The sequence below is a fragment of the candidate division WOR-3 bacterium genome, from assembly GCA_039804165.1.
GTDB lineage: Bacteria > Hydrothermota > UBA3072 > UBA3072 > UBA3072 > JAFGHJ01.
The window spans coordinates 1-57,671 of record JBDRZZ010000001.1; the positions used below are offsets into that span (position 1 = coordinate 1).

The following is a 57,671-nucleotide window of genomic DNA, read 5'->3' on the forward strand; positions in this document are numbered from 1 at the left end:
AAAGAGAATTCTTTGATATAGAAGTCTTTGAAGGGAAAGAGCATTTCTTTCATAAAGTCAATAATTATCTATTTTTCTTTAATACGATGAGAAAGAACTCAAACAAGAATGATAAACACTTTAGAGATACTTATTGAGAGAAATAAATCTCCTGAACTTCTCCACTTGTTTGTGCCGGATCTTGATAAACTCCTGGAGAAGAAAATGGATGTGACTCTTGATCTGGAATTAGACCTTGTGAATGTTAAAATATCTCAAAGTGTCCACCACCTGCCTTGGAAGGTCTCATTAGAAAAAGAGTGCGATAACCTCCTAATTTATTTTTCTTTAGTCTAAGGTTAATTACTAAAATAAGTTCAAACTCCTGTTTCAAATAACTTTAAGAATCACCTTGTTACACTTATCTCAAATGGCTGAACAATCGCCTCTCTATCTACGTTGTAATATTCATATACTCTTGAATATTGAACCTTTGCCCGAACTGGATATTTTGCCTTTAAATTGTATGAAAATTTAACTGGCTTATCAGAGGAAATTGATTCAATGTATACAATTATCTGACGGGAAGTAAGGTTATACTTCTGAATGGTTTTATTATTCACATATTCATCAAGAGTTGGCGTTTGAACTTCAAATCCTGGAGGGATCCCCAGGTCAATCATAACCATCTGAGCTATTCCACTCTTTAATAGTTTAACAGAAACATCAACCCGCACCAAATCATTTATTGAAAGCTGGGTTCTGTCATAATTAACATCAATAGCAAAGAGCGGTTCCTTCGGTCTTGGTAAGTCCTTCCACGGAAGGTAATAAGAACTTATTATCTCATATAAGAAATTGCCTTCTCCATTAAGTTGGATTTCAACTGTATTCTCATTTCTTAAATTTTCACTCAAATCAATCTGCCGCATCACATCTATATTGCTCTTATCAACTTTTATCTCGTCCACCTTCCTATCATTATGAAATACAAAAATCGTAGCATTTACATCTTCACTTCCTCCACGAAGAGCTGCAACAAGTGCGCGTAGTGCAATAATTGTTCCCTGAGTTGTATACCACATTCCTGAGGAATCCTTTGACCGAATCAAAAAAGTCAAAGCCTTAGTTGCCACAGGAGAGAACTTACCTGATTTAACAAGAGCATAAGTGGCAAGACCACTTGTCTCAATATCTGTCCCCTTCCCACGAGTAAGGGTTATTGAAGGAAAATTTGACTCCCAGTATATTGCCCCATTATCTTCTTTCGCCATATCAATTAGCTTTTGTAGAATTTTAATTGTGGTTTCTGACTTTGGATCCATTGCTACAAACGCATTAGCAATAAGTGCAAGGACATATGCATCATCCACCTCTTCCCATCTCGTTTCTAAATAATTAAGACCCTTTTGTGCAGAGCCATCTTTTTGTCCAACTTCAGCAAGAGCCCACACAATATACGCTGTGGGCATTATCTCATTATTCTGTATCCTACCCCATGCTTCTGGATGTAAATACTGTTTATCTGGGGACCAGGAACCATCTTTATTTTGTTGATTTTTTAGCCACTTAGAGGTCCTCTCAATCAATCTCTCATCAATATTATAAACTTTGCTCATATCATTGAATTCCATAAGGCCATATGCAGTGAGAATCTTACTCGCAGGTTCATCTCCAAACCAAGAGAATCCCCCACCTTCCACTTCAAAGGACAATAGCCTCTGATAACCAATACTAATGTACTCTTCTGCCTTCATCTCAACCTCTGGTTTAATCTGATTTGTCTCTCGTAAGTAGTTTAAAATCAAAATATTGGGATAGGTAATTGAAGAAGTCTGCTCAAAGCAACCGAAAGGCATTCTAAGAAGTTTATCAAGGCCCTCAACAATTTGAGAGTATATACCAGGATAGAGTTTAAGAATTAGTGAATTTGCATTAGGTATGGCATTAAGAGGAAAGCCCACTTTCTTAACCACATTTCCCTCGAGACGGTCTGAGATTATACTCTCAAAACGCTTGCCATCGGGTAAAACCGTAACCTGCCTTTTTACTGCATCAGATCTTGCCTCACCATAAGCTTTCACTGTTATCGAATGATAACCAAGTTCCTTTACTCTTATTGGGAAATACACAACCGATATCTCATCTTTATCCATTATCTTTGTTATCTCTTTTTCCCCAAGATTCTCAAACCAATCTCCACTTTCTAAGATAACCCTAATCTTTTGCTGTTTGGGTAGATAATTATATAAGGCAATTGGTATTGAGATCTCATCACCTTGAGTTAAGGTAAGAGGCAAATCTATATCAACAAAGAAATCCTGAAAAACTTTTATTTGGGATACTCTGGAGCCGAGCTCTCCCTTTTGTGTAGAGGCAAACATCGTCGCTCTCCAGTTTGTTATAGCATCTGGCATCGTAACCGTGATTTTTGCCTTTCCACTTACATCGGTTATAAGTCCGGGTTCAAAAATGAAAGTTTCAGGAAAATATTCACGAACTCTTGGCTCTTCGGGGGCTTCTGCTTTTTTACGTTCCAATCTATCAAATTTAACCGCAGGAGGTCTTCCTGCTTCAGACATTAAAGTTATTGCTTCAATTGATTGAAACCTTCTCAACCTCCTTTCACTTATATCATCATCAGTTTCAAAAACCCCATCAGGTCCAGCACTTGTGATTGTAAAATAAGTAAAATATTCATCTTCACAGGCAATGCGGTATTCCCGATTCCATGGATCAAGGAGATCCTTTTCTTTTAAAAAACCTTCTTTTATCAGAGTCTTGAGTGCATCCTTGGTCTTTGGATACTCAGAGAAACGATCATAATATTTATTGATTGCCGCATAAATTTTCCACTTTACCTCCTCAAGTTTTTTGTAAAATACGAGAGAAATCTTTTCATTCACATCAAGAGGAGTACCGTAATTCACAGGAAATGGCTCTTTTGGCATAAGGGTTGAAAACATAACAACCTCTGCTCGTTCATCAATCTTTGGCTCCTTCACAATATTTTCTGGCTCAAATCCATGAATCTCATAACGAGGCGTTAATATCTCTTTTTCTAAGGTAAAATAGACCTTTTCAAGTCCTGGTTGCAACTCACTTACTGCAAAGACTGCTTCATCAACCACTGCAAGACAAAGTGTAGCGATTTTAGGCTTTCCATTTTTATCAGTAATTGTAAATTGAATCTCACCTTCTTCACCTGGAAGATATTGTTCTTTATTGAGTTTCGTATTTATAACAAGATCATTTGCACTATGGACATAGCAGAATCTTGTATCCCTAATAATATCTGATCCCTGAGTCACAATATAAGCATGTAACCAGATTGAGCCGGTAATATCAGGAGTAAACTGTAATTGATAACTCCCTTTACCATCTTTTATTTCAATAGACTTTGTGAGCACTGTCTGATTGTCCTTAATAATATCAAGGTAAATCCTACCCACTTTTTTTGTTGTAAGAAATTCCAAATTCACAAAATCACCCACCTTATATATTCCCTTTTTCATTCGCATTATCAGTTGCTCTTGCTGTAGGTTCATAACGAAATCCTTCTTCACTTCAGCGCTCTCCCCTTTATTATCAGTAACTTTTACAGAAACCTCTATTTTTTCTTTTCTTGGATTATAGATAAATTCTGCCACCCCATAATCATCCGTCTTACTTATTTGCTTTCTCCCCTCTATACTCATCTCAACCTGTGCAAGACAAGGAGAACCATCAGGATAGTTCGCAACAACATAGATTCTATTTTCAAGATTTGGCCTAAGCATACCACCTTCAGGAACAACTGCAATATTTATGAGGTTTTGCACAATCTTCTTTGTTACAGTAATCTTTTCGCTGTGATTTGCTTTGTCAATCACCTCAATATCTAACCTCACAAAAGCATCGCCTTTTTCAAGTGGTTCACCAACAAAATAGAGAGGCAATCTATAGGTAAAATGAAATTGACCATTTCTATCAGTTTTCCCTTCAATCACTGCTTCTTCATTAAAACCAATATCAAACTTATATACCGTAATTTTAACCTTTCCTTCTGAAACAGGTTTACCAAAGAAATATTGAACATCTACACGACCTTCAAGCTCTTCCCCAGGTAAATAAAATTCTTTATCTGTGTTTAAGTTAATTTTAAACTTTGGCAAGAGATATTTCTCAACCCTTACAGTCTTTTCTGTCTTTTCATTCTCAAGTATTGCACGAATTGTCCACTTACCAAAATTTACTTCATCGGCAAGTAAAAATGGTGTATATGCAACCCCAAATTCATCCGTCTTTAACACTTTCTTAAATACCTTATTACCTTTAGCATCTTCAATCTCAAAGGTTATTTCTTTATCTTTTATGGAATTGAGTCTAGGCTTCTGCAAAGATAATGTTCTTATATGGATCATCTGGCCTGGTTGATAAATGGGTTTATCTGTAACAAGATAGGTCAGGTTTCCAGTTGTTATTTTAAAACTTGTTTTGAACTCATCCTTTCCTAATTTAGAACTTACAATAAATTTAAATTCACCATTTTTTATATCCTTTGGTAAGATGAAATTTGTCTCGCACGTTCCCGAATTATCTGTTTCTCCTTCATATACGATTTTCTCGGAATTTTGCCTTTCTAAAACAACTCTTACCTTTGCCCCTTGAATTGGTTCATCAGTTCGAAGATTCTTTGTAATAATACGATATTTTATAGGAGTTCCAGAAATAAAATTATCTTGCCCTAAAATCCTTATAATCATTTTATCCTGAAGTTGAAATAAAGAATATATTTTTTCTGTGTTTTTGAATTTCACTCTTACTCGTAAAAGATCAAGATCTTCGACCTCTTTTTCTAATTTTATTTTTATAGGGAATGAATAATAACCTTTCTCAATGTAAATCCGGCGAGTAATTTCACCTACAACATTATCCTCAGGATCAATAACCGAAATCCTACATTTGCCTGATTCTCCTTTTAAACTTTCAATTGGAATATTTAAATATAGATTATTAATGGATTTAGAAGAACTAACTTTTGCCATTAAGTTTGAATAAATTACTAAAATTCCAATACTTATTTGCAAAAAAAATCTCATTTTCTATTCTCCTTTCTCCCTATTTAGGGCTTAGGTTTATAAAGTAGTTTTTATTATTATCTTCAGAGGTTTGGTTACTACTCTTCATCCCTTATTTTTAATTATAACAGAAAAAGATAATAAGGCAAGATAGGACATCTCTTATGTTATTTCCACTTTAATTTACACCCATTAATTACATTCCGAATTCAAAATATCTTAAAAAATCTGAAATAATAACCAAAGAAGAGAAAATCAGCTTATGAATGGAATTGGAAGAGGAACTATAAATATGCCTTTAGAAAGAGAAAAGCATAATAATATTATTTTTATTTCTTGACAGAAGAGACTTTTAGAAACTTAGGTGAACAATTCTCGGAGTAGATCTATATTAAGAAATACTGACTTATTGAAAAATATTTTAATAGATGGAGAAGAATTAAAATTTTTAAAACAGTCTCTAAGTTGATGAATTCTAAGAAAAATTTCAAATTTTCAACAGAAAGCCAATAAATTACTTGACAAAATTAATTAATATATTATAATATTTTAATTTTTTAATAAAAAGGAGAAAAAGATGAAGAAATTTTTGAAAATTTTTAATGCTCTTTCGGACGAGACGAGATTGAGGATTTTTCTTTTACTTACCCGGAGCGAGCTTTGTGTTTGTGAATTGATGAATATTCTCAATATGAAACAACCGAGAATTTCTAATTGTTTGAGAATCTTAAAGGAGGCGGGGTTGATTCTTAATAAAAGAGAAGGACAATGGATTATTTATTCTGCAAATCCGGAGATATGCAAAAGTAAATTGATTCGGGATTTAAAAAAAGAGGTAAATCTTTCGGAAGAAGATTTGAAAAACCTTAAAAAATACCTAAGAAAAGAGATAAGAAAGGGGTAAAACAATGTTTTTAGAAATAATAAAAGCTGGGTTTTTGGCGTTAAAGGACTATGCTGCCACACATATTCTGACCTGTCTTGTTCCAGCATTTCTTCTTGCAGGGGCAATTGTAACATTCATTAATCGTAACGCTATTTTAGAGCATCTTGGCGAAGAAACAAGAAAGAGCAGGTCTTTTCCTCTTGCGAGTATTTCGAGTTTCTTTCTTGCGGCTTGCTCCTGCACTGTTATCCCTGTTGCAAGTGGTCTTTACTACGGAGGTGCAGGAATTGGAGTTGCCTTTATTGTTCTCTGGGTTGCACCTAGTGCTAATATCCTTGCTCTTACCTACACTGGAAATATCCTCGGCGGAGGAATGGTTATTTCAAGAATTGTAGCTGCTCTTTTTATGGCTTTTATTGTCGGCTGGGTGATGAGTTTTGTCTTTCGAGAAGAAAGAAAAGAATCTACAACCACTACGGAAGAAACACAAAAAAAGACAATCATCGAGCGAAAAGAGCTGGTTTTGCTTTTTCTTATACTTCTCTCCCTCCTTTTACCCAACTATCTCGTAAGAGGAGGAGCATATATTTATAAAGTTCTGGTCTGGTTAATTTCTTCTCTGGTTATGTTAATCTATGCCATTAAGGTTTTCTCGAAAGAAAAACTCGGCGACTGGCTCCGGGAAACATGGTGGTTTGTTAAGATTATCTTTCCTTTGCTTTTAGTCGGTGTCTTTATTGTGGGTGTAATAGGTAAGATATTGCCCGAAAGCTGGATTAAAACCTATCTTGGAGGAGAGCGCCTCCGTGCATCTTTTTTTGCGACAGTTATTGGGGCTATAAGTTACTTTGCAACAATGACCGAAGCGCCTTTTGTCCATACTTTGATGAAATTGGGTATGGGAAAAGGTCCTGCCCTTACTCTTCTTTTGACCGGACCTGGTTTAAGTTTACCAAACTGGCTTGCAATAGGAAGAGTATTCGGGGTTAAAAAAGCCCTTGTCTATGTCCCTCTTATTGTTGTTCTTGGAACTTTGGTAGGATGGTTCTTTGGAAACTTTATATTTTAAGGAGAAAAAAATGAAGGTGAAAAAAGTGATTTCTGTTCTTCTTCTCGCTTTTGTTCTCTTCAGCATTGCTTATCTAATCAAGGGAGAAGTCATGAATAAAAAAGAGGAAAAAATGCAAAAGGAAGAAATCCGAGAGGAGGTAGATACTGTTAATGAAAAAGAAACGGAAACAAATAAGGAAAAAGTCCCTGAAATTCCTAATGTTAATGTAGCAAAAAATGAAACAAAAACACAAAATTCGGCTCCCAAAAAAGAAGAAAAGAAGAAAAAAGTGCTTGCCTACTATTTTCATGGAACTTACCGATGTCCCACCTGCCTTACAATTGAAAGATATTCAAAAGAAGCAATCGAACAGTATTTTGCCAAAGAAATACAGAACGGAATATTAGAGTTCAGCTCTATAAATGCAGAAGAACCAGAAAATAGACATTTCATCCAGGATTACCAGCTTTACACGAAATCTCTCATAATTTCACTCAAGGAAGACAATAAAGAGATAAAATGGAAAAATCTCACCGAGGTCTGGTCTTATATTCACAGTAAAGAGAATTTCTATCAATATGTTAAAAATGAGGTGGAGAAATTTTTAGAGGAGGCAAGATAATGGGATTGTTACCTCTTCTTACAGCATTATGGCTTGGGATATTGACTTCGATAAGTCCCTGTCCCCTTGCGACCAATATTGCTGCGATATCATTTGTCTCCTACAGAATTGCCCACAAAGTCGTTGTTCTCTTATCGGGTATTCTCTATACAATTGGGAGAGCAGTTACCTATATTGTTATTGGGTTTCTCGTTGTTAGGGCAGCCATTAATATTCCCCTCGTTTCAAATTTCCTCCAGCTCTACATTAACAAAATCCTGGGAATCCTTTTGATTCTGGTGGGAATGTTTTTACTTGATTTGTTGTTTAACATAAAAATACCGAGCATTTCCGTTTCCGAGTCCTGGCAGAGAAAACTTGATGAGATTGGCATTTTCGGCTCTCTATTTTTGGGAATGCTTTTCGCTCTTGCGTTCTGTCCTGTTTCTGCCGCTCTATTTTTTGGCAGTCTTATCCCTCTCGCACTTAAGGCAAATTCAGGAGTGATTTTGCCGCTATTTTATGGAATGGGAACGGGGCTACCTGTTTTACTTTTTGCTATTTTTATTGCTCTTGGTTCTTCCCACATAGGCAGAATGTATGAAAGAGCAGTCAAATTTGAAGCGATTACAAAGAAAGTCACAGGAGTTATTTTTATTCTGGTTGGAATTTACTATGTGTTGGCTTACATCTTTAAATTGTTTTAAAACAAAAGGAGGTAATAGATGAAAATTCAGATTGCAGGACCTGGTTGTCCGAGGTGCTTGGCGACCGAGAAGGCTGTAAAAGAAGCCTGTGCCCAGTTGAAACTCTCTGCCGAGATTTCTCATCTTTACGATATAAGAGGATATGCAAGACTTGGAGTCAGAATGACTCCTGCTGTGATTGTTGACGGAAAAGTTGTTATGTCGGGCAAGGTTCCATCTGTGGAAGAGGTAAAGAAAGTTTTAAGTTCCTGAGAAAGGAGATAAACTTATGGATAATGAATTTGAAACTGAAACAGGACAAAAAGAAAACAAAAAATGTCCGAATTGTAATGGCGAACTTGAGTTTGTAAGTTCCTGTTGTAAGGCATTCTGGTATTGCAAGAACTGCGATGAAATAATTGGAGACATTGAAGACAATCACTAAAAAGAGAAAGGAGGAAGATAATGAGTAAGAATTATAAACCAAGATTTATTATGTGTATCTGCACAGGCCAATGTCCTGGATTTTCAAGTCTAAACCTCTGGGAGCTCATAAACACGGTGAGAACAGAAATGGATGTTGAATATGCAATTGTCCATCCTCAACTTTGCGTTGACGATGGCGACCGTTTTGTTAAAGATTACATCAAACCAAATGTAAAATATGTAATTGGAGCCTGCGACCCCAAGATGCAGAGGAAGATGTTCAAGGATGCATTTGCTGAAGCCGGTGGAAATTTCGATGAACAGGTAATTCCTTTAGACCTCCGGAATATGTCAACCGAAGATGCAATAAAAAAAGTTAGAGAGACTTTAGAGGGTCTATGAGTGTGTTTGGTGGCATCCCAAGAGAAAAAATTCCCTGGTTTCCTACCATTGACCACGAAAAATGTGTGGGTTGTAAGGAATGTTTCAATTTCTGTCATAATGGTGTTCTTGAGTGGGACGAAGAGAATAATCGTCCAAAAGTTGTAAAGCCTTACAACTGTGTAATCGGTTGCTCAGCCTGTTCTAATCTCTGTCCAAATGGAGCAATTGAGTTTCCTACTCGAGAGGAACTGAAAGAAATGGTTAAGAAAGTAAAACAGGGAGTTTAAATTATGCCTGTCTATGAATACATCTGTTCCGATTGTGGCGAGCGAATAGAGGTATTAGCCACAATTGAGGAAAAAGAAAAAGGGCTAAGAGTCATCTGCCCTAAATGTGGCAGTGAGAAGGTTCTTCAGGTCTTTAGCAGTTTTGCAGTTGGAAGTTCGAAGGGTAGTTCACCAACCTGTGGTTGTCAGGGATAGAGAGGTGTGAAAATGGAAATTAGCTCATTGGGTTTTATTGGCGGCGGAAGAATAACGAGAATTATTATTAACGGTCTTAAAAGAAGAGGAAAAGTGCCCGGGGAAATTGTTGTAAGTGATACAAATATTGAAACTCTACAAAAACTGCAAAATGAGTTCCCGGAGATTACAATTGCACCCAATGATAATTCTCTACCTGCGGAAAAGGAGATGGTATTCTTCGCGGTCCATCCACAGGTAACAGCCGATGTCCTAACTGAAATTAAAACTTTTATTAAACCAACAACCTTTTTCATTTCTCTGGTCCCAAGAGTAAAAATAGAGAAAATTGTGGAAGGGACCAAGTGTTTTCCCAAGATTGTGCGGATGATTCCAAACGCCTGTTCTATTGTGAATGAGGGTTATAATCCAGTGACATTTTCCGATACGGTAACTGAAGAAGAGAAAAAAACTTTGCTTGATTTTCTTTCTGTTTTAGGAGAATGTCCGGTTGTTTCAGAGGAAAAACTGGAAGCCTATGCAGTTATCACCGGAATGGGTCCTACCTATTTCTGGTTTCAATTCAATGAATTAAAGGAAATTGCAAAAAGTTTTGGACTCAATGAACAGGAAGCAGAAAAGGGTATCGCAAAAATGGTTAACGGAACAATAAAAACACTTTTGGGGTCAGGCTTATCACCAGAAGAGGTAATGGATTTGATTCCCGTTCGCCCATTACAGGATTTTGAAACTCAAATCAAAGAAGCCTATCATTCCAGGCTTGAGCCGTTACACAAGAAACTGAAAGCGATTTAGGAAAGATATGTGAAATTCCTCTTAATTCTAACCTTTATCCTCTTAACAATTTCCTTCCTTCGAGATAAAAAGAAAACTTTTTTGGGAATTAAGAAGGGTTTAAAAATGTTTCTTGGGTTATTGCCGATGGTGTTGAATGTGTTGATTTTAGTTAGCGTGTTTTTGTATCTTGTGCCCAAAGAGATACTGACTAATTTATTGGGTAAAAATTCGGGTGTGTTTGGTTTGGGCATTGCCGCTGTTTTAGGCTCGGTTTCACTTATACCAATGTTTATTACATATCCTTTAGCAGCAATTCTTTTAAAAAGTGGTGTATCATATAGAGTGCTGGCAGTATTCATTACGACTTTATTGATGGTTGGCGTTTTAACCTTGCCTCTGGAAGCAAAATATTTTGGTATGAAAGTAAGTGTAATAAGAAATGTTTTGAGTTTTGTTGGTGCGTTAATTGTTGGTCTCGTTATCGGGATATTTTTATGAAAAAATTTATTTTGAAGATTGCCGAGACCGAATATATTTTAGCAATTATTTTTGGAGTATTTATTCTTCTCTCCCGTATTTTTAATTTTGCTCCGGCAAAAGTTATTCGGGAAAATTTCTGGCTATTTTTTGTTGAGATGATAACTTTTCTGCCTTTTATGTTTATTCTCATCGGCCTTTTTGATGTCTGGTTTCCCAAGTATAAAGTAGAAAAATACATTGGAAAAAGTTCAGGCATCAAAGGGACAATCTGGTGTATCCTTCTGGCGATGCTACAGGCAGGACCATTATACGGTGCTTTCCCTGTGGCATATCTCTTATGGAAAAAGGGCTGCAGTATAAAAAATATTTTTATCTATCTTGGGGCTTTCTCAACACTTAAGATACCGATGTTGACTTTTGAGATTGGTTTTTTAGGGTTAAAATTTTCGTTGTTACGAACTGCTGTTACTCTTCCTGTATTTATTCTAATTGGTTATCTAATGGAATTTTATTTGAAAGATAAGAACTTCGTTGTGAACCAGCCTGCGTTAACCGGAAAAGAAAATCTCTAAACCTTCAAACCGCCAACCATTTTTCTGCTTGACAGTTCAGGTGAAACAATTATTATAATTTTGATGAATGCAAAAATCTTTGATATAAAGGAGCTGAATTATTGCGTATAGAAAAAAGAGGAAAATATGAATAACAAAAAGACAATTCGTAATATTCTTGTATTTATTGCAATTGTCACAATTGGTGGTTGGGTAGGAGTTATCGTTGATAAATTTCTTCCTCCGCAGCCGAGTGAAAATACCTTGGGGATGGGAATCTGGCTGGTAACTCCCTTATTAACCGTTATAGTTCTTAGAACATTCTTCGGAGATGGATGGAAAGATGCCGGATTAAAACTTAACCTAAAGAGCGGTAGTGTATGGTATGTGGTATCATTAATTGTTTTTCCTTTAGTAACAGGCATTGTTTTGGGTATTGGCAAATTGACTCGTTGGATTGATTTCCCCAATTTCAATGTTTCTGCTTTTGCAAAAGTTTTTATCGGATTACTTATTGTTAATTTTATCAAGAATATATTTGAAGAATCTGTCTGGCGAGGGTATTTGACTTCCAAAATGATAAATCTGAATGTCGGTGATTTTTCAATTTATCTCGTTGTTGGCTTAGTCTGGTCTATTTGGCATCTTCCTTATTACCTTTTATTTTTATCGGAATCAACGATTACTTCTGTTTTGCCGGTCAATAGAATAATATTCTTTTTCGTTGCTATGGTAAATATGTTGATCTGGACAGTGATGTTTGTTGAAATTTATCGTCTGACAAATTCTATCTGGTCTGTTGTTTTACTACATACAGTCGAAGATTCACTTGTTAATCCACTGGTCATTGATGGTTACATAAAGATTATTAGCAATAAAGAGATTTTTATATCTCCGATTTGTGGGATAATTGCAGCTCTTCTTTATCTATCTATTGGATTGGCTTTGAGAAAAATAAGGAAAAGTAATTCGAATATTGGACGGCTGGGTGGATAGGGACTTATGGATTCTATTTTCTTCCCCGGGTTCTCAAAAATATATAAAATCTGGTTAAAAAAAGGGTGTGTGGGTAGAATTAGACTTGACAGAGAGGATATTTTTGTTTAAAGTTTTAAATAAACCAATTGATGAACTCCTGTTCATCATAAAGGAGGTTTGAAATGGGAATTTTTTCGTGGATTATCATGGGTTTAATTGTCGGTGCCCTCGCAAAATTAGTTATGCCAGGTAAAGACCCTGGAGGAATCATTGTTACCATTTTATTAGGAATCGCAGGTGCTTTTGTAGGCGGTTTTATTGGCTCGCGTCTCGGGATTGGAACGGTTACCGGATTCAACCTGACAAGTTTTTTACTTGCTTTAGGTGGAGCGATTCTTCTGTTAATCATATACCGCGCCATAAAAAGGAAATAGAACCTTCTTGACCTAACGGCTATCCTGAATTTTAACCCTCTTAGCGGGTTAAGGTGTTGATTTTCAAAATCTACCAACAGCCTCACCAACCACTAACGAGCGAAAAAACATTTCTTTCTTTATCGGCTTAAACCCAACTTTCCACCCCCAAAACTCATCTTAATCCCAAACCCTTGCAAAAACTCAATTCTAATATCTCTTGTTTAAATTCTGTAGTCTATAAATTATTATAAAAATATTTGTTTTGGGTCTCGAAAAATAGTTTATGTATTATATAATCTATGTTTTGTCTTGGACCGGAAAAAGTGGAAATTTTTGCCCTATTTTTATGTTAGAGTTACTCGCCTTAATTTGGGTTATTGATTTAAACAACTTTTGCCTCCAATTAACCTTAATCCCCCCGTCTCTAAATAACTAAGCCCACTATATGCCTCTATTGGTGTCCTTAAACCTGTTTCACGCCTAATTGTTGCTTCCAACGATGTAAACTCTTATGAGGATATCCCACTGTCTTTGGCTATCTTTTCAATACTCTCGTCACATCACTAATCGGGGTAACTCTCTCACTAATGTGAATTTTCTTTCAACACTGATTGACCTTTTGCCTGGCATTCTTGCCTCCTTTTAGGCTATAAATCTAACATTATAATATTTCCACTTAACTGAGACAAGATAGACAGTCATCTCTCTCTTCCTCCCTCTCAGACATCAGACCACTTGACTGTCTGCATAATCGTGCTAATTTTTAGTTGATATCTTAAGGAGGAAAAAATGAAAAAAGTAATAATCGCCTCATTATTTTTTGTTTTTCTTGTTAATGCCAATCTCACTTTCGCTCAAGAAGTCGTTTCTGTAACCCCTCTTCAAAATGCTATAAATGTATCAAAGAGCACGAATGTCTCTGTTACATTTGACCAAGATATGAATCCTTCCACAATCAACGGCAGCACATTCATTGTTTATTCCCTGCGAAGGGGATTACAAACAGGAACTTACACTTATAACTCTGGAACAAGAACAGCAACATTTGACCCGGATGATGATTTCGCTGTAGGAGAGATAGTTTCTGTTATTCTTGCCACGGACATTGAAGATGCGGAAGGTGATACTTTAAGAAGACCCTACGAATGGTCTTTTACTGTTGAAGTGGATGGAGGAAGTGGGACTTTCGCTGAGAGGGTAGTCTATGCTATTGGGAGTTCCCCTCGGTCAGTTTTTTCTTCGGATCTTGACGGAGATAGAGACATGGACCTTGCTGTTGCAAATTCTAACAATGTTTCTGTTTTATTTAACAATGGAGATGGGACTTTCGCTGGAAAAAAGGACTACGGCGTGGGGAATTATCCTATGGCGGTTTTTCCTTCAGACCTCGATGGCGATGGATATATGGACCTTGCTGTTGCAAATTATGGTTCCAACAATGTTTCTATTTTAAAGAACAATGGAGATGGAACTTTCGCCGAAAAAAAGGACTACGGCGCGGGGGATTTACCTACAGCAGTTTTTTCTTCTGACCTTGACAGAGATGGTGATTTGGACCTCGCTGTGGTGAATTATTTCTCCGAAAATGTTTCAGTTTTAAAGAACAATGGAGATGGGACTTTCGCTGGAAAAAAGGACTACGGCGTGGGGAATTATCCTATGGCGGTTTTTCCTTCAGACCTCGATGGCGATGGAGATATAGACCTTAGTATAGCGAATAATGGTTCCAATAATGTTTCTATTTTGAAAAACAATGGGGATGGGACTTTTGAACCGAAAGTGGACTATGGTGTGGGCACTTCTCCTACCTCTGTTTTTTCTTCTGCCCTTGATGGAGATGGAGATCTAGACCTCGCTGTAACAAACGCAGGTTCCCACAGTGTTTCTATTTTACTGAACAACGGAGATGGGACCTTCGGAGGAAGAGTAGACTATAGTGTGGGGATAAATCCTATTTCCGTTTTCTCTTCAGACCTTGACGGAGATGGGGATTTAGACCTTGCTGTCGCAAATTTTTCGTCCCAAAATGTTTCTATTTTATTGAACAATAGCGATGGGAGTTTCACCAGAGAAGGCGAGTACTACTCGTGGTATTCTCCTTATTCAGTTTTTTCTTCTGACCTTGACGCCGACGGGGATTTGGACCTCGCTATTGCAAATTCTAATTCTGACAATATTTCTATTTTATTTAACAACAATTCTTTTATTACCATAACCTCTCCCAATGGAGGGGAAGAGTGGGAAGTAGGTACCCCTTGTAACATCACCTGGACTTCTGCCTATACAAGTGGAACAGTTAAAATAGAATACTCAATAGACAATGGTTTAAACTGGATAGAAATTGTTCCAAGTATGCCGGATACTGGTATTTATTCTTGGACTATTCCAAATACACTTTCTGATAGTTGTCTTGTTAGAGTAAGTGATACTGATGGAAGCCCCTCTGATATAAGTGATGAAGTTTTCAGAATTTCTCCCGTTCCTTATATCATACTCGCCTTACCTAACGGCGGGGAAGAACTGTATGTAGACAGCACTTACAATATCTCCTGGAACTCTGTGGGTACAAGCGGAAGTGTTAAAATAGAATATTCGATAGATAACGGTTCAAGCTGGACAGAAATAATTGCAAGTATGCCTGATACCGGCATTTTTAAGTGGACCGTTCCAAATACCCCATCAGATAGTTGTCTTGTAAGAATAAGCGATACAGATGGTAGTCCCTATGATATAAGTGATGAAGTTTTCAGGATTTTACCTCTTTCGGCGGTTCCAGAAGAGAAGTTGCCAGAACTCTATTCGATGGATGTAAGAACAATCGTCTCGGGTAGGATGTTTGAAGTCAGGTATGCCCTGCCTTTGAAGTCTTCTGTTAGATTTGAAATATATGATTTAAAAGGTGCGAAAATAGAAGAAATTACCGAAGAGAAACCAGCTGGCTCTTATTCAAGAGAAATAGATATGGCAGGTAAACCGGTAGGTGTATACTTCCTTAAAATGGAAGCAAACCGTGGGGCGTTTACCAAAATAGCTAAAATTGTTCTGATTAACCGTTAGTCGGCAAATAGAAGTGAAATCTCGGAGAGGACAGAAATTGGGACACGAAGAGGGAACTTCGAACTCACCACCAAATCCAGAACTCTACATCCAGAGTTCTAAAATGAGAAATTACAAAATCCAACCTGTAAAAAAATAAAATCTTTGTGCTCTTTGTGAGCTTCGTGGTTTAAAATTTTTAAAAAGGAGGTCGAATGGCAGAAGTTTCAATTCAAACCGTTTATTTTGAAGAAGAAGGGAAAATAAATACAGAAAAAACTCTTCAGATTGCTCTTAAAAGAGCGAAGGAACTTGGAATTGACCAGATAGGGATAGCCACAACCGGTGGTTATACAGCACTTGCCGCAATGAAAGTTTTCAAGGGCTATCATCCAATAATCGTAACTCATGTCACAGGATTCAATAAGCCAAATGAACAGGAGTTACCTCTGAAGACAAGAAAAAAACTGGAAGAACTTGGAGCAAGTGTCCTAACCTGTGTTCATTCGTTCGGAGGAATAGGGAGAGCGGTTCGAAGGAAAATGAATACTTACCAGATTGACGATATAATTGCCGAAACTCTTCGGGTATTCGGAGAAGGAACAAAGGTTTGTTGTGAAATTACTTTGATGGCGGCAGATGCAGGTCTTATAAACACAGAAAAAGAAACGATTGCAATAGCCGGCACAGGAAGAGGAGCAGACACAGCCCTCGTTGTGAAACCGGCGAATACTCAGAACTTTTTTGACCTTAAGGTAAAAGAAATTCTCTGTAAACCGAGACTGGATTGAGTTTCAGCGATTAGGATTTGGGATTTAGAAAAAATAAAAATCTTTGTGTCCTTTGTGAGCTTCGTGGTTAATAATACCGTGGGGTTTATTCTACAATAGTGATTTTATTTTTTATAATTCTCTTCGTAGTAAGGCAGGGAGGTTCCTCCTATCTTGCTTATTTCCGATTTCCCTTTCTCTATCCTGTCAGTTGCAGGAGGGTGGGAAGAAAGTAGCCCCAATACTGCAGGTGGAGGATTGCCTTCCATTTTCTTAAACTTCTCAAAAACCTGAATCATACCCTCAGGATTGTATCCTGCATTCTTCGCATAAAGTATTCCGTACCTATCTGCCTCAAATTCGTTATCTCTGCTATAACCCTGTAGTATCAGAGTTGCTGCAATATTTACAATTGTCCCTGCGGCACCCTCTGCTTTTTCGCCGAGGGCAATTTGAGCAAGTATCGAATATCCGTATATGTTTTGTAATTTTTTTATAGAATGTCTCGCTACAAGATGACTTACTTCATGAGAAAGAACTGCCGCAAGCTGGGCTTCGTTGTCAAGAGTCTCAAGTAATCCACTGTAAACATAGATAAATCCCCCTGGACATGCAAAGGCATTTATTTCTTTTTTGTCAATCACTTTGAATGTATATTCAATATCCCTTCTGTCGCATACTCTCACGATTTTCTGACCTACCTCATTGACATAATTCTGAACCGCCGGCTTTGCCAATAATTTTTCTTTTGATTCTACATCTGCTTTTACCTGTTTGCCAATTTCTACTTCTTCGGCGGTTGAGATAAATATGAAGTCGGTTTTCCCTTCCGGGCCGGTAGTTACACACGAAATAATGAAGAGCGATAAGAAAATGATAAATTTTTTCATAATATTATATATAATTTCATTAAAGAGTCAAGAGGAAAAAATTAAATTGTGGGGTAAAAATAAAGGTTTAGAGAAAGTCAAAATTGTAAATGCCGAATTTATCTCGTTCAGGCACAAGTTTTTTAGGTAAGATGGTAGTTTGGTTTGTTGCTATAGTTCTTTCTAAATACCCTTGAATTTAATAGATTTCGTGTTATATTCAAAGTATGAAAAGAACAATCTGGATAAAAAAAGTTAAACTTTACCGTTCCGAAGAAGAAGAGGCAAAATATTATTCTTCTCTGACTCCTCAGGAAAGATTGTCCATCGTTCAGGAATTGAGGGAGGAAGAATTAAAGAGAAGAAATGAAGATAGAAAAGGATTACGAAGAGTTCTTAAAATTATTAAACAAAAATAAAGTAAAATATGTTATTGTAGGAGCTTTTGCACTCGCTTTGTATTCTAATCCACGCTATACTAAAGATCTTGATATTTTTGTTGAACCCGCGGTAGAAAATGGGAAAAGATTGCTGAAGGTGTTGAATGAATTTGGATTCAAAAATCTCGAATTAAAAGAAGAAGATTTTACGGTAAAAAATCAAATAATACAACTTGGCTATGAACCAGTTCGTATAGATTTAATGACCTCTATACCAGGATGTTCGTTTGAAGAAGTCTGGAATAACAAAATTGCAGAAAAATATGGGAGAACACGGGTCTATTTTATAGGAAAAAGAGAATTGATAAAAAGTAAAAAAGCAAGCGGAAGAAAACAGGACATCGCAGACCTTGAATTATTGGAAAAAACTGAAATATAAAATTACAAGTCGGAAAAGTAGCAAGCCGATAGGTGGTAGATAGAAAGTAGAATAAAATAGAAATTCATTCGTTTTATTCGTATGATTGGTTGTTGTTAAAGAAGATAGAAGTTGGAGGTTAGAATAAACCGAAAAACTTTGTGTTCCTTGCGGTAAATTCTAAACTCCTTCTTTTGAGTTTATCCCTTAAGTCATTTTGTCAACTCTTTTCTTGAGACTATCGGGTAGAGTTTCTATGCCCTTTTCAAGAAAACTTCGAATTAGAAGTGCACGGGCACTATCTTCATCGAGACCTCTTTGCATAAGATAATTAAGTTTTTCGCTGGCAATTTTCCCGATTGAGGCTTTATGGGAAAGTTCCGTATCTATATTATTGGCTTTAAGTTCGGGTATAGTATTAGACGGAACTCTTTTCATCGAGAAGAAGACCGTTGCACTCGGTATGACCTTTGTTATCTTTACCATTGCCTTCAATATAAGCCTGTAAGATAACTCGGCTTTTTCCCCGATGCTACCATGCTTATAATTTCCAAGCTCGATTTTTCTCCATTCAAAATACTCCTTGTCCCATATCGAAGATCGAACTACTTCTTCCGTAAATAATGGAATTGAATTTTACCTTTGCTCCGTCTGCAAGAAATGCAATCGGGTTACTCTGAATCTCTTTTACCCGTGTTAAAGCAATGTAATTTAAAGTAAAAACAGCGTCTTTTTTGACATCATTAGCCCTTGGATATGGCGACCTCTGTTTCCCAGTCGTGAATCATCGTATAGGTAAGATTTGCTTTCTCTTTGGTGAACATTTCGGTAACTGCAAGATGACTGCGGAGAGATACCATATTACCTGTAGCTCAGCCTGTCATGATATTCAATTCTAGCTAGGTTCAAGAACAATAATATTATGAAGAAGCTATTTGAATCCCTGAGTGTGCACAAAAAACACAACTAGAAGGGTGCCTCTATCTTTGATCTCTCTTTCCTTTCTTTAATCTTTCGAATCCGAATTTTTTAATTTAGTCTAAGATACCGATGGGTGGTCCAGAACAAACCATTCTTCTATCTACCATTACATAACCTTTATCTGTGTGTAACTCTTCAAGAATCATCCATGAATGATTGACAATTATTCCACCACTTTTTCTTTTACTAACTTTCTCCCTTGACAAAAAACACTTTTTTATTATTTTTGATAATGAAAACCATTTTCAATAAGACAAAGAGTTGAAAAATGGATGGAAGATATGGAATGAGTCTCAGGTGGTGGGATGGGAAATTGAGAAAACATAGTTGTAGAATTACTGTGCCAAGGCAGGCGATATTAGATGTCTTGAGCAAAGAGGAAAAGCATCTTAGTGCCGAAGATATTTTTCTGAAAGTTTATCGTGTTTACCCTGGAATCGGTCTTACGACCGTATACAGGACCTTGAATTTACTTACGCAGATTGGATTGGTTTTAAAGTTCGATTTTGGCGATGGCAGGGCAAGGTTTGAACTGGTTGGTGAGCCGAAAAAAGAAGTTCATCACCATCACTTAATTTGCACTAGTTGTAACAGGATAATAGATTATGCCGATTTTATCGATGAAGAGGTAAAACTTTTCAAAAAAACAGAAAAATTTCTTTCGAAGAAATACAAATTTGAAATAAACAACCATCTTGTTAATTTTTACGGTTTATGCGAAAAATGCAGAAGCGAACTTTAGAGTTTTTTAAAATTAAAAAAGTAGATACCAGGTGGAGATAGAACAGGACCTCTTGAGATGGGACGGATGACAGGAAGAGCTGTGGGTTACTTTGCAGGATACCCGATTCCGGGAAGGGATTTCTTTGGTAGAAGTAGGGGTTGGTTTGGTTGTGGTGGAGGCGAAGAAGCGAGACTTCTGAAGGAAGAGGCTAAAGATTTAAAAAGACATCTCAAAGAGCTTGAGGGTTATAAGAGACTCTCGAAAAAACAAAGTCCCATCTACAAAAAGGGAGGAAAGTAAAGAATGTGGATTGCTATATCAACAGATGGAAATATGGCAACCCCTCATTTCGGGAGATGCCCTTCTTTTACGATTATTGAAATAGAAGGAAACGAAAACAAAGAAGTTATAGATAATCCGGAACACAAGCTGGGATTTATTCCTGAATTCTTGCATAAAAAGGTGTCAATTGTATAATTGCCTGAGGAATGGCATAAAGGCGAGATTTATTAAGTAAGTATAGCCTCAAAGCAATTTTAGGGGTAAAAGGAACAGTGGATGAGACATTGGAGAAAATAAAAGATGGAACTCTGGAAGGTAGAGAAAGTTTGTGTGGACAAGGAGCGGCAAAAATTGTGAGAGAGATAAGGAGAAAAATTAAAAGATGAAAATCTGTATAAGAGAGGCAATGGTCTTGACTCGGGAATTGACCCGCGGTTTCGGAAGAGCTGCTTACTTTCTCTGATTGTTGAAGCCGATGGTCTCGAATGTGAATCAATTAAGAATCCTTATGTTAAGGCTGGAAGGGGTGTTGGAATTCAGTCGGCGCAGTTTGTTGCAAATAAAGGGTTTGAGATTGTTATTACAGGTGATGTTGGCCCAAAATTCCTTTTTAAGTTTTGAAGGAAGCAGAGATAACTGTTATTACCAATATTTCTGGGGTTGCTAAAACTGCAGTAGAAACATATAATACCGGCGAACAAAAAATGAAAAGCTAACAGGGAAGAGGAGAGTTGGTATTAAAAAAATAACAAAAAGGAGGAATTATGGCCGTTAAAATTGATAAGTCAAAATGCACAGGTTGTGGAGATTGTGTTGATGTTTGTCCTGTTGAAGCGTTGAGTATTAAAAATGAGAAAGCAGAGGTAAACGACGAATGTATTGATTGTGGAGCCTGTGTTAATGTCTGTCCAAGCGGTGCAATTTCTCTTCCATAAAAGGAAGAATTAAAATGCCGTTTTTTGAGAAAGAAGAAAAACTTGATCCAAAACATCTTGACCTGGAAAGAGCGAGAAAATCCTTACGCGAAGAGCTTGAAGCAATAGATTTCTATCAGGAGAGAATAGACGCTACAAAAGATGAATCGCTGAAGAAAATTCTGACTCACAATATGAACGAAGAAAAGGAACATGTTGCGATGCTTATGGAGTGGTTAAGGAAAAACGACTCTGTCCAGGATAAAATGTTCGAAGAACACGATTAAGATTTATCAATAGAAAAATAGCAAAATAGTGAAAAGGTTTTCCTATTTGCCTATTTTCCAATTTTGCTATTTTTCTTTTTGGCCCTATGTATGAAAGATAAAAGAGAAACGATAGAAGAACAACAAAAAAGAATAGACGAAAGAATGAGGAAAGTCAAAAATAAACTGCTTGTGCTTTCGGGTAAAGGTGGTGTTGGAAAAACGACTGTAGCAGTTAATCTTGCATGGGTTCTTTCTAAAAAGAAAAGGAAGGTCGGAATTCTGGATGTGGATCTACACGGTCCAAATGTTCCCAAAATGCTTGGTCTTGAAGGAACTCATCTTGTAAGTTCTGGAGAGGTTATCGAACCTGCTTTAGTGGGGAGCAATTTGGAAGTTGTCAGCATGGCTTTTCTGTTGGGTTCTCCCGAAGTTCCTGTTATTTGGCGGGGCCTCTTAAGATGACTGTTATAAGACAGTTTTTATCCGATGTAAACTGGGGAGAACTCGATTATCTTGTGATTGACGCTCCCCCGGGGATGGGGGACGAACCCCTTTCTGTTTGTCAGTTTATAAAAGATATCACCGGTGCAATCATAGTTACTATTCCCCAGGAAGTTTCCCTTCTCGATGTTCGAAAAAGTATAAGTTTCCTCGAGAGATTAGACGTGCCAATTATTGGTATTGTTAAAAATATGAGCGGGTTTGTCTGTCCTTATTGTGGTAAAAAGACTGATATTTTTAAAACTGGTGGAGGGAAAAGAATTGCCAGGAATTTAAAAATTCCTTTTTTAGGAAGTATACCTCTTGAACCCGAAATAATGGAAACTTCAGATATAGGTAAGCCTTTTATGGAGTTGGACTCAAAAATCAAGAGTAAGAAAAAAATCAAAGGAATAGTCGAAAAAATCGTAAGAATTACTGAAAGGAAGGAATAGCAGATGATAGAAATTGAACCTTTATTGGTTATAAGGGCAAAGAAAGATATAGCTATATGATTAAAGAACTTAAAATTCTCGCGGATAATTATACTGTAGATAAAAATCTCAGGATATGCTGGGGATTTTCGTGTCTAATTAATGAAGGAATCCTCTTCGATACAGGAGAAAGCGAAGAAATCCTCGAGTTTAATATGAAAAAACTCAATGTATTGCCCGATAGAATAAAAAAGATTGTAATCTCTCACAACCATTTTGACCATACGGGTGGGATAGGAGCAGTTCTTAAACTAGAATCAAATATAGATGTCTACCTCCTTTCGGATTTTAGTGAGGAATTGAAAAAGAAGATCACTTCTTTAGGGGGACGGATTATCGAGAACGATGAATTTATAGAAATCGAAGAAGGGATATATACCACAGGTAAGATAGAAGGAAAATACGCTGAAAATCCCATTTCCGAGGAGGCTCTGGTAGTCGAAACAAAGGAGGGATTGATTGTAATTACGGGTTGTTCTCATCCTCTCATTACCGATATTGTGGAGAAAGTTAAAAAAGAATTTCCGAAAGATAGAATTTTTATGGTGTTTGGTGGTTTTCATCTTCTTGATAAAGACAATAGAGAGGTTGAATTTATAGCTGAAAAATTAAAGGCTTTAGGAGTTGAAAAAGTTGGTCCTACTCACTGCACAGGAGAAGAAGCAATTCGGGTTTTTCGTGAAAAATTTGGTGAGAAATTCATTCGGATTGGAGTTGGCACTATTATTAATATAAAGCAAGATTGATTTTTTATGAAGGAGGAGAATGAATGTTTAAGGAAATTCTAAGGGAATTAAAAAATCATGCTCCTTTTACAATATTTGGAGCATTTACAGGAATAATTATTATGTTGTTCTCATTAAAATTACCTTATCGTGTTTCATATAATATATTTTATATTTTCCATCCCCTGCATGTATTCTTGAGCGCTCTTGTTACCGCATCAATGTATAAACTTCGTAAAGAGAAACTGATACTTTTTGCATTTTTATTTATTGGCTATGTTGGTTCTGTTGGTATTGCTACTTTAAGCGATTCGGTCATTCCCTATATCTCTGAGGTTCTACTAAAAATGCCTAATAGAGAAATGCACTTTGGATTTATGGAGAAATGGTGGTTGGTTAATCTATTCGCTTTAATAGGGATTGCCGTTGCATATTATAAACCGAGAACCAAAATTCCACACAGTCTCCATGTCCTTTTAAGCACATGGGCGTCCTTATTCCATATAATTATGGCAAAAGTAGAGATTTTAAGTTGGTTTTCTTTTATTACCATTTTTATATTTTTGTTTCTCGCTGTCTGGTTACCATGTTGTATCAGCGATATTATTTTTCCCCTTCTCTTTATAAGAAAAACGCAATGAAGGGAATTTATCTTTTAATGATTGAAGTTAAAAAGAATATCGAAGAGAATATAGGAAAGTTAGGAAAAATTGGTTTTGAAAAAGGTTATTATATTTATGTTGGTTCTGCTCAAAGTGGGGTAGAGAAAAGGGTCGAAAGACATCTCAAAAAGGAAAAGAGAAAATTCTGGCATATTGATTATTTGCTTTCAAATGAAAATGTCCTTATAAATGAAATATATTGGAAAGAAGGCAAGAAAGAAGGAGAATGCAAGACCGCAGAGAAACTCCTTAGATACGGTAAACCCATTACAAATTTTGGTTGTTCTGATTGTGGGTGTAAGAGTCATCTTTTTAAAATAAACCCTCTTGAAATAAAATTGGTTTTAGATAGAGTGAACTTTTTACTATTTCCTAAAGTAAAATAATGAAAACTTATCTTGATTGTATTCCCTGTTTCTTCAGGCAGGCTATTGAGGCTTCAAGAATAGCTGGAGCAGATGAGGGAACCGAGAAGAAAATTATTGATGAAATTGCAAGAGTAATTCTAGGAATAAAATTGACAGCAACCCCTCCTGAGATGGGGAAAACAATACACAACCTTGTAAAAAAATTGACTGGTAAGGAAGATCCTTACAAAAAAGTAAAAGAAGAGAGCACAAAAGAGGCTTTGAAAATTTATCCTGAAATTAGAAAAAAGTTAGAATCTACTGGAAATAGACTTCTTTTTGCAGTAGAACTGGCAATCGCTGGGAATATAATTGATTACGGAACAAAGAAATCTCTGAATTTGCAGGAAGAACTTTCTAAAATTTTGCAAAAAGAAGAGAAGTCAATAAAAAAGGAAAGCGAATACCTATTTAATTTTCGCTCTTTTAAGAATGATGTAGAGAAAGCCAGAAATATTCTTTATGTGGCAGATAATGTTGGTGAGACGATTTTTGATCGTATCCTGATAGAGGAGATAAAAAGGGTTGACCCTGCGAAAGAAATCATTTACGCAGTCAAAGAAAAGCCCATAATAAACGATGCCTTAAGAGAAGACGCGATTAGCGCAGGTATAGATAAATTTGCCGAAATAATTTCGAGCGGATCGGATATTCCTGGGACAATTCTTTCTCTCTGTTCAAAAGAATTTCTTGAATGTGTAGAAAGAGCGGACCTTATTATCAGTAAAGGGCAGGGAAATTTTGAAACGCTTTCGGTTACCGGAAAGCCTGTCTACTATCTCTTTATGGCAAAATGTGCGGTTGTGGCGAAGAATGTGGGCTCTGAAATTGGTGATTTTATTTTATTGAAAAGGGAAGTTTAAAAATGTTTGGGAAATTTATTTTATCCCTTTTAGAAGAATTGATTAGTTGAAAATATAAAAAATTTGAGTATAATTAACTATGAAAGTTAAAGAATCGAAAGAAAATAATCCAAAGAAAATTTTTAACCCTGTTCTTTTCTGGGATGCCGAGGATATAGATGTTGAAAAGCATGCAGGCTATATTATCAGCCGTGTGCTTGACTTCGGCGATGAAAAAGATATCAAAAATTTGAGAAAAGTATACCCGGAGGAGAAAATTATCGAGGTAATAAAAAGAAGACGTAACCTGATGCCTCAAACAGGGAAATTCTGGGCTCTTTACTTTAATATTCCGCTAAAGGAGATAGAGTGTTTGAGAAAGTATTACCGGAAAATGGAGCAGAAATAATAGAGAGTCTTTCACCACATATTAATGATTTTTACCTTGCTGGTGGCACAGGTCTTGCACTTCAACTTGGTCATAGGAAATCGTTGGGCCTGGACTTTTTTTCATCTGAGATATTTAATACCGAAGTTTTTCTTAAAAATATCCATCCTGATAAAACTCTATTGGTTAGAGAAGAAACTATTCACTGCGAGATTGGAAAGGTTAAATTTTCTTTTCTTTTTTATAACCAACCGCTTGTTTTCCCTACACTTACCTGGCGAGGTATAAAACTCGCTGATTGGCGGGATATAACGGCTGAAAAAATTAAAGCTATCGCTCAGAGGGGAACAAAAAAGGACTTTTATGATTTGTTTGCTGTTTTACAGTTAAGATTATCTATAGATGAGGCTTGTGGGATTTTTAAAAAGAGATTTGCTTCAACGGATGTTAATATGTATCATGTTCTTAAAAGTATAACTTTTTTTGAGGAAGCTGAAGAAGAGCCACCGCCTATTTTGTTGGTCAAAGATGAGGGATGGCGATGGGAAAAAGTGAAAGAATTCTTTGAAAAAAATATTAAGCAATTTGAAAAGAGCCTCTTTACATAAAAATATAAAAGGATTTTTGTTTTTCTGGGAATACTAAAATTTACCTCTAAATTAGTCGGGTCTTCTTTCTTAATTTACTTCCAGGAAAATGCAAATTGCTTAGATATATCTTTTGGTTCTATAGTTAGAAATGGAATGAGTTAATCCAAATTATCCTGAAGATTGAGAAAAATTAAGAAAGAATACTCAAACCTAAGGATTCAAATGATTATTTCTCAAGATTCAATTCTGTAAGAGAGAAAACTATCTTCTTTTCAGTTTACTAATTTTGTGTTTTCTCTTGAGAGTTTTTATATTGACCTATTTGATTTTTTTGTTATAATTATAAAAATAGAGATGAAAAGGGGGTAGAAGAATTCCCTTAAAAAGAAGAGTAATTAAATTCAGGAATCAAGATTTAACCCCAAAGAGGTAAGGATGGGAGATATAGTCATTAAAGCAAATGACCTTATTAAAGGTCCATACTGGTCTGAATGTGTCATAGTAAACATTTGTGAATCTCAAGGAGATTATGTTCATATTGTAGGAAAAACACAAAGAAGCAGGAACCTTATTGATCAGGTGTTACCATTAGAAGACTTAGAAAAGATCGAAATTGTTACTGCTCGACCGCTTTTTAAGCAAGAAGCCTGGAAGGTTTTCCTATCATTAGAATCAATTAGATACCGTTATGCATCTTTATATGATCCATTACTTGCAATGAATGTTTCAAAAATTGATCCTCTTCCTCATCAGATAGAAGGGGTTTATGGATACATTTTGAAATTACCACGGATTCGTTTCCTCATAGCTGATGACCCTGGTGCAGGCAAAACGATAATGGCTGGACTAATTATTAAAGAACTCAAACTGCGACAGCTCATCAAACGAATCCTCATCGTGTGTCCGGGGCACCTGAAAGACCAATGGCGACGTGAACTGCAAGAGAGATTCGATGAGACTTTTGAAGTGATAGACCGAGGCCGTTTCGATGCTATCTACAGAACAAATGTGTGGGAAAGAGAGAATCACATCATTACATCAATGGATTTCGCAAAAAGAGACGATGTGCTTCCAATATTGGCTGCTACAAAGTTCGACCTCGTTATCGTCGATGAAGCACACAAAATGAGTGCTTACCGATATGGAGAAAAGGTCAGTAAATCTGAACGATACAAACTCGGAGAGGTGTTATCAGACATTACACATCATCTGGTATTTCTTACAGCTACACCGCATAAGGGTGACCCAGAAAATTTCAGACTCTTTCTTGATTTGCTTGACCCGGGCTTTTTTGCAACAGAAGAGATGGTGAGGGAATCCATCAAGAGTAAAGATAATCCGCTTTTCATAAGGCGAATGAAAGAAGATCTCAAAGATTTTGAAGGTAAACCACTATTTTTACCAAGATATGTCAAAACTGTGTACTTCGAAATAGGAAAGTTATCACCACGTGAAAAGGAGCTTTATAATGAGCTTTCAAAATACGTAGAGGAGCAATACAATTTAGCATTATCAAAAGATGGGAGAAGGAATATCGCGTTTGCTCTTGTTATCCTGCAAAGGAGATTTGCCTCAAGTATTTACGCTATGTTGAAATCATTAGAGCGCAGAAAGAAAAGACTTGAAGAACTTATGGTATCTGGAACACCACCAAGAGGAGGAGAACAGGATATTGAAGAAATTGATGATCTATCTGAACAGGAACGCTGGCAGAAAGAATCAGAATGGGAGACTCTCAGTGTTGCGGAAACAGAAGAAGAATTGCAGAAAGAAATTAATACGATTAATTCTCTCATGAATAAAGCTACAGAAATTGTTAAAAATGAAGAGGAGATTAAGCTAAAAAAACTCAAAGAATCCCTTGCTGAATTAAGCCAAAAAGTCCAAGAGAAGGAAAAAAGAAAAATTCTCATTTTTACGGAATCCAGAGATACACTAGAATACCTTGAGAAAAAAATAAAAGATTGGGGATATTCTGTAAACACGATCCATGGTGCAATGAGGCTTGAAGAAAGGGTCTACGCAGAAACAGTATTTAGGAACGAGACAGAAGTTATGGTTGCAACAGAGGCTGCTGGTGAAGGTATTAACCTTCAGTTCTGTAACCTGATGATTAATTATGACATACCATGGAACCCTAACCGACTTGAACAACGAATGGGGCGTATCCATAGATATGGACAAACAAGAGAAGTTTTTGTTCATAACCTCGTTGCCAGCGATACACGTGAAGGGATGGTCCTTAAACGACTTTTTGAAAAAATTGAAGAAATAAAACTTGCCATTGGGACTGATAAAGTTTTTGATGTGCTTGGTGAAATTATCGATAGTAAACAATTCTCGCAAGCAATGCTCGATGCGGCAGTCAATGCACGAAACATCGACGAAATCATCCAATCGATTGAGATAACTGTTGATGAAGAGTACATAGCGAAAGTGAAAGAAAACCTCGGCGAAACATTGGCAACACGATACATTGATTATACTCGAATCAAGGAAATGGCTCAAAAAGCAAAAGAGAACCGCCTTATACCTGAATATACGCAGAGTTTCTTTACTAAAGCCCTGGAGAGAGCTGGAGGTAAATTAAAGAAAATAGATAATAGGTTGATTGCAATAGAGAATATACCACACGAAATTCGAAAAATTGCTGAAAATGAACTATTTAAGAAATGCTACGGAAGTATTTTAAAAAGCTACCCAAAAGTTACATTTGATAAAGATATATCGAATAAAAACCCAAATGTTGAATTTATTTCCTTTGGGCATCCTCTCTTCGAAGCTGTATTACAATGGGTAGAAGAAAATTTACTTGAGAGCATCTACACGGGAGCAACGTTCTACGACCCCGATGGTAAGCTTAATGGCTACATTCTTTTCTACGAAGGAGAAATAAAAGATGGCACGGGAGCTATTGCTGGTAAACGACTTTTCTCTTTCTACATAAATGATAATGGAATAAAACTTATTCCACCATCCATAATTTGGGATCTCGCTGAAGAAAATACACCATCTCTTGTGGAAGTTCCCGATGTTGAAACAATGAAGAAGAAGGCCGTCGAATACGCTATCAAAGCCCTCGAACAATACAAATCTGAACTCCTTGCAGAGCGCAAACGGCAAGCTGAAATAAAACAGAAATACGGAGTTAAGTCACTTGAACACCTTGTTTTAAAATTAGATGAGGAACTAATTGATCTCGAAGCTCGTAAAGCCAGAGGTGAAAATGTGGACCTTGTTATAAGAAACAAGCAGGAACGAAAATTAGAGTACGAACAAGCTTTAAAAGAGCTTCAAAGCCTCATAGAAAAGGAACAAAGCTTGACAATGACGATGCCACGATTCCTTGGAATGATTCAGGTAAAACCGCATCCTCAGAAAAGTGCGGCAATGGTAAGCGATGCAGAAATTGAAGAAATCGGAATGCGCGTGGCAATGGAATACGAACAAACACAAGGTCGCATACCCGAAGATGTCTCATCACAAAACCTCGGTTTCGATATCCGCTCTACAGATAGCAGTAACAACACACGGTACATCGAAGTAAAAGCCCGTGCTCAAACCGGTCCTGTTGCTCTCACACAAAACGAATGGTTTAAGGCACAACGGTTTGGTAACGATTACTATCTTTATGTTGTTTTTAACGCAGATTCAAAACCAGAGCTACGTATTATCGCAAACCCTGCCTCTATCTTAAAACCAGAAGAGAAAATAGAGATTGTTCGCTATTTTGTGGAGAGCAATGAAATTTTAAATAAAGGAATAAAAGTATGAACGACAAGCGCTTTATCGAAGTCTCGTTTCCAGTAAAAGAGGTAGGCGAGATTTCGGCAAAAGAAAAAAACATCCGACACGGACATATTAGCACGTTGCATATTTGGTGGGCGCGCCGACCTTTAGCTGCAAGTCGCGCGACTGCTTATGCTGCCCTTACTCCAATACCTGAAGATCCGATTGAATGGCAAAAAAAGAGAGATTTTATTATTAACCTATCCAAGTGGGAAAATTCAAACAACGAACAACTTATCAAACAGGCACAAGAGGAAATTTTAAAAGGAAACGGAGGTAAGCCCCCAAAGGTTATAGATCCTTTCTCGGGTGGTGGTTCTTATCCTCTCGAAGCGCTTAGACTGGGTTGTGAAGCTTATGCTAATGATTACAATCCTGTGGCTGTACTTATTGAAAAAGCTACCTTAGAATTTCCACAAAAATTCAGCAAACCTTTTGATGGCATGCCTAATTTGCTCAAACTGCATGCTTCTAATCAATCGAAAGGCAATTTGTTTACGGATGAGAATAGAACAATCCAAAATCCTTTGCTCTTTGCTGTTGAGTATTGGGGCAATTGGGTTTTAGAAGAAGCAAAAAAAGAATTAGCTGAATTTTATACTTCCAATAAGAGTGAAATTCCAGTTGGCTACATTTGGGCAAGAACTGTTCCTTGCCAGAACCCTTCTTGTAGTGTGGAAATCCCTCTGATGCGTCAATATTGGCTTGCTAAGAAGGATAATAAAAAGGTTGCCTTGCATCCTGTTACAAAAGGAGCTGGTAAGCCAATTGAGTTTGAAATTGTGGCGCAAGGTATTTCCAACTACAAACCTTGGCCCAAAGATTTTGATCCCGAAGAGGGTACAGTAGCTCGTGCCAAAGTGCGGTGTCCAGCCTGTGGCTCAATGATTGATGACAAAACCACACGTAAACTATTCCAAACCGGAAAAGCTGGGGAAAGAATGATTGCTGTGGTTTATACAAAACCCAAAACCGAAGGCAAATACTACCGCTTAGCCACAGAAGAAGATATAAAAACCTTCGAAAAAGCTAAAAAAGCACTTAACAAAAAAATCGAAGAACTCCGCGAAAAATGGATTTTGGAACCTGTGCCAGATGAGGAATTGCCACCAAGAGGAACTTTAGGTTTTAGGATCCAAGGTTATGGAATGAACACTTGGGGTGATCTTTTCAATCCTCGACAGAAGCTCTCTCTTTTAGTTTTTGCCGATGCTGTGCGCAGAGCGTATGAGAAGATGAGGGAATTGGGCTATCCCGAAGATTTTGCCAAGGCTGTGACAGTATATTTGGGGATGGGATTAAGTAGACAAGCAGATTATAACTCAACTTTATGCGTTTGGGCAGTGGCAGGAGAATTTATAGCACATACTTTTGGTAGACAAGCTCTACCTATGATTTGGGACTACTTTGAATTGTATCCCGATAGTAATGCTACTGGTGATTGGAATTCTGGGTTAAATTGGATTCTTTCAGTTCTTCACCACCTCTCCCAACTCCCCAACTCCCAATCTCCAATCCCCACTGTCACCCATTCCTCAGCCACACAGCTACCGTATCCCGACAACTACTTTGATGCAGTTCTTACTGATCCGCCATATTACGACAATGTCCCCTACTCATACCTTTCTGATTTTTTTTATGTTTGGCTTAAGCGAACAGTGGGGCATCTTTTTCCAGAGCTTTTTGCTACTCCTCTTACTCCCAAAAGTGGAGAAATTGTGGCTTACACACAAAAAGAGGGAGGGCTTGAGGCTGGAATGAAGTTCTTTGAAGAACAGTTAGCGTTATCCTTCAAAGAGATGTATCGTATTTTAAAACCTGGTGGCATTGCTGTGATTGTGTATGCTCATAAGTCAACTGCTGGCTGGGAAACTGTCATTAATGCACTCCTTGATAGTGGCTTGGTTGTCAATGCTTCTTGGCCAGTGAATACCGAAATGCAATCACGGCTCAATGCTAAAGAAACAGCATCTTTAGCTTCTTCTATTTACATTGTTGCCCGCAAAATGGAACGAAAAGATATTGGATTTTACCCAGAAGTTAAAAAAGAGCTTGAATCCTATATGAATGAGAAGCTCGAAAGACTCTGGCAAGAAGGAATTGGTGGAGCAGACTTTTTTATTTCTGCTATTGGTGCTGGTATTGAGGTCTTTGGCAAATATAAACAAATTATGGACTACAGTGGCAATATCATTCGCGCAGATATGATGCTCGAAGATATTCGGAAAATTGCAACTGATTATGCAGTGCATAAGATCCTGCATAATGGATTTGCTGGAGAAATCAACGAACTTACCCGCTACTACGTGCTCTACCGGTGGGAATATGGCGAAGCAAAAGTTCAATTCGACGAAGCACGCAAGCTGGCAGCAAGCTGTGGCATCGATTTAGCGAATGAATGGAACAAACATGGGTTTATTAGAAAAGAAAAAGAATTTATTCGCCTACTTGGTCCGGAAGAAAGAACCATAAAAGACTTGGAAAATTCCAATGAGCTCATCGATGTGTTGCATCATATGCTCTTGCTATGGGAAAAGAGCAAGCGAGATGACATACTTGAGCGCTTGCAGACAACCGGCTTTGGCAAGAGCGAAGCATTTTACCGAGTAGCTCAGGCAATTGCAGAAACTTTGCCGAACGAGAGTAAAGAGAAGAAATTACTAGAAGGATTTTTAGCAGGGAGAGAAAGAATTAGAAGTGAGATAAAACAAAAGAGGCAAAAGGAGTTATTCAAATGAAACCATTTCATACAATAGCAATCCCTCACAAAGACATCCTTGAGGGTCGTTTCACAATGGATGTTTTTGCAGCGGACCTTTGGGAAGCGTATCACAATCGCGGTCCGGCTGAGTATCGGGATGCGAAAACATTTTTTGAGAAGACGTACGAAACCCAAGGGTTACAAAATCTGCTTGATGTTATCTACAGGCGAGTAACCGGCAAGGGTGGTGATTCGACCATTCAGATTCAGACACCATTTGGTGGAGGTAAGACGCATTCGCTTATTGCCATCATGCACAAGGCGCAGGAGTGGAACGCGAAGAGAGTTGTCATTGTGGGTACAAATATTAGCGCAAAGGATACGCTCTGGAGTATTCTTGAGCAACAACTTACGGGGAAGAATGAAAAACTCGTTGGATTAACATCGCCGGGTAAAGACAAGATAAAAGCAGTGCTTCAGGCGCATCAGCCTCTCATCATCCTTATGGATGAAGTGCTTGAGTATGTAACGAAAGCCGCTGGAGTAAAAGTAGAAAGCAGTACACTTGCCGCACAAACTATGGCGTTTATGCAGGAGCTGACGGAGACGGTCTCGATTTTGGAGAAGGCGTGCCTTGTGGTAACGCTTCCATCAAGTATAATCGAACACTACGATCAGGCAGCAGAACAATTATTCGCTCAGCTTCAAAAAGTGATGGGACGAGTGGAAAAAATCTATACGCCTGTGCAAGAATCCGAGATTGCCAAGGTCATTCGTCGAAGGCTTTTTACATCTGTTGATGAGAAAAAGGCATTACAAGTAATTAAGCACTTTCTTGACTATGCTCAGAAGGAAGGGATTCTCCCGCCTGGGATGGAAGTCAGCGAGTATCGGGATAGATTTTTAGATTCTTATCCTTTTATGCCAGAAGTGATTGATGTTTTATATCACAGGTGGGGAAGTTTCCCTGGTTTTCAACGGACTCGAGGTGTTTTAAGGCTTCTTTCATTAGTTATCTCAGAACTCAAAACAAAAAATCTTCCTTATATCAGTCTTGCAGATTTTAATCTTGCCCAACAGGAGATACGTCAAGAACTCTTAAAACACATTGGAACAGAATTCAACAGTGTCATTGCACAAGATATTACTGATGCAGATGCGGGAAGTAAGAAAGTGGATATGAATCTTGGCGAAGCGTATAAGGGTTTACACCTTGCAACTCGAGCTTCAACGGCAATTTTTATGTATTCATTCTCCGGAGGAACAGAACGGGGGGCAACGCTAACAGAAATTAAACGGACAGCAACAACGCTCAATAACCCTTCTAGTGTTGTTGCAGAAGCTCTTGAGCAGTTGAAGAGCAAGCTGTTTTATTTCCAACTTCAAGCAGATAAGTACTTCTTCTCGAACCAGCCAAATATTAATCGTATTATCCTCACTAAAATGGAGAATGTTCACGATGCAGAATTGCTTGAATTAGAGAAAGACTTACTGAAGCAGAATATCCGTGGAGATCGAATGAAAGTGTTTCTGTGGGAAGAACAATCGTCGTCAATTCCTGATACTGAAGATCTGAAGCTTATTATTTTACCAGAAGAGAAGAAAGAGGTGATTGAATCTATTTTGAAAACAAAAGGTGAAAGCCCTCGGGTAAATTGTAACACTTTATTTTTCCTTTTCCCTACTGATATTGAGCGAGCAAGCTTTAGAGTTCAATTGAAACGCTACAAAGCTTACCAAGCGCTTGAGAAAGATACAACCGTTTCTCTGGGAGAGGAACAACGGAAAGAAATTCGTGCTGAACTCAAGAGATACGAAAGCGACATCAAAGAAGCACTTCGGAAACTGTACCGACAAGTTGCCATTCCTACGAGGGAAGGCTACAAGAAAGACGACCTTGGCATCCCAACGTATGGTGAACAGAAACCACTTGATGTTGTGGTGTATGAGAAACTTCTTTCAAATGGTGAAGTTGTTGAGCAGTTAGTTCCACTCGTCATTAAGGAACGATACCTTAAAAACAATAGGTTTGTATTAACAAAACAGATTGCGCAAGCGGGATACCAGACTCCAGGTGAGCTTCGAGTTAGAGACAGAACTATCCTTGAAAGAGCAATTTTAGAGGGGATTGAGAAAGGTGTATTTGGTTTGGGGGAACTTGAAAACGACAAGCCGATTTGTAGATATTTTCAAGAAACCCCGAGGGTTGGTTTTAGTGATAATGAGATTCTTATAAGTGAGGAGCTCTGTAAAGAGGAAAAAAGAGGTAAGGAAAGGATAACTTCGGAACATAAGATGGAGTATCCACCGAGCACTTCCGTTGGAACAGGAGCAGCTGTTAATGAATCTTTGGAGGTAGCTGTAGAAGAGAGCGGTTTTAAGGATAATGTCCACTTAAGTTTTGATATTCCTAAAGGGAAAGTTTCTGAGGTATTACGCATAATAAACTTTTTACAGCAAAAATTTGAGATTATTAATTTAGAAATTAAAGCAAGGGATGGAAAAATTTCTGAACAGGATTATGAAAATAAAGTGAAAGAGGCGTTGAGACAATTGGGAATTGAGTTTGGAGAGGAAAATAGACCAAACAAATTGTAGAAAGAAAATTTGGGGAATTTTATCTGAAGTTATGTAGAAAAGGCTTTATCTTTAAGGTTTTTTTAGATCTCTCTTGAAGTTCTAATCTTTATTTAAATATTTTTACTTTAAACCTTAACTGCCGGAGAAAAAGGGGATACTTGACAATTTGGTAAAAATGATAATATTGATGGGAAAATTTAGAAAGCAGGTCATATAGAAAAAGCATAGGAAAAATAAAAATTTTGCTTAACTTAAGTTTCAATTGTAAAGGTAAAAATAAAGATAAAATAAAAAAGGAGGATAGATGATTTACATTATAACCGGGATTGGAGTTGTAGGCATTTTGTTCGCTCTTGGGACGTATCTTTTCTTAAAGAAAAAAGATGCCGGTTCTGAGAGAATGAAGGAAATTGCTGAAGAAATTCATCTTGGAGCAATGACGTTCTTAAAAAGAGAATATCAAATTATTTTTATATTTGCCTTAATTGTTTTTCTCGTTTTAACAAAGTTTTTGAGTTTTGGGACAGGGCTTGCTTATCTTCTTGGGGCTTTTTGTTCTCTTTCTGCAGGGCTTTTAGGGATGGAGGCTGCAACCCGGTCGAGCGGAAGAGCCTGTGCAGCTGCAATTAAAAGTGGAATATCAGAGGCTTTGAGTGTTGCTTTTAGGGGTGGTTCTGTTATGGGAGTTGCGGTTGCTTCTTTGGGAGTTTTAGGTTTAAGTATTGTTTATATATTAACAAAAGACACAATGATTATCAATGGTTTTGCTATGGGTGCAAGTTCTGTTGCTCTTTTTGCTCGTGTTGGTGGAGGAATATATACAAAAGCTGCTGATGTTGGTGCTGATCTTGTCGGTAAGATTGAAGAAAATATTCCTGAAGATGATCCCAGAAATCCCGGGGTTATTGCTGATAATGTAGGAGATTGCGTTGGAGATACAGCAGGAATGGGTGCAGATCTATTTGAGTCTTATGTTGGATCTGTTGTTGCAACAATGGCTATTGGAGCAACATTAGCTTCTCCTTTTAAGTGGATGTATTTACCTCTTGTTTTGATCACTTTGGGCCTTATTTCTTCGCTTATTGGGATATCTTCAATAAACTTTTTGAAAAGGATTGATCCTCAATCTGCTTTACGTTATGCAACTTATGTTAGTGGTTTTATTTTTGTTGCCGCATCTTTTTTTGCTGTAAAAAGCATAATTGGGAATTTTAACATTTTCTGGTGCATTGTGGCTGGCTTACTCACAGGGGTTTTAATTGGTCTTGAAAGTGAGTTTTTCACAAGTGGGCCACCGATAAAGAGAGTTGCTAAAAGCAGCGAATCTGGGGCAGCTCCAACCATAATCACAGGTCTTGCGACAGCTTTTGAAAGCACAATTTTACCCCTTGTCACAATCTGTATTTCCACTTATCTTGTTTATCAGTTAAGTGGACTTTATGGAATTGCAATTTCAGCTGTGGGAATGCTTTCAACAATTGGTATTGTTATGTCTACAGATTCTTATGGACCTATTGCCGATAATGCCGGAGGTATTGCAGAGATGTCAGGGCAGAAACCTGAGGTTAGAAAAATCACGGATAAACTGGATGCTTTAGGAAATACAACTGCTGCAATTGGAAAAGGTTTTGCAATTGGGTCGGCTGCTTTAACTGCTCTTGCTCTTTTCTCTGCATACCAGAAGGTTGCAAATATAGACATTATTAATTTGAGTGATGTGAAAACGATTATCGGCTTACTTCTTGGAGGTCTTATGGTTTTTGTTGTTTCAGCACTCACTTTGAAATCTGTTGGACAACTCGCAAATAAGATGGTTATTGAAATTAGACGTCAGTTTAGAGAAATTGTTGGGTTGAGAGAAGGGAAGGTAAAGCCAGATACGAGAAGATGTGTTGACATTGTAACAAAGGGAGCTATAAAAGAAATGGCTCTACCAGGGCTTTTAGCTGTGATTGTTCCGCTTTTAGTTGGTTTCTTTCTTGGTAAACATGCTCTTGGAGGATTTTTGGCTGGAGCAACAACTACTGGAGTCTTAATTGGTCTAATGATGACGAATGGAGGAGCAACTTGGGATAATGCAAAGAAATGGATTGAAGAAGGTAATCTTGGAGGTAAAGGGACCCCTACTCATGCAGCTGCAGTTGTTGGAGATACAGTCGGAGATCCTTTCAAAGATACAACAGGTCCTTCAATGAATATTCTGATTAAACTTATGGCAATTGTTTCTTTGGTTTTTGCTCCTTTACTTTAACTTAGGAGGGTTCTACTTGACAAAAATTTTCCCTTACTTTATAATAGAAAGATGAAAAAAGAAGAGCTTTATTATTTTCTTAATCTTATGTTTAACCTTCCTTATGAGGATGAATTTCGAAAGGTAAAGGTTAAGACTAAAAAGCTGGATGAGTTTTTAGAAGAAGTTAGAGATGGTAAGATAAAAGATCCTAAAGAATTTCTTAGGGAAGGGCTAAGAAGAACTATAACCCCTGCTCTTCTTTCAATAATTAGGGAAAAACTTAGGATATTCGCAGAAAAGAATAAAGATAACGATAAAGGAAAAGCAGCCGGGTTAATTCTTGGTTTTTTATCTACTGGAATGCCTTTAGATCAAAATGGTTTTTTTGTGACTATCTTTATAAGAAGTGCGCTTAATCGTCCACTTGCAGATGATAGAAAAGTTTGGGAGTTTATATATGTTTTTCTACCAAAGAAAGTTGAGACAGGAGAAGTAGAAACAATTAAAAAGGCTTCCTTTAATTTTGGAGAGGGTTTTGAAGAAAGAGAATCAGGATTACTAACTCCAAAAGAAGAAAGGATAAAGGAAAAGAGCGAGAGAAAGTTGATAATTCCAAAATGAGGAGTTTGGATGGGAAAATTGGTTATTATTATGGGTTCAGGAAGAGATTTAAATTATGCAAGGGGAATTGAAAAAATTGTAAAAAAGTTTGGTGTTAATTGTGAATTGAGAGTTGCTTCTGCTCATAAAACTCCTGAGAAGGTTCTAAAAATAGTAAGAGAAAATGAAAAAGAAGAGGTAGTTTTTATTACAATTGCTGGGAAAAGCAATGCTTTAAGTGGTTTTGTGGATGCAAATACGACTAAACCTGTAATAGCAGCTCCACCTTATTCAGAGAAATTTTGTGGTGTAGATATTTTTTCGAGTTTAAGAATGCCAAAAGGAGTGGCTCCACTTGTTATTCTTGGAGAAGAACAGGCCGCTCTTTCTGCTATTAAAATTCTTGCTCTTTCTGATGAAAAACTTCGAGAAAGAATTTATAATTATCAGAAAAGATATAAAGAGGAGATTGAAAAGGAGGATAAAAAATTAAATGGGTAGTGTAAAAGACCTTTTCGTTATCGAAGAACCGAAAGAAAATAGCCCTGGAATAGGGCTTTTTACTTTTTCTGATAGGTATTCCGTTTTTGATTGGGGGGAGATGCCAGATTTAATCCCTAATAAAGGTGCTTCTCTTGCAATAATTACAACCCATTTTTTTGAAGTTTTGAAGAAAAAAGGGATCCCAAGTCATTATCTTGGGGCAGTAATTGATGGAAAGATGGTAAGTTTTGATAAAATAAATAAGCCTTTTAATACAATTAAGGTTAAGCTTGTTAGAGTGATAAAACCCCAAAGGAAAGATGGTGGATATGATTACTCTGTTTATAAAAACTTATCTGGGAATTATCTTATTCCCTTAGAATTTATTTATAGAAATTCGGTTCCTGAAGATTCTTCTTTTTGGGAAAGGTATTATAGAGGAGAAATTAATTATGATGGAGAAGTTATCCCTGATGTTCCTTTAAAAAGACCAATTCTTGATGTCTCTACAAAGTTAGAAGAGACTGATAGATATTTATCTTGGGAAGAGGCAATGGAGTTGAGTAATCTTGACTTAGATCAAATTGAAGAGCTGAAAAGTCTTCTTTCAAATATTAACGGGATAATAACAGAAGAAACAGAAAAAGTAGGTATTGTTAATCAGGATGGTAAAATAGAGTTTGCTTTAGATGAAAGAGGCTTTATTATGGTTGTGGATGCTCTTGGAACTCTTGATGAGTGTAGATTTCTTTTTAATGGGATGACTTTAAGTAAAGAAATTTTGCGTAAATTCTATAGAAAATCTACTTGGTATAAAGAGGTAAAAAAAGCAAAAGAGAAGGATTCAATTAACTGGAAATCTCTTGTAAAAACCAAACCAGACCCCTTACCTAAAAAGTTAAAAGAGGGTATTTCTGAGGTTTATCAAGAAGTTGCGAATTTGATTTCTGGAAGAAAGTTTTTTAACGTTCCTCCTTTAGAAAAAATATTAAAAAAGATTTCAGATTGAGTTTGGTTGACAACAATCTAATAAATTTGTATAATTTATTATGAAGATGGATACGCCCCTTTTAATGATTGGAACCTTTCTTGTAATAACCGGAATTTTAATTATTCTATTTGCAAAAATTCCGTTTTTTTCTCGTTTGCCTGGGAATATCTTGATTCAAAAAGAAAACTTTACATTTTATTTTCCCCTTTCTTCTTGTATATTGATTTCAATAATTTTGACAATCCTTCTCAATTTGATTTTCTTTATATTAAGGAGTAAACCTTGAAGAGAGATTCTTTGGTTATTATTCCAACTTATAATGAAAAAGAAAATATTTCTTCAATTATAAAGGAAGTTTTGAGGCAAGGAAAGGAGTTTGAAGTTTTAGTTATAGATGATGCGTCTCCAGATGGAACTTGGAAGATAGTGGAAGAAATTCAGAAAAAAGAAAAAGATAGGGTTCATTTAATCAAAAGGGAAGGGAAGATGGGATTAGGGAGTGCATACATTGCGGGTTTTAAGTGGGCTCTTGAGAGGGAATACAAGTTTGTTTTTGAAATGGATGCTGATTTTTCGCATGATCCTTCTAATCTTAAGATCTTTCGTGAGGTTCTTGAGAAGGAAGATGTGGATCTTGTTATTGGGTCAAGATATAAGGAAGGGGTAAATGTTATCAATTGGCCGATTTCAAGGCTAATTTTGAGCTATTTCGCAAATCTTTTTGCGAAGAAAGTGACAGGAGTTCCTCTTTCAGATCTAACTAGTGGTTTTAAAGGAATGAAGAGAACTTTTCTTGAGACTCTTGATCTAAATAAGGTTAAAGCTGAAGGCTATGGATTTCAGATAGAGATACATTTTTATGGTTATTGGAAAGGATTTAAGATTAAGGAAATGCCGATTGTTTTTGTAGAGCGGAGAGTTGGGAATTCTAAGATGTCTAAAAAAATTATCTGGGAGGCTTTTTGGTTAGTTTGGAGATTGGGTTTTTTTAGACTTATTAAGAAAATATGACCCTTACGATTGGGATTGTGAATTATAATACGAAAGATGAGTTAAAGAGCTGCATAGATTCAATTTTTAAAAATCCCCCAAATTGTAACTATCAAATTATTGTCGTTGATAATGACTCAAGAGATGGTAGCAAAGATTTTTTAAAAAATATTAAAAGAAAAAAAATAAAATATATTTTGAATGAAAAGAATGTAGGATTTGGTTCTGCCTGTAATCAAATAGCAAGGTTAAGTTCCTCTCCCTATATCTTGTTTTTAAATCCTGATGTTAAGATAACTAAAAATGCTATAGATAAACTGATTAAGTTTTTGAGGAAAAATAAGAAAGTAGGTTTAGTTACAGGAAAACTTATTTATCCTGATGGTTCTATTCAACTCTCCTGCAGAAAGTTTCCAACAATTTTAAATGTCCTTGGAGGAAGAGAGTCTCTATTGCGAAAGATTTTCCCGAATAATATTATATCAAGGAGATATTTAATGACGGAGCTTGATTATACCAAGATTCAATTTCCTGATTGTGTGAGAGGAGCTGTGATGCTCTTTAGAAGGGAAATTTTTGAAAAGTTTGGTGGTTTTGATGAGAAATTTTTTCTCTATTTTGAGGACACTGATTTTTGCTTCCGGTTGAGAAAGAATGGGTTCGAAATAGCTTATTTACCAGAGGCTATTTTCTATCATAAATTAGGAGCAAGCACAGATAAAGAAAAATTGAAAGCAAAAATTGCTATTAATATTTCTATGTTTTATTATCTGCGGAAAAATATGGGTTATAATTTTCCTATCCTTTTCCTTCTATTCTTCTTTCTTTTAACAAGGCTTTTCTTTATTTTCTTTTTCTTCTCTTTAAAGGAGATGAAGGAGTGATTCAAGAGAGAAAGCATTTTCTGAGATTCACGATAACCTTTTCTGATATAATAATCTTGATTGTTACTTACTGGATTGCAGTTTTCACAAGAGCTCTTTTCCCTACTTATGGAGAAATTCCAGAGTGGGAATGGTATTTAAATTATTATTTGAGAATTTTCCCAATATTTCTTTTGACATTTCCTCCAGCGATAGCTTTTAATAATTTAACTTTGGATAGATTCCCTTTGGATAAGCATAATTTTTATTTAAAAACTATTTTTAGCTTTTTATTAACAATAGCTGTTTACATAGTTGTTCTTTATTATTTTAAATTGTTCAATCAAAGTCGTATTGCTCTTTTGGTCTTTTGTGTTCTGGGGATAACTCTATTAATAATTAATAGAGAGTTAATCTCAAAAGGAAAGAGGAATTCAATAAGAGCTGTTGTTTTTGGGAAAGAAAAAGAAGCAAAAGAGATAGAAGAGTTATTTTCTCTTCATGATTTTTTTGGGATTAATATAATAAAAATATTTAGTAAAGTTCCGATTGATTTTTCAGAATTTTTACATAAAGAGGTAATTGAATGGGTGATAATTACTGAAGAAAAATATAAAAAATATATTCCTAAATTAGAAAACCTTGGCGTAACAGTTAGTTATTATTTAAAAGGAAGTTTTGGTAATCTTAGGAGTTTTGTTTCTGTTGAGAATTTATTTAGATCTCCTCTTATTACTTTTCATCCTACTCCTACTTCTTATGCCCAACTTTTTATTAAATATCTACTTGATCGAATAGTCGCTTTTATTGCAATAATGGTCCTTTCTCCTTTATTTCTCGTGATTGCGGTTTCGATAAAATTGACTTCAAAAGGTCCTGTAATTTATAAGCAGAAGAGAGTAGGACTAAAGGGCAAAATTTTTACAATGTTTAAGTTCAGGACAATGTTTGAGAATGCTGATGAAATGAAGGGAAGTCTTGCTTATTTAAATAAAATGGATAAGGTTGTTTTTAAAATAAAAGATGATCCAAGAGTTACAAAGGTGGGTAGAGTTTTAAGACGTTTTAGCCTTGATGAGCTACCTCAGTTATTTAATGTGCTAAGGGGTGACTTGTCACTTGTAGGACCAAGACCTCCCATTCCGGAAGAAGTGAAAGAGTATGAAGATTGGCAGAGAAAAAGACTTGCGATAAAGCCAGGCTTAACATCTCTTTGGTTAATAAAGGGCCGTTCGGACTTATCTTTTGAAGAATGGATGAGGTTAGATTTAGAATATATAAATAATTGGTCCTTAAGTCTTGACTTTCTTATCCTTTTAAAAACAATTCCAGCGTTAATATCTGGGAGGGGAGCTTATTGATTTTCTTTTTTTTGATCTTAGTTTTTTCTGGTGAAGAGGAAGAATTATATAAATTAAGAAAAGAGTATATTTTACCTCTTTCTGTGGAGCCTTCTTTTGTAGAAAAGGGAGAAGCTTATTTAAATCTTGCCGTAATTGATATAAAACTTAAAGATTTTGATAGAGCTTCTCGGGAGTTGAAAAAAGCTTCTTTTTATGGTAGAAAAAAGGAAGCAATTTATCTTGAGGGTGTTATTAATTACCTAAAGGGTGATATTGAGAAAGCAGTTTCAAATTTTAAGAAGATAGATGAGTGGGAATACATATTTTTTTTAGAAAATTTGTATACTCTTTCTCTTGGAAATCCAATTGAAAAAGAAATTATAAATAAGTTTCCTGATTCTCTTGGTTTTTATTTTGTCTTTTATGAAGAGGATTCTTTAAAAATTTTGGATTGGCTTGGAAAGGCTTCTATACCTTTATGGCAGAATTTTCTTGGTAGAGGATATCTTTGTTATGAGGGAGGAAAATATAGAAGAGCTTTAAACTATTTTAGAGAGTCTTATAAAATAAAAGAAACACAACTTACAGGAGTATATATTATAGCTACTTTATTTCAACTTTCTGAATTTGATAGTCTTATTTCTTTTCAGGAAAGGGCTTCTATAAATACCCCTCTTACTAATTATCTAAAAGGAGAGGCTTATTATAAGAAAGGAAAAATGGAGAAAGCCTTAGAAATTTTTCTTTCTGACAGCTTTCCTTTTTATGAAACTCATAAGCTTTTTGGAGCAGGTTGGTGTATGTATCAACTTGGAGAGTATTCTCAAAGTGTTTCATTATTTAAAAAATTCCTTGATATCTATAAAGAGGGAGAACTTAAACAATATGCTTTGTATCGGATAGGAAGAGCTCTATTAAAACAAGGGAAAGTTGAAAGTATTGACTACTTTAAGGAAATAGTAGAAAAATATCCTTCTTCTCCTCTTAGAGATGATGCTTATTTATTACTCGGCAAAATTAATTTTCTTCTTAATAAAGAAGACGAAGCAATTAGATGGTTTGAGTTACTTTTAAAAGAATATCCTTCTTCTTCGTGGTTACCAATCGCTTATAAATATCTTGGAGAAATTTTTTTAAATAAGGAAGAATTTGGCAAAGCTTATAGATGTTATAAAGAGATATTGTCGCTAAAAGGAATTTCTCTGGATTTGTTGGATGAGGCACAATATAAGATTTTGGAAATAAGATGGAGAAGAGGAGAATTCCCTACAAAAATACATATGTATAAGGTTTTTGTGGAAAAATATCCTAAAAGTCCTAGAACACCTTCTCTTCTTCTTAAAATAGCAGAGTATTATGAGGTAGCGAAGAGATACGATCTGGCAATTCAATTTAATAAAAAAGTGCTTTTTGATTATCCGGGATCCCTTGAGGCTAAAGAAGCTTTGTTTAATGCTGTGAGAGTTTATGAAGAGATGGGTGAATTCCCTAAGGCTATAGAGCTTCTTGAGAACAATATAGAAGGAGAACCTGATTTGAAAGAAAAGATTTACTTGAAGCTCGGGGAGAATTTTGCAAAAATGAGGGATTTTAAAAAAGCGATTGAATATTATAAGAAGGTTTCTACAGATAGCCTTAAACCATATTCTTTATATCAAATCGCCTTGCTTTATCAAGAATTAGGTTTTTTAGAAGAGGCTCGAATTCCTCTTAGGAATATTATAGAGAAATTTCCGGATTCGGATTATATAGGGAAAACTTATCTTCTTCTTGCAAAAACATATTTCCAGGAAGGTGCTTTGAAAACTGCAATTGAGATTCTAAATAAAGGATTGAAAAATTTGGGAGATAAAGAAACGGGAGAGCTTCTTTCCTTTAAAGCCACTATATATTGCGAATTAAACGATGAAGAAGCTCTTGAATTGTATTTAGAAAGTGCTAATAAGATTACAGATAGGAAAAGTAAGATTGAGGTTTTAGAAAAAGGGAGAGAATGTGCAATAAGACTTAATAAGACTGATAAAGTGGAACTGTTTGAGAATTTGATAAAAGATTTAAAATCTCAGTGAATTAAAATAAATTTCTGAGAATGCAGAGTTGTGTTATTTGTTTTTGTTATTAAAAAGTAAACGCCAGAGGGAAGGTTATTTAAGTTTATTTTTGTGGTCTTTGACTCTCCAGAACCATCAAATTCTACTTTATGAATAACATTTCTTCCGGTAATATCGTAAATTAAAAAGTCTATCTCCCTCCAGGGCTGAATTCTATATTCTATTTCTAAAATTCCATTTGTGATGGAAGAGGTAATTTTGGAGGAGAAAATTGGAGTGGAGCCCCAAACTGAATCTAAGTATGGTTTATAATTAAAGTGAGTAATTGTTAAATAAAATTTTTCTGTAAATGAAATGCTATCTTTTTGAGAGAATGTAATAATAGCTTTACCTGTTGAATCTGTATAGGTTGATTTTATTAGGTTATCTCTTTTTCTATATAAAGAGACCAAAGCTCCTCTAACTGGATTTAATGAGTTTTCTTCATAAACTTTTATATCATGATCTGGAAGACCAAGGTAGATTGTATCTGGAAAGGTTACTTTGAATTTCTTTGGAGTATCCGTTCTAAGTTGAAGAGAAGGATCTCCAAAAATGTGCCATGTTTCTGCAATTTCTCCTCCAATGGAATCACCACATTGTTCTATCATATAGCATAGACCGTTAAAATAAACTCCTCCTGCTGTATTTGCTTTATAATGAGCAAGGAGATTAATAGCTCCTTCTTGTCCAATGCAAGGTGGAATCCATGATTGCTCTATTGTGGGGGCTAAAATAACAATAAAGCCTGTAGGATTTTCTATAGTTCCACTGGTTAGGGCTGCTTCAGAGAAGCAGGTTTTCCCATTGAAATCTCCTGTATAACAGGCTACAGAAATCACATGTGGAAGTTTCCAATAATTTCTAAGAGAATTTATATTACTGATAGAAAACCCTCCTCCACTTGCCCAGCCATTAACTGAACCGTGTCCAATGTAATTTATTATTGATACACCAGAATTTATAACACTTGCAATCTTGGAGCTTGTCCCCCAAGGATCGTAACTTGAGTCAATAGATGTGTAAGTAAAATAAGGAGGGATGTTATAAAGTAAGGTATCTTTTAACCAATTACATCTTTTTTTATCCAATATGGAGTCAACAGGATCGTAATCATTACTCGCAATTCCTAATCCTTTATGATACCAATCTGCTCCTTCCTCAGGGTTTCTTTCATATTTAATACTCCGCATTACCTGTTTCCTTATATTTAGGTTTGATCCTCCATTTGAAGAGAATCTTCCTACAAAAAACTCAGGATAGTAGTCATTTCCTTTAACATAAGCATAAGTTGGATCTGCATCTTTATTTTCGGAAAGACCAATCGTTCCTTTTGGAGGAGGAAGTTCGTCTCCATCTCCAACAAGAAGGCAAAAAGTGATCCCTAAGCTATCATATTGTTTTTTAATGAAATTTTTTATTGAAGAGACATCATTCCCAATCTCTTCTAAGAGATAAACTTCTGTGGGTATACCTTTTCTTCTTTTCCAAGTAACAAAAGAATCAAGCTCAGATAGATATTTTTGTGGGGTAAGGATAATCATTCTGCCAGGAGCTTCTTCAATAATTTTGTATCTCAATTTTTTCTCACTGAAATTTATAAAGAAATTTTTATATATATTTTCCATCGTTTTTAAGAATATTTTCTCTTCTGAAAATCTTGAAACTTCTATCTCACCCTCAAAATATAGCTCTATAGTTATTTTTTTAAGAGCGAGAATTTCTTCTTTTTCTCTATTGTACCGGATTGGATTAATGTAAACCGTTATTCCTTTGAAATCTCTCATAAAGAAAGGTTTTGAAAGATATACCCAAGAAGATGGGAAAGTATCTTTTGAGGAATAAAAATCACTGAAATAATATGGGATTGAGGAAGGGGAAATACTTCGATATATATTTCCTTTAGAAGGAATAATTGGAGGTGCTTTAATATTAATGAAGTCCTTATCAATAATCCTAAAATTTATCTCTTTTTTATCAGTAGGAACTATAAAACTTTTAGCAATTCTTGGAGTTGAAGGATATCCTTTTTGTAAATAATTGAAAGCCCCAGGCATTATAATTTTACTATAAGATTTTCCATTTATTACAATTGTATCTAAAAAAAATCCTGAAAAAGAAACTTCAACTTTTATCCTTTCAGAATTATCTTCAATTATAGAATGCTGAAATTCTCCGTTTAGAGTTAACCATTTTCCTATTAGAAGAATTATTAAAACCACTTTAAAGCTCCTCGGCCCACATATGGAAAAATGTTTTTAGTTTTTTTCTGTTTGGTCCCATTCTTAATTTGCGAAGAGCGTTTTCTTCTATTTGTCTTACTCTTTCTCTTGAAATATTAAACATTGAAGCGATTCTTTCAAGGGTTTTGCTTTCCCCATCTAAAAGACCATATCTTAGTTCTAAGACTTTTCTTTCACGAGGAGAGAGGATTTTTAGCTCTTCAAGAAGATTTTCGCTTAATAACTTTAATAGTGCTTTCTTCTCTGGAGAAGGGACACTTTCTTCTGAAATTGTGTCTCCAAATAGGAGTTTTCCATCTTCCATAATGGGGTCATCTAAAGATTTCGTTGCCCCTTTTAAGTTTTCTGCGAATTTTATCTTTTCTCCTGAGACTCCAATATCTTCCGATATTTCTTCTATGGAAGGGAGAATGCCACTCTTTTTTAAAAATTTCTTTTTTGAATTCTTTATTTTGTTAAGAAGAGTCAATGCGTGGATAGGTAGGGAAAAAGATTCAAGTTGCTCCGCAATAGTTTTTATTATAGATTGTCGGATCCACCAAATACAGTAGGTTGAGAATTTATAACCTTTCTTATAATCAAATCTATCTGCCGCTTTTACAAGACCTGTATTTGCAGCCTGGATAAGATCCATAAAACTAAGACTCAATCTTTTATATTTTTTCGCTATTGAAAAAGCTAACCGAAGATTTCCTTCAATCAATCTTTTCTTTATATAAGAGAAGAAATTTTCCCACTTCTCAATATTTTTTCTTGTATTGGAAACTTCTTCCCAACTCGCAAGGATTTCAAATTGAAATTTCTCCAATTCATTTTTTAACTCTTCTTTTTTATGGATTATTTTTTCTCTCTCTTCCTGAGATAGTTCTATTTTTAGGTCTTCTTCTATTTTTTTGTTTTGTAGGATTAGATTTTCAAACTTATTGTATATTTCTTTTTCTAAATTTATAAATTTTTTTAAATAAACTGGTTGGATTCTGATTTTTAGGATTTGTTTTATTATTGCATCCTCATATCTTTTATATTTAAATTTGTAAATATTTTTTTGAGTTCTTAGATAAGCTTCTTTATATTTTTCCAGTTTTATTTTATATCTTCCAATATTCTTCATTAATCTCAATAAATTTTTTCTTTCTTTATCTAATTTGTGTTTTTTAATTCTATTTTTATCTAAATATAAAAACTGTTTAATAAAAGATGGCTTTCTTTTAATTTTTTTCTCAAAAGACAAAAATTCATTTATTACAGGGATAACCCTACTCAAATGTTGAGTGAGCATTACACAAGCTTTTTCTAATTTTTCTTTCAGTTCAAGTTCTTCTTCCTCTGTAAGAAGGGAAAGTTTTTCTATCTCTTTTAGATAAAGCTTAAAAGGTTCACTATCACTTGTTAAGGAAGCCTTTTTTTCTTTCTTTGAGGTAAAGGTTTCTTCGTTTGGTTCATCTTCAAATGTTTCTATTCTTTCTATTAATTCATTCAAAGGAATCTCTTCTTCCATTAGATTTAAAAATTTTGATAAGATTATTTCTTTCTCTCTCAATTTACCCCTCCTTTTTAATAGCTTCTCTTTCCTCTGTAAGTTTAGCTATTTCTTCACATAATAATGTTTCTTTTTCGTCTCCTTCTTTAAGCTTCTGGAGTTCTAATAATTTTTGTTCTATTAATTCCTCTAAATGATATTTTTTTAACCCCAAAGCCTGAGAAATTGGAGAAGGAGAAGGGAATTCGCTTTTTTTTATAAGGTAATCTATAAAAGGCTGGGGCAATGATTCTATTGTATCTTTTATCTTTACTTCTATCCCTTCTTTTATTAACCTAAAGTATTTCTTTAAATGGGGATTTTTGATGTATTCTTCATCTATTATAGAAAGAACTTTATCTTTCTCTTTTGGATTCTCTAAAAGTGAATAAATAAGTAATAGTTCAAGTTCTTCTCTTTCACTAATATTAATTTTTTTAATTGAAGTGGATTTTCTACTTACTTCCTTATTTATACCAAACATTTCTTTACTTATTGCAAGTTTCTTTGATAAAAAATCTTTATATATTTCCTGTTTTGTTCTATCTCTTATAGATTGAAGAAAATTATTAATTTCTTCAATGGCTTTTGAGAGTTCAAAGGGAGAAGTTAATTGATATTTGGTTCGCACCTTTTCCAGAAGCCATTCTATAAAATCGGTTGATTCTTTTATTGCTTTTTCGAAAGCTTCTTTGCCTTCTTTTACTATTAATTCTGCAGGATCTTTTTTCTCGATTTTACCTATTCTTACATTGCATCCTTCTCCTAAAAGCATCCCAAGAGACCTAAGTGTAGCTGCTTCACCTGCTATATCTTCATCGAAAAAAAGGAAGATCTCTTTAGCATATCTTGAAAGTAATTCTGCTTGATCCATTGTTAAAGATGTTCCTAAGCAGGCAACAGTATTTTTAAATCCTGATTGATAAAGAGAAAGAAAATCAAAATATCCTTCGACAAGAATAACCTTTTCTAATTTTCTTATTTCCTCTTTTGTGTGCCACAAACTATAAAGATTTTTACCTTTTTTATGAATTGGTGTGTCTGGAGAATTAAGATACTTAGGACCGTTTTTGCTTAACCTTCTACCTCCAAATCCAATAATTCTACCGGAGGAAGAGAAAATAGGGAATAGGAGTCTTAGAAAGAATGTGTCTTTGATTTCTTCTAAGCTTTTTTTTATAAGCCCACTCTTTAATAGATCTTGAATTTTGAATTCTTTTTTTGCATTAGATAGAAAGAAATTACCTGGTGGGGCAAAACCTAATTTGAATTCTTCTATTATGTCTTCTTTTATTCCTCTTTTTTTTAAGTATTCAAGAACAGGTTTGGATTTTAAAAGTTCTTTATGGTAAAGATTCGCTGCAAACTCGTGGATTGAATATAGGATTTCATTCTCTCCTTCAAATTTCTCAATCTTAATTCCAGTTTTCTCCCCTAAAATTTTTAATGCTTCTACAAAAGGAACTTTTTCAAATTCCATTATAAATGAGATTACATCTCCGCTTTTTCCACATCCAAAACAGTGAAATACGTTTAGGTGAGGAGAAACATAAAAAGAAGGGGTATCGTCTTTATGGAAAGGGCAATTGGTCACATAATTTTTGCCTACTTTTTTTAAAGTTAGATAGTCTCCAATAAGGTCCACAATTTCTATACTTTCTTTTATTCTGGTTACAACTTCATTAGAAAAGGACATAATGATAAATTTTATCTTTTTTGATGACTTCCGCAAGCCCATTTTTATGAAATTAATAGATTTTCATTTAATCAGATAATGAATAATTCCCTTGACTTACAAACGATAATTATTAAATTCAGAAAAACTTATGAAATATTCAAATGTAGGAATTATTGGAGCTGGAAATTGGGGAACAACCCTTGCCTTAATTCTTGATTCTCAAGGTAAAAAAGTTAAGCTTTTCGAGCCTATAAGGGAAAGATTTAATAATCTTAAAAAATGGAGAGAGAATAAGGAGTTTCTGCCTGGATATAAGATTCCTGAAAGTGTATTCATTACTAATGAGCCAAAAGAACTTTCAGAAAATTGTGATTTTATTTTCTTTGTTCTACCTAGTAAATTTGTAGGAGAAATTGCTTCTCTTTTTAAAAGTTATATTGATAAAGATAAGATTGTCGCAAGTTTTATAAAAGGAGTAGACCCAGATTCTTTAAAAAGAATTTCGGAGATAATAGAGGCAGAAATTCCCTCTCAGAAAAGAGAAGTTGTTGTTGTTTCTGGTCCTTCAATTGCGAGGGAGGTTGTGATGGGAGTTCCTACTTCTCTTGTTGCGGCTTCTTTTAATTTAGAAAAAGCCAAAAAAATTCAGAGATTTCTTTCTTCTGATAAGTTAAGAGTTTATACATCTTCAGATGTTATTGGAGTGGAACTTGGTGGAGCTTTTAAGAATGTATATGCTATAGCTTCGGGAATATGCGATGGGATGAGTCTTGGTATGAATGCAAAAGCAGCTCTTATAACAAGAGGAATGGCTGAGCTTTCTTTACTTGGAGAAAAAATGGGAGGGAGGAAGGAAACTTTTGCTGGTCTTTCTGGATTTGGGGACCTTATAGTTACTTCTTTTTCTCCTTATTCAAGGAATAGGACTTTTGGAGAGAGACTGGGGAGAGGAGAATCTGTTGAAAAGATTCTTTCTGAAATGGTGGAGGTTGTGGAAGGGATTAGAACCACAAAATCAATTGTTGCCCTTTCTAATAAATATAAGGTAGAAATGCCTATTGCAAAAGAAGTTTATTCTGTTTTATATGAGGGGAAAAGTCCTTTTGATTCAATGAGAGATTTAATGAAAAGAGAATTAAAGGAGGAGTGGAAAAAATGAAAAAATTATTTTATACAATTAAAGAAGTTTCTAATCTTTTAGGCGAGAGCGAGTCTACTTTAAGATTTTGGGAAGGAGAGTTTAAGGAACTTAAACCAAGGAGAGGAAGTGGAGGGAAAAGACTCTATTCCGAAAAAGATATTGAATTGCTGAAGAAGATTAAATATCTATTGAGAGAAAAAAAACTTTCCTTAGATGGTGCTAAAAAACATCTTTCAGGTAAAGTGGGAGAACTGGATCTTATTAGGAAATTAGAAGAATTAAAGAGGATTTTACAATGAATGAGTTAAAAATTAAAAATGCTCTTATTTCTGTTTATGATAAAAAGGGAATTGTTGAACTCTCTCGGGAATTAGAAAAAGCAGGTGTTGAGATTATTTCTACCTCTGGAACTTATAAAGTTCTCTCTGAGGCTGGAATTAGAGTGAAAAAGGTGGAAGAGATTGCCAGGACTCCTGAATTACTTGGAGGTAGAGTAAAAACACTACAACCGGAAATATTTGCTTCTATCCTTGTGAATAGAGAAAATAATAAGCACATTGAAGAATTAGAAACTCTTGGTCTTGAGCCCATAGATCTTGTTGTGGTTAATCTTTATCCTTTTGAAAAAGGATTAGAAAATGGGCTTTCTGAAGAAGAAATGATAGAATTGATTGATATTGGAGGGGCTTCCTTACTTCGAGCTGGAGCTAAAAATTATAAATTTTGTCTTGTTCTTACTTCTCCAGAGGATTATGAAATTTTTCTTCAAGAGTTTAAAAAGAGAGAAGGTTTTATATCCATTGAGTATAGAAAAAGACAGGCTGAGAAAGCTTTTAGGCTTTTAGCCTCTTATAACAGAGTTATAGCTGATTATTATGCAAAATTGCTTGGAGAAGGTTCCGAATTTCCTAATAGATTACTCCTTGAGGGTGAGAAACTAATAGATTTACGTTATGGAGAAAATCCTCACCAAAAGAGTTCTCTATACCGCATTATTCATAGTGATATTAGTCTTGTTGATGCGAAACAGCTTGGCGGTAAAGAGATGTCTTACAATAATTGGATGGATACTGATGCGGCTGTTGGAGTTGTATCTGAATTTACAGAACCCTGTGTTGCTATTATAAAGCATTCTTCACCCTGTGGTGTTGGAATTGGAGAGTCAATTCTTGAAGCGTTTAAAAAGGCTAAAATATCAGATCCGGTTTCTGCTTTTGGAGGGATTATTGCTTCAAATAGAGAAGTTGACTTTGAGCTTGCTTTGGCGATAATTGAGTCCTTCTTTGAGGTTTTAATAGCTCCTGGTTATTCGGAAGAGGCTCTCTCTAAGCTTAAGGAAAAGAAAAATTTGCGAATTTTAGAGGCTAGTAAAAAGCTATTTTCAAGATTTTCTTATAAAAAGGTTTTTTCTTTAGTTGGTTCTCTCCTTGTTCAAGAAAATGATTCATCTATAGAGCCTTATACCGAATGGAAGGTAGTTAGTAAGAGAGAACCGACAAAAGAGGAATTACAGGAACTTGATTTTGCGTGGAAGGTTGTAAAATGGGTTAAGTCAAATGCAATTGTTCTTGCTAAAGATCTTAAAACAATTGGAATTGGAGGAGGGCACACTTCAAGAGTTGATGCGGTTGAATTTGCAATTCTTAAAGCGAAAAAGCATGGACATAATCCAAAAGGTTCTGTTATGGCTTCCGATGCATTTTTCCCTTTTAGAGATTCAATTGATCTTGCAAAAGAGGCGGGAATTACAGCTATTGTTGAACCTGGTGGCTCTGTGCGAGATGAAGAGGTTATTAAAGCTGCGAATGAGCATAACATTGCTCTTCTATTTACAGGGAGAAGACACTTTAGACATTGAGAAAGGAGGTTATATGGAGATTAAATTAATATTCTGGATTATTTTCTTTGTGATGGTTTTCCCACTTTGCTCTTTTTCTGAAGATGATATTAAGGCAAAGATTACTCCAGAAGCTATAGATGCCAGGATAAGGGAAATTAGAATGGGAGAGATAATAGTAAAGACAACCCCCCATACAGAGGTTAAAGTTCAGCAATTGCGGCATGAATTTTTATTTGGAACTGCAATTACAGATAATCTTGCAGAAAAATCAGAAAATGCAATGTCCGAAAAAGATAGGAAGATGTTTCTAAAGATTCTTAAAGAGAACTTTAATTATGCAGTCCATGAAAATGCTTTGAAATGGTATGACTGTGAAAGAGAGAAAGGGGTTGTAGATTATTATCTTGCAGATAGAATATGGGAGCTGTGCAATGAACTTGGGATTCCTATGCGAGGTCACTGTATTTTCTGGGAGAAAGACAAATATATTATGCCATGGCTTAAGGAATTGAATAATGATGAACTTCGGAGAGCTGTGATTAGAAGAGCAATTAGTGTGGTAGAACATTTTAAAGGCAGAATAGAAGAATTTGATTTGAATAATGAGATGATACATGGAGATTTCTTTCGTAGGCGTTTAGGTTATGGAATTATTAATGAAATGGCTTATGCGGCAAAATCTGCAAATCCAAATGTGATTCTGTATGTTAATGATTATGGAATTCTTGTGGAGGGAGGTTATAATACGGATGCTTATATAACGCAGATAGAAAATCTTCTTGCAAATGGAGTTCCTATAGGTGGGATTGGTTGTCAGGGTCATTTTATTACATCTAATCCAAATAATTCAAAAGGAAAGGCAATTACAACTCCAGAGCATGTTCAGAAAACCCTTGATAGACTTGCTAAATTTAATCTACCAATAAAAATAACAGAATGTCTCTTTATAGGTAACACAGAAGAAGATAAGGCTTCTGAGCTAAGAAAGTTTTTCCCAATTTTCTTTGCTCATCCAAGTGTTGAGGCGATTATTATGTGGGGATTTTGGGAAGTAGGTCATTGGGTTCCTGAAACTGCTATGTGGAAGAAAGATTGGTCTCCAACGCCATTAGCTTTGGCTTATAGAGACCTTGTTTTTAATAAATGGTGGACTAATGTTGTTGGAAAATCGGATGATAAAGGGATTTTTAAAACCCGTGCTTTTTTTGGAGATTATTTAATTACTTCAGGAGGAGAAGCAAAGAAGGTAACTCTAAGCAAAAAAGATAAATTTATAGAAGTGAATTTTTAATACAATATGTTTAATTGGAGGTTTTTACTTCTTCTTTTTTCTTTTCCTCTTTTGCCCCGTTCAATTTCAATTATAGCTACCGGTGATATTATGATGGGTTCTGATTATCCTTATAGAAAATTGCCGCCTGAAAATGGTAAGGATTTATTTAAGAATGTTGATTCTATTTTAAAGAAAGGGGATATAACCTTAGGAAATCTTGAGGGTCCTCTTCTTAAAGGAGGAACTTGCAAAAAGAAAATAGAAAGAGGGAAAGTTTATGCGTTTAGAACTCCTCCAGAGTGGGCGGAAAATCTTGCTCTTTCTGGTTTTGATTTCTTAAATCTTGCAAATAATCATATGAATGATTTTGGTTATACGGGAATTCAAGAGACCATAAAAGCATTAAATTCTTTCGGTCTTCAATATGGAGGTCCTTACGGAAAAGTTGGAAATTTTAATGTAAAAGATTTAAAAATAGCAATTATTTGTTTTTCTACTTCACCTAATTCAAATTCTATTTTTGATATTAAAAAGGCTCAGAAAATTGTCGCGGAATACTCAAGAACTAACGATATTGTTGTAGTTTCTTTTCATGGAGGTGGAGAAGGCACTAAGTTTTTACATACTTATGATACTTTTGAATATTTTATGGGTTCACCAAGAGGAAATGTTGTTAAGTTTGCTAGGGCGGTTGTTGATAGTGGAGCAGATTTCGTTTGGGGGCATGGGCCACATGTTCCGAGAGCAATTGAGATATATAAGGAACGTCTTATTGCCTATAGCCTTGGGAATTTCTGTACTTGGGGATTTAATGTGGTGGGTGAGCTTGGCTATGCTCCAATTTTAAAGGTAGAACTGGATTCGGTTGGTGCTTTTAAGAAGGGAAAGATTTATTCTGCAGTTCAGAAGCCTTATAATTATCCTAAACTTGATTCTTCTTTTAAAGCAGCAAAACTAATAAGAAAACTTTCAGAAGAAGATTTTCCAGAGAGTTGTCCAACCATTCTTGAAGACGGTGAGATTTATCCAAGAATGGAAAGGAGGTAATTTTGTTTTTTCTTGAATTACTTCTTATCGTTTCTTCTCCAAAAAATGGAGCTCTTGTTCATTTATGGGAGGTTCAAGAACTTATTTTTAATGCAGAAAAAGACTATGAAAATCCTTATGTAGAGGTGGAGTTCTGGATAGACCTAAAGGGACCTAATTTTTCAAAGAGGATTTATGGTTTTTGGAATGGAGGGGATACTTTCGTTGTTCGTTTTGTCGCAACAGAGCCTGGGAAATGGAAGTGGAAAAGCGGTTCAAATCAGCTTAGCGATAGAGGGCTTAATAACCATAAAGGTGAATTTTATGCTGTAGATTGGAGTTTGGAAGAGAAAATACAAAATCCTAACAGACGGGGGTTTATTCGTACTAGTTCAGGTGGACATGCTCTCCAATATGCTGATGGGACTCCTTTCTTCTTGATTGGGGATACTTGGCTTGCAGGAGCTACTTGGAGGCTCCCTTTTAGAGGATGTGCTCCTCAAGAGAATTATATTCCTGGACCTGGAATTGGTTTTGAAGATGCCGTTTCTTATCGGAAGAAGCAGGGATACAATTCTATTAGTATGATTGCTTGCTTTCCAAATTGGGAAGCAGATTGTAATCCCCACACTTATGCAGATGAAAATGGGATATATACAAGAAATGCGTGGGAGAAATTCGATTATTACACACCTAATGGAGAACTAACGGCTAAAAATATGAGAGATGAATATGGAAATCTCCCTTTCTTTCTTTCAAGAGAACACAAAGGAGTTGCAGATTTTGATAGGATAAATCCCGAATATTTTAAAAGCCTTGATAAAAAAATACAATATCTCTCCATGCAGGGTTTTGTTCCTGTTTTGGAAACTGTCCGGAGAGATAATTGTCCCAGTTGGAAAGCTTATTTTAATTTTAAAGAATCTTTCTCTCGGTATGTTCAATATTTAATCTCAAGATATGGAGCTTATAATATAATATTTAGTGGGATACATCTTGATTGGATTCCAAAAGAATATAGTCTTACAGCTAAAGAGTTTAATGAAGCTTTAACATATCATTTTAAAAGATATGGTTCTCTTCCTTTTGGACAACCGTATACAACACTAATTAATAATTCTACTTACACTCAGTTTGGTCATGGAAAAAGTTGCCCTTGGCTTAATATGCATAGTGTAGGAAATAAACCTCGAGATCATCGTGTTTCCGATTCAATAAAAGTTTTATTTAATTTGAAACCTCCGTATCCAGCTATAAATCTTGAGCCTTACTATGCAGGCTGGAATCACGAAATAAATAGACCGGGTGGGGAGAGTCCTTATCCAAACTCTTTTAGAGATAATTATTTTGCTCGAGCTCAAATGTATGGCTCGGTTCTCTCTGGAGCTCTTGCAGGACACGTTTATGGAACAGGTGCTTATGATATTACAACAATAGGAGAACCAAAAGGGATTAGACCACATTTTTGGGAGGCTTTGAAGTTTGAATCGGGAACTTATATGAAGTATTTAAGTTCTTTTATCTTGTCCGAGGGAAGTAAATATCAGAAACTTGAACCTTGTAGCGAAGATATTCATCCAAGGAAGGCTAAAGAGAGTCTTGAAGAAGGTCTTGATGGATGGTCTTATATGATGCGAACCCCAGAGAAAGATGTTGCTTTTCTTTATTTTGAAATTGGAGCTGAGCTTCCTAAATTGAGTGGTTTTAAGAAGAATAGTTGGTATCTATTCTATTGGTTTAATCCTCGAAATGGAGAATGGAAGGAAGGAATAAAGATTAAAACGGATGAGAACGGAATATTGGAAGTTCCACTTTTTCCGGATGGAGAAAATCCTCTAACGATAGACTGGGCGGCAAAAATTGTGAGTTGTTTTTGAAAGATTATGATGATAATTGGCCATAAGGGTGCAGCAGGTTATGCGCCAGAAAATACAATACTTTCTTTTCAAAAAGCTATTGAAATTGGTTGTAAGGTGGTTGAACTGGATGTGAGATTGTCTAAGGACGGAGAAGTTGTTGTGTTTCATGATGAAGAAGTTTCTCGGGTTACTGACGGGGAAGGATTTGTTAGAGAGATGAGTTTAATTGAATTAAAAAAATTGAATTGTGGAGAAGGTCAAAAAATTCCAACCTTACAGGATGTTATTGATTTTTGTAAAGGGAGGATGGATCTTCTTATAGAGTTAAAAGCTCCAGGTACTCCAAAGAAGGTGAATCAAATAATCGTTAAAAATAATTTTGAAAAAAATGTAACTATAATTTCCTTTTATCCTGAGTTGTTAATGGAAATAAAGGAACTG

At 35.6% G+C, this 57,671-nt stretch carries 56 protein-coding genes and 1 pseudogene (1 of these 57 running past the window's edge); 50 read left to right on the plus strand and 7 right to left on the minus strand.

Annotated elements, in window-relative coordinates; genetic code table 11:
• Positions 1-108 precede the first annotated feature (108 nt).
• The gene (locus ABIN61_00005; GenBank protein MEO0292590.1) at positions 109-336 is read left to right on the plus strand and encodes a hypothetical protein; all 228 of its coding nucleotides are present in this window, start codon (positions 109-111) and stop codon (positions 334-336) included.
• A 50-nt stretch (positions 337-386) separates the two neighbouring features.
• Here ABIN61_00005 and ABIN61_00010 read toward each other — a convergent pair whose 3' ends face one another.
• Positions 387-5,060, minus strand: coding sequence for an MG2 domain-containing protein (locus ABIN61_00010; GenBank protein ID MEO0292591.1), 4,674 nt, complete (start codon positions 5,058-5,060; stop codon positions 387-389).
• Between the two features lie 556 nt (positions 5,061-5,616).
• Here ABIN61_00010 and ABIN61_00015 point away from each other — a divergent pair.
• The 16 genes from ABIN61_00015 (at position 5,617) to ABIN61_00090 (ending at position 16,584) form a co-directional block, all read left to right on the plus strand.
• Positions 5,617-5,943: a metalloregulator ArsR/SmtB family transcription factor gene (locus ABIN61_00015; protein ID MEO0292592.1), complete on the plus strand. Its 327-nt coding sequence runs from the start codon at positions 5,617-5,619 to the stop codon at positions 5,941-5,943.
• 4 nt (positions 5,944-5,947) lie between these two features.
• Positions 5,948-6,994, plus strand: a complete 1,047-nt coding sequence (locus tag ABIN61_00020) for a permease (GenBank protein ID MEO0292593.1) — start codon at positions 5,948-5,950, stop codon at positions 6,992-6,994.
• A gap of 10 nt (positions 6,995-7,004) precedes the next feature.
• Complete coding sequence (locus ABIN61_00025; protein MEO0292594.1) at positions 7,005-7,598, plus strand: nitrophenyl compound nitroreductase subunit ArsF family protein; 594 nt, start codon at positions 7,005-7,007, stop codon at positions 7,596-7,598.
• A complete protein-coding gene (locus ABIN61_00030; GenBank protein ID MEO0292595.1) occupies positions 7,598-8,284 on the plus strand; it encodes an aromatic aminobenezylarsenical efflux permease ArsG family transporter in 687 nt (228 codons plus the stop codon). The genes ABIN61_00025 and ABIN61_00030 overlap by 1 nt, the downstream gene beginning before the upstream one ends.
• Positions 8,285-8,302: 18 nt before the next feature.
• Positions 8,303-8,536 (plus strand): thioredoxin family protein, encoded by a 234-nt coding sequence (locus tag ABIN61_00035; protein MEO0292596.1) that lies wholly within the window; start codon positions 8,303-8,305, stop codon positions 8,534-8,536.
• Between the two features lie 16 nt (positions 8,537-8,552).
• Positions 8,553-8,708, plus strand: a complete 156-nt coding sequence (locus ABIN61_00040; GenBank protein ID MEO0292597.1) for a zinc-ribbon domain-containing protein — start codon at positions 8,553-8,555, stop codon at positions 8,706-8,708.
• Between the two features lie 20 nt (positions 8,709-8,728).
• The gene (locus ABIN61_00045) at positions 8,729-9,091 is read left to right on the plus strand and encodes a hypothetical protein (protein ID MEO0292598.1); all 363 of its coding nucleotides are present in this window, start codon (positions 8,729-8,731) and stop codon (positions 9,089-9,091) included.
• The gene (locus ABIN61_00050) at positions 9,088-9,360 is read left to right on the plus strand and encodes a 4Fe-4S dicluster domain-containing protein (GenBank protein ID MEO0292599.1); all 273 of its coding nucleotides are present in this window, start codon (positions 9,088-9,090) and stop codon (positions 9,358-9,360) included. The genes ABIN61_00045 and ABIN61_00050 overlap by 4 nt, the downstream gene beginning before the upstream one ends.
• A gap of 3 nt (positions 9,361-9,363) precedes the next feature.
• Positions 9,364-9,555: a zinc ribbon domain-containing protein gene (locus ABIN61_00055; GenBank protein ID MEO0292600.1), complete on the plus strand. Its 192-nt coding sequence runs from the start codon at positions 9,364-9,366 to the stop codon at positions 9,553-9,555.
• Positions 9,556-9,567: 12 nt separating this feature from the next.
• Positions 9,568-10,350: an NAD(P)-binding domain-containing protein gene (locus ABIN61_00060; protein MEO0292601.1), complete on the plus strand. Its 783-nt coding sequence runs from the start codon at positions 9,568-9,570 to the stop codon at positions 10,348-10,350.
• A gap of 105 nt (positions 10,351-10,455) precedes the next feature.
• Positions 10,456-10,830, plus strand: a complete 375-nt coding sequence (locus ABIN61_00065; protein MEO0292602.1) for a hypothetical protein — start codon at positions 10,456-10,458, stop codon at positions 10,828-10,830.
• Positions 10,827-11,384 (plus strand): permease, encoded by a 558-nt coding sequence (locus ABIN61_00070; protein MEO0292603.1) that lies wholly within the window; start codon positions 10,827-10,829, stop codon positions 11,382-11,384. Before ABIN61_00065 ends, ABIN61_00070 begins: the two co-directional genes overlap by 4 nt.
• A gap of 126 nt (positions 11,385-11,510) precedes the next feature.
• A complete protein-coding gene (locus ABIN61_00075; GenBank protein ID MEO0292604.1) occupies positions 11,511-12,359 on the plus strand; it encodes a CPBP family intramembrane glutamic endopeptidase in 849 nt (282 codons plus the stop codon).
• 164 nt (positions 12,360-12,523) lie between these two features.
• On the plus strand, positions 12,524-12,775 hold the full coding sequence (locus ABIN61_00080; GenBank protein MEO0292605.1) for a GlsB/YeaQ/YmgE family stress response membrane protein: 252 nt from the start codon (positions 12,524-12,526) through the stop codon (positions 12,773-12,775).
• 771 nt (positions 12,776-13,546) lie between these two features.
• Positions 13,547-15,814, plus strand: a complete 2,268-nt coding sequence (locus ABIN61_00085; GenBank protein ID MEO0292606.1) for an FG-GAP-like repeat-containing protein — start codon at positions 13,547-13,549, stop codon at positions 15,812-15,814.
• A 194-nt stretch (positions 15,815-16,008) separates the two neighbouring features.
• On the plus strand, positions 16,009-16,584 hold the full coding sequence (locus tag ABIN61_00090) for a pyruvate kinase alpha/beta domain-containing protein (protein ID MEO0292607.1): 576 nt from the start codon (positions 16,009-16,011) through the stop codon (positions 16,582-16,584).
• A gap of 104 nt (positions 16,585-16,688) precedes the next feature.
• On the opposite strand, the gene ABIN61_00095 is transcribed toward ABIN61_00090, so the two are convergent.
• On the minus strand, positions 16,689-17,453 hold the full coding sequence (locus tag ABIN61_00095) for a M48 family metallopeptidase (protein MEO0292608.1): 765 nt from the start codon (positions 17,451-17,453) through the stop codon (positions 16,689-16,691).
• A 206-nt stretch (positions 17,454-17,659) separates the two neighbouring features.
• On the opposite strand from ABIN61_00095, the gene ABIN61_00100 reads away from it, so the two are divergent.
• On the plus strand, positions 17,660-17,851 hold the full coding sequence (locus ABIN61_00100) for a hypothetical protein (protein ID MEO0292609.1): 192 nt from the start codon (positions 17,660-17,662) through the stop codon (positions 17,849-17,851).
• Positions 17,799-18,251 carry a nucleotidyltransferase gene (locus ABIN61_00105; protein ID MEO0292610.1) on the plus strand — a complete coding sequence of 151 codons (453 nt, stop codon included), beginning with the start codon at positions 17,799-17,801 and terminating at the stop codon, positions 18,249-18,251. The genes ABIN61_00100 and ABIN61_00105 overlap by 53 nt, the downstream gene beginning before the upstream one ends.
• Before the next feature lie 186 nt (positions 18,252-18,437).
• Here ABIN61_00105 and ABIN61_00110 read toward each other — a convergent pair whose 3' ends face one another.
• Together ABIN61_00110 and ABIN61_00115 are read right to left on the minus strand one after the other, a co-directional pair.
• Positions 18,438-18,668, minus strand: coding sequence for a SufD family Fe-S cluster assembly protein (locus ABIN61_00110; protein MEO0292611.1), 231 nt, complete (start codon positions 18,666-18,668; stop codon positions 18,438-18,440).
• 596 nt (positions 18,669-19,264) lie between these two features.
• Entirely contained in the window at positions 19,265-19,417 is a 153-nt protein-coding gene (locus ABIN61_00115) for a hypothetical protein (protein ID MEO0292612.1), read from the minus strand.
• A gap of 62 nt (positions 19,418-19,479) precedes the next feature.
• Here ABIN61_00115 and ABIN61_00120 point away from each other — a divergent pair, with 62 nt between their 5' ends.
• The 24 genes and pseudogenes from ABIN61_00120 (at position 19,480) to ABIN61_00235 (ending at position 44,630) form a co-directional block, all read left to right on the plus strand.
• A complete protein-coding gene (locus ABIN61_00120) occupies positions 19,480-19,953 on the plus strand; it encodes a Fur family transcriptional regulator (protein MEO0292613.1) in 474 nt (157 codons plus the stop codon).
• Between the two features lie 24 nt (positions 19,954-19,977).
• Positions 19,978-20,235 (plus strand): DUF5320 domain-containing protein, encoded by a 258-nt coding sequence (locus ABIN61_00125; GenBank protein ID MEO0292614.1) that lies wholly within the window; start codon positions 19,978-19,980, stop codon positions 20,233-20,235.
• A gap of 3 nt (positions 20,236-20,238) precedes the next feature.
• Positions 20,239-20,412: a NifB/NifX family molybdenum-iron cluster-binding protein gene (locus ABIN61_00130; GenBank protein ID MEO0292615.1), complete on the plus strand. Its 174-nt coding sequence runs from the start codon at positions 20,239-20,241 to the stop codon at positions 20,410-20,412.
• A 569-nt stretch (positions 20,413-20,981) separates the two neighbouring features.
• Positions 20,982-21,152: a 4Fe-4S binding protein gene (locus ABIN61_00135; protein MEO0292616.1), complete on the plus strand. Its 171-nt coding sequence runs from the start codon at positions 20,982-20,984 to the stop codon at positions 21,150-21,152.
• A 14-nt stretch (positions 21,153-21,166) separates the two neighbouring features.
• Positions 21,167-21,418, plus strand: a complete 252-nt coding sequence (locus ABIN61_00140; GenBank protein ID MEO0292617.1) for a ferritin — start codon at positions 21,167-21,169, stop codon at positions 21,416-21,418.
• A 144-nt stretch (positions 21,419-21,562) separates the two neighbouring features.
• Positions 21,563-22,335: pseudogene (locus ABIN61_00145) on the plus strand (Mrp/NBP35 family ATP-binding protein).
• 56 nt (positions 22,336-22,391) lie between these two features.
• Positions 22,392-23,120: an MBL fold metallo-hydrolase gene (locus ABIN61_00150; protein ID MEO0292618.1), complete on the plus strand. Its 729-nt coding sequence runs from the start codon at positions 22,392-22,394 to the stop codon at positions 23,118-23,120.
• A 23-nt stretch (positions 23,121-23,143) separates the two neighbouring features.
• Positions 23,144-23,740: a hypothetical protein gene (locus ABIN61_00155; protein ID MEO0292619.1), complete on the plus strand. Its 597-nt coding sequence runs from the start codon at positions 23,144-23,146 to the stop codon at positions 23,738-23,740.
• A 17-nt stretch (positions 23,741-23,757) separates the two neighbouring features.
• Complete coding sequence (locus ABIN61_00160) at positions 23,758-24,147, plus strand: GIY-YIG nuclease family protein (GenBank protein MEO0292620.1); 390 nt, start codon at positions 23,758-23,760, stop codon at positions 24,145-24,147.
• Positions 24,147-25,031, plus strand: a complete 885-nt coding sequence (locus ABIN61_00165; protein ID MEO0292621.1) for an ARMT1-like domain-containing protein — start codon at positions 24,147-24,149, stop codon at positions 25,029-25,031. Before ABIN61_00160 ends, ABIN61_00165 begins: the two co-directional genes overlap by 1 nt.
• Before the next feature lie 79 nt (positions 25,032-25,110).
• Positions 25,111-25,419, plus strand: a complete 309-nt coding sequence (locus ABIN61_00170; GenBank protein MEO0292622.1) for a hypothetical protein — start codon at positions 25,111-25,113, stop codon at positions 25,417-25,419.
• A complete protein-coding gene (locus tag ABIN61_00175; protein MEO0292623.1) occupies positions 25,380-26,006 on the plus strand; it encodes a nucleotidyl transferase AbiEii/AbiGii toxin family protein in 627 nt (208 codons plus the stop codon). The genes ABIN61_00170 and ABIN61_00175 overlap by 40 nt, the downstream gene beginning before the upstream one ends.
• Positions 26,007-26,423: 417 nt before the next feature.
• The gene (locus ABIN61_00180; GenBank protein ID MEO0292624.1) at positions 26,424-29,762 is read left to right on the plus strand and encodes a helicase-related protein; all 3,339 of its coding nucleotides are present in this window, start codon (positions 26,424-26,426) and stop codon (positions 29,760-29,762) included.
• Positions 29,759-32,515: a DUF1156 domain-containing protein gene (locus ABIN61_00185; protein MEO0292625.1), complete on the plus strand. Its 2,757-nt coding sequence runs from the start codon at positions 29,759-29,761 to the stop codon at positions 32,513-32,515. Before ABIN61_00180 ends, ABIN61_00185 begins: the two co-directional genes overlap by 4 nt.
• Entirely contained in the window at positions 32,512-35,076 is a 2,565-nt protein-coding gene (locus ABIN61_00190) for a DUF499 domain-containing protein (protein ID MEO0292626.1), read from the plus strand. Before ABIN61_00185 ends, ABIN61_00190 begins: the two co-directional genes overlap by 4 nt.
• A gap of 286 nt (positions 35,077-35,362) precedes the next feature.
• Entirely contained in the window at positions 35,363-37,309 is a 1,947-nt protein-coding gene (locus ABIN61_00195; protein ID MEO0292627.1) for a sodium-translocating pyrophosphatase, read from the plus strand.
• 51 nt (positions 37,310-37,360) lie between these two features.
• Entirely contained in the window at positions 37,361-37,912 is a 552-nt protein-coding gene (locus ABIN61_00200; GenBank protein ID MEO0292628.1) for a hypothetical protein, read from the plus strand.
• 9 nt (positions 37,913-37,921) lie between these two features.
• Complete coding sequence (gene purE, locus ABIN61_00205; protein ID MEO0292629.1) at positions 37,922-38,392, plus strand: 5-(carboxyamino)imidazole ribonucleotide mutase; 471 nt, start codon at positions 37,922-37,924, stop codon at positions 38,390-38,392.
• Positions 38,385-39,383, plus strand: coding sequence for a phosphoribosylaminoimidazolesuccinocarboxamide synthase (gene purC, locus ABIN61_00210; protein ID MEO0292630.1), 999 nt, complete (start codon positions 38,385-38,387; stop codon positions 39,381-39,383). The genes purE and purC overlap by 8 nt, the downstream gene beginning before the upstream one ends.
• 64 nt (positions 39,384-39,447) lie before the next feature.
• On the plus strand, positions 39,448-39,651 hold the full coding sequence (locus ABIN61_00215; protein MEO0292631.1) for a DUF2905 domain-containing protein: 204 nt from the start codon (positions 39,448-39,450) through the stop codon (positions 39,649-39,651).
• Positions 39,648-40,376 (plus strand): polyprenol monophosphomannose synthase, encoded by a 729-nt coding sequence (locus tag ABIN61_00220; protein ID MEO0292632.1) that lies wholly within the window; start codon positions 39,648-39,650, stop codon positions 40,374-40,376. Before ABIN61_00215 ends, ABIN61_00220 begins: the two co-directional genes overlap by 4 nt.
• Entirely contained in the window at positions 40,373-41,239 is an 867-nt protein-coding gene (locus tag ABIN61_00225; GenBank protein ID MEO0292633.1) for a glycosyltransferase family 2 protein, read from the plus strand. The genes ABIN61_00220 and ABIN61_00225 overlap by 4 nt, the downstream gene beginning before the upstream one ends.
• A complete protein-coding gene (locus ABIN61_00230; GenBank protein MEO0292634.1) occupies positions 41,236-42,579 on the plus strand; it encodes a sugar transferase in 1,344 nt (447 codons plus the stop codon). Before ABIN61_00225 ends, ABIN61_00230 begins: the two co-directional genes overlap by 4 nt.
• Positions 42,576-44,630, plus strand: coding sequence for a tetratricopeptide repeat protein (locus ABIN61_00235; protein MEO0292635.1), 2,055 nt, complete (start codon positions 42,576-42,578; stop codon positions 44,628-44,630). The genes ABIN61_00230 and ABIN61_00235 overlap by 4 nt, the downstream gene beginning before the upstream one ends.
• Here ABIN61_00235 and ABIN61_00240 read toward each other — a convergent pair.
• Genes ABIN61_00240 through dnaG form a run of 3 tightly spaced genes read right to left on the minus strand, consistent with a single transcriptional unit; the run spans position 44,624 to position 50,109 of the window.
• Positions 44,624-46,873, minus strand: coding sequence for a C25 family cysteine peptidase (locus tag ABIN61_00240; GenBank protein ID MEO0292636.1), 2,250 nt, complete (start codon positions 46,871-46,873; stop codon positions 44,624-44,626). The two genes, ABIN61_00235 and ABIN61_00240, sit on opposite strands and share 7 nt — an antisense overlap.
• Position 46,874: 1 nt before the next feature.
• Positions 46,875-48,434, minus strand: a complete 1,560-nt coding sequence (locus ABIN61_00245) for an RNA polymerase sigma factor RpoD/SigA (protein ID MEO0292637.1) — start codon at positions 48,432-48,434, stop codon at positions 46,875-46,877.
• Position 48,435: 1 nt separating this feature from the next.
• Positions 48,436-50,109: a DNA primase gene (gene dnaG, locus ABIN61_00250; protein ID MEO0292638.1), complete on the minus strand. Its 1,674-nt coding sequence runs from the start codon at positions 50,107-50,109 to the stop codon at positions 48,436-48,438.
• Positions 50,110-50,239: 130 nt separating this feature from the next.
• Between dnaG and ABIN61_00255 the strand changes: the two genes are divergently transcribed.
• The 7 genes in view from ABIN61_00255 to ABIN61_00285 are tightly spaced (at most 13 nt apart) and all read left to right on the plus strand, a layout consistent with a single transcriptional unit that may run on beyond the window.
• On the plus strand, positions 50,240-51,250 hold the full coding sequence (locus ABIN61_00255) for an NAD(P)H-dependent glycerol-3-phosphate dehydrogenase (GenBank protein MEO0292639.1): 1,011 nt from the start codon (positions 50,240-50,242) through the stop codon (positions 51,248-51,250).
• Positions 51,247-51,531: a MerR family transcriptional regulator gene (locus ABIN61_00260; GenBank protein ID MEO0292640.1), complete on the plus strand. Its 285-nt coding sequence runs from the start codon at positions 51,247-51,249 to the stop codon at positions 51,529-51,531. The genes ABIN61_00255 and ABIN61_00260 overlap by 4 nt, the downstream gene beginning before the upstream one ends.
• Entirely contained in the window at positions 51,528-53,090 is a 1,563-nt protein-coding gene (purH, locus tag ABIN61_00265; GenBank protein ID MEO0292641.1) for a bifunctional phosphoribosylaminoimidazolecarboxamide formyltransferase/IMP cyclohydrolase, read from the plus strand. The genes ABIN61_00260 and purH overlap by 4 nt, the downstream gene beginning before the upstream one ends.
• A 13-nt stretch (positions 53,091-53,103) precedes the next feature.
• Positions 53,104-54,363: an endo-1,4-beta-xylanase gene (locus tag ABIN61_00270; GenBank protein MEO0292642.1), complete on the plus strand. Its 1,260-nt coding sequence runs from the start codon at positions 53,104-53,106 to the stop codon at positions 54,361-54,363.
• A gap of 6 nt (positions 54,364-54,369) precedes the next feature.
• Complete coding sequence (locus ABIN61_00275; protein ID MEO0292643.1) at positions 54,370-55,392, plus strand: CapA family protein; 1,023 nt, start codon at positions 54,370-54,372, stop codon at positions 55,390-55,392.
• 2 nt (positions 55,393-55,394) lie between these two features.
• Positions 55,395-57,248, plus strand: a complete 1,854-nt coding sequence (locus tag ABIN61_00280; protein MEO0292644.1) for a DUF4038 domain-containing protein — start codon at positions 55,395-55,397, stop codon at positions 57,246-57,248.
• 6 nt (positions 57,249-57,254) lie between these two features.
• On the plus strand, positions 57,255-57,671 hold the 5' portion of the coding sequence (locus ABIN61_00285) for a glycerophosphodiester phosphodiesterase family protein (protein MEO0292645.1). The gene runs 285 nt beyond the window's last position; 417 of the gene's 702 nt are visible here — the first part of the coding sequence; the start codon lies at positions 57,255-57,257; its stop codon lies off the right edge, out of view.

Bases quoted from the DNA above. Each gene is read 5' to 3' on its own strand.
- ABIN61_00180 (MEO0292624.1), top strand. From the start codon at position 26,424: ATGGGAGATATAGTCATTAAAGCAAATGACCTTATTAAAGGTCCATAC.
- ABIN61_00135 (MEO0292616.1), top strand. From the start codon at position 20,982: ATGGCCGTTAAAATTGATAAGTCAAAATGCACAGGTTGTGGAGATTGT.
- ABIN61_00275 (MEO0292643.1), top strand. From the start codon at position 54,370: ATGTTTAATTGGAGGTTTTTACTTCTTCTTTTTTCTTTTCCTCTTTTG.
- purE (MEO0292629.1), top strand. From the start codon at position 37,922: ATGGGAAAATTGGTTATTATTATGGGTTCAGGAAGAGATTTAAATTAT.
- purC (MEO0292630.1), top strand. From the start codon at position 38,385: ATGGGTAGTGTAAAAGACCTTTTCGTTATCGAAGAACCGAAAGAAAAT.
- ABIN61_00060 (MEO0292601.1), top strand. From the start codon at position 9,568: ATGGAAATTAGCTCATTGGGTTTTATTGGCGGCGGAAGAATAACGAGA.
- ABIN61_00105 (MEO0292610.1), top strand. From the start codon at position 17,799: ATGAAGATAGAAAAGGATTACGAAGAGTTCTTAAAATTATTAAACAAA.
- ABIN61_00090 (MEO0292607.1), top strand. From the start codon at position 16,009: ATGGCAGAAGTTTCAATTCAAACCGTTTATTTTGAAGAAGAAGGGAAA.
- ABIN61_00150 (MEO0292618.1), top strand. From the start codon at position 22,392: ATGATTAAAGAACTTAAAATTCTCGCGGATAATTATACTGTAGATAAA.
- ABIN61_00140 (MEO0292617.1), top strand. From the start codon at position 21,167: ATGCCGTTTTTTGAGAAAGAAGAAAAACTTGATCCAAAACATCTTGAC.
- dnaG (MEO0292638.1), bottom strand. From the start codon at position 50,109: ATGTCCTTTTCTAATGAAGTTGTAACCAGAATAAAAGAAAGTATAGAA.
- ABIN61_00155 (MEO0292619.1), top strand. From the start codon at position 23,144: ATGTTTAAGGAAATTCTAAGGGAATTAAAAAATCATGCTCCTTTTACA.
- ABIN61_00010 (MEO0292591.1), bottom strand. From the start codon at position 5,060: ATGAGATTTTTTTTGCAAATAAGTATTGGAATTTTAGTAATTTATTCA.
- ABIN61_00095 (MEO0292608.1), bottom strand. From the start codon at position 17,453: ATGAAAAAATTTATCATTTTCTTATCGCTCTTCATTATTTCGTGTGTA.
- ABIN61_00270 (MEO0292642.1), top strand. From the start codon at position 53,104: ATGGAGATTAAATTAATATTCTGGATTATTTTCTTTGTGATGGTTTTC.
- ABIN61_00185 (MEO0292625.1), top strand. From the start codon at position 29,759: ATGAACGACAAGCGCTTTATCGAAGTCTCGTTTCCAGTAAAAGAGGTA.
- ABIN61_00005 (MEO0292590.1), top strand. From the start codon at position 109: ATGATAAACACTTTAGAGATACTTATTGAGAGAAATAAATCTCCTGAA.
- ABIN61_00225 (MEO0292633.1), top strand. From the start codon at position 40,373: ATGACCCTTACGATTGGGATTGTGAATTATAATACGAAAGATGAGTTA.
- ABIN61_00260 (MEO0292640.1), top strand. From the start codon at position 51,247: ATGAAAAAATTATTTTATACAATTAAAGAAGTTTCTAATCTTTTAGGC.
- ABIN61_00085 (MEO0292606.1), top strand. From the start codon at position 13,547: ATGAAAAAAGTAATAATCGCCTCATTATTTTTTGTTTTTCTTGTTAAT.
- ABIN61_00035 (MEO0292596.1), top strand. From the start codon at position 8,303: ATGAAAATTCAGATTGCAGGACCTGGTTGTCCGAGGTGCTTGGCGACC.
- ABIN61_00030 (MEO0292595.1), top strand. From the start codon at position 7,598: ATGGGATTGTTACCTCTTCTTACAGCATTATGGCTTGGGATATTGACT.
- ABIN61_00075 (MEO0292604.1), top strand. From the start codon at position 11,511: ATGAATAACAAAAAGACAATTCGTAATATTCTTGTATTTATTGCAATT.
- ABIN61_00165 (MEO0292621.1), top strand. From the start codon at position 24,147: ATGAAAACTTATCTTGATTGTATTCCCTGTTTCTTCAGGCAGGCTATT.
- ABIN61_00070 (MEO0292603.1), top strand. From the start codon at position 10,827: ATGAAAAAATTTATTTTGAAGATTGCCGAGACCGAATATATTTTAGCA.
- ABIN61_00025 (MEO0292594.1), top strand. From the start codon at position 7,005: ATGAAGGTGAAAAAAGTGATTTCTGTTCTTCTTCTCGCTTTTGTTCTC.
- ABIN61_00110 (MEO0292611.1), bottom strand. From the start codon at position 18,668: ATGAAAAGAGTTCCGTCTAATACTATACCCGAACTTAAAGCCAATAAT.
- ABIN61_00080 (MEO0292605.1), top strand. From the start codon at position 12,524: ATGGGAATTTTTTCGTGGATTATCATGGGTTTAATTGTCGGTGCCCTC.
- ABIN61_00215 (MEO0292631.1), top strand. From the start codon at position 39,448: ATGATTGGAACCTTTCTTGTAATAACCGGAATTTTAATTATTCTATTT.
- ABIN61_00195 (MEO0292627.1), top strand. From the start codon at position 35,363: ATGATTTACATTATAACCGGGATTGGAGTTGTAGGCATTTTGTTCGCT.
- ABIN61_00015 (MEO0292592.1), top strand. From the start codon at position 5,617: ATGAAGAAATTTTTGAAAATTTTTAATGCTCTTTCGGACGAGACGAGA.
- ABIN61_00050 (MEO0292599.1), top strand. From the start codon at position 9,088: ATGAGTGTGTTTGGTGGCATCCCAAGAGAAAAAATTCCCTGGTTTCCT.
- ABIN61_00190 (MEO0292626.1), top strand. From the start codon at position 32,512: ATGAAACCATTTCATACAATAGCAATCCCTCACAAAGACATCCTTGAG.
- ABIN61_00045 (MEO0292598.1), top strand. From the start codon at position 8,729: ATGAGTAAGAATTATAAACCAAGATTTATTATGTGTATCTGCACAGGC.
- ABIN61_00100 (MEO0292609.1), top strand. From the start codon at position 17,660: ATGAAAAGAACAATCTGGATAAAAAAAGTTAAACTTTACCGTTCCGAA.
- ABIN61_00255 (MEO0292639.1), top strand. From the start codon at position 50,240: ATGAAATATTCAAATGTAGGAATTATTGGAGCTGGAAATTGGGGAACA.
- purH (MEO0292641.1), top strand. From the start codon at position 51,528: ATGAATGAGTTAAAAATTAAAAATGCTCTTATTTCTGTTTATGATAAA.
- ABIN61_00200 (MEO0292628.1), top strand. From the start codon at position 37,361: ATGAAAAAAGAAGAGCTTTATTATTTTCTTAATCTTATGTTTAACCTT.
- ABIN61_00020 (MEO0292593.1), top strand. From the start codon at position 5,948: ATGTTTTTAGAAATAATAAAAGCTGGGTTTTTGGCGTTAAAGGACTAT.
- ABIN61_00065 (MEO0292602.1), top strand. From the start codon at position 10,456: ATGTTTCTTGGGTTATTGCCGATGGTGTTGAATGTGTTGATTTTAGTT.
- ABIN61_00160 (MEO0292620.1), top strand. From the start codon at position 23,758: ATGATTGAAGTTAAAAAGAATATCGAAGAGAATATAGGAAAGTTAGGA.
- ABIN61_00130 (MEO0292615.1), top strand. From the start codon at position 20,239: ATGTGGATTGCTATATCAACAGATGGAAATATGGCAACCCCTCATTTC.
- ABIN61_00170 (MEO0292622.1), top strand. From the start codon at position 25,111: ATGAAAGTTAAAGAATCGAAAGAAAATAATCCAAAGAAAATTTTTAAC.
- ABIN61_00055 (MEO0292600.1), top strand. From the start codon at position 9,364: ATGCCTGTCTATGAATACATCTGTTCCGATTGTGGCGAGCGAATAGAG.
- ABIN61_00040 (MEO0292597.1), top strand. From the start codon at position 8,553: ATGGATAATGAATTTGAAACTGAAACAGGACAAAAAGAAAACAAAAAA.
- ABIN61_00120 (MEO0292613.1), top strand. From the start codon at position 19,480: ATGGATGGAAGATATGGAATGAGTCTCAGGTGGTGGGATGGGAAATTG.